Annotated in this window: 58 protein-coding genes, 2 pseudogenes and 1 riboswitch (2 of these 61 cut by a window edge); of the genes and pseudogenes, 20 read left to right on the top strand and 40 right to left on the bottom strand. The window is 42.1% G+C overall.

Going from position 1 to position 57671, the window contains the following annotated elements:
* The 4 genes from B9Y89_RS02270 to B9Y89_RS02255 form a co-directional block, all read right to left on the bottom strand.
* Nucleotides 1-104, bottom strand: the beginning of a protein-coding gene (locus B9Y89_RS02270; RefSeq protein ID WP_085521178.1) for a DNA-3-methyladenine glycosylase family protein. Its footprint begins 769 nt before the window's first position; only the first 104 of its 873 coding nucleotides appear in the window; the start codon lies at nucleotides 102-104; the stop codon falls past the left edge of the window.
* 324 nt (nucleotides 105-428) lie between these two features.
* Complete coding sequence (gene pdaA / locus B9Y89_RS02265; protein ID WP_085521176.1) at nucleotides 429-1205, bottom strand: delta-lactam-biosynthetic de-N-acetylase; 777 nt, start codon at nucleotides 1203-1205, stop codon at nucleotides 429-431.
* A 55-nt stretch (nucleotides 1206-1260) separates the two neighbouring features.
* Nucleotides 1261-1455 carry a hypothetical protein gene (locus B9Y89_RS02260; RefSeq protein ID WP_085521174.1) on the bottom strand — a complete coding sequence of 65 codons (195 nt, stop codon included), beginning with the start codon at nucleotides 1453-1455 and terminating at the stop codon, nucleotides 1261-1263.
* Nucleotides 1456-1503: 48 nt separating this feature from the next.
* Entirely contained in the window at nucleotides 1504-2301 is a 798-nt protein-coding gene (locus B9Y89_RS02255) for a YfkD family protein (protein WP_085521594.1), read from the bottom strand.
* 142 nt (nucleotides 2302-2443) lie between these two features.
* Between B9Y89_RS02255 and B9Y89_RS02250 the strand changes: the two genes are divergently transcribed.
* Nucleotides 2444-3217, top strand: coding sequence for a YhfC family intramembrane metalloprotease (locus B9Y89_RS02250; RefSeq protein WP_085521172.1), 774 nt, complete (start codon nucleotides 2444-2446; stop codon nucleotides 3215-3217).
* 136 nt (nucleotides 3218-3353) lie between these two features.
* Here the strand turns inward: B9Y89_RS02250 and B9Y89_RS02245 are convergent, their stop codons facing one another.
* Together B9Y89_RS02245 and B9Y89_RS02240 are read right to left on the bottom strand one after the other, a co-directional pair.
* Entirely contained in the window at nucleotides 3354-4694 is a 1341-nt protein-coding gene (locus B9Y89_RS02245; RefSeq protein WP_254901164.1) for an MATE family efflux transporter, read from the bottom strand.
* 61 nt (nucleotides 4695-4755) lie between these two features.
* On the bottom strand, nucleotides 4756-5142 hold the full coding sequence (locus B9Y89_RS02240) for an OsmC family protein (protein WP_085521170.1): 387 nt from the start codon (nucleotides 5140-5142) through the stop codon (nucleotides 4756-4758).
* Between the two features lie 106 nt (nucleotides 5143-5248).
* On the opposite strand from B9Y89_RS02240, the gene B9Y89_RS02235 reads away from it, so the two are divergent.
* The 3 genes from B9Y89_RS02235 to B9Y89_RS02225 all read left to right on the top strand — a co-directional run bounded on the left by B9Y89_RS02235 (nucleotide 5249) and on the right by B9Y89_RS02225 (nucleotide 7292).
* Entirely contained in the window at nucleotides 5249-6421 is a 1173-nt protein-coding gene (locus tag B9Y89_RS02235; RefSeq protein ID WP_176222069.1) for an MFS transporter, read from the top strand.
* A gap of 81 nt (nucleotides 6422-6502) precedes the next feature.
* A complete protein-coding gene (locus B9Y89_RS02230) occupies nucleotides 6503-6946 on the top strand; it encodes a TlpA family protein disulfide reductase (protein ID WP_085521166.1) in 444 nt (147 codons plus the stop codon).
* 73 nt (nucleotides 6947-7019) lie between these two features.
* Nucleotides 7020-7292 (top strand): acylphosphatase, encoded by a 273-nt coding sequence (locus B9Y89_RS02225; RefSeq protein WP_085521164.1) that lies wholly within the window; start codon nucleotides 7020-7022, stop codon nucleotides 7290-7292.
* A gap of 89 nt (nucleotides 7293-7381) precedes the next feature.
* On the opposite strand, the gene B9Y89_RS02220 is transcribed toward B9Y89_RS02225, so the two are convergent.
* Nucleotides 7382-7852 carry a VanZ family protein gene (locus B9Y89_RS02220; RefSeq protein WP_085521162.1) on the bottom strand — a complete coding sequence of 157 codons (471 nt, stop codon included), beginning with the start codon at nucleotides 7850-7852 and terminating at the stop codon, nucleotides 7382-7384.
* Between the two features lie 260 nt (nucleotides 7853-8112).
* On the opposite strand from B9Y89_RS02220, the gene B9Y89_RS02215 reads away from it, so the two are divergent.
* Nucleotides 8113-10032: a heavy metal translocating P-type ATPase gene (locus tag B9Y89_RS02215; RefSeq protein ID WP_085521160.1), complete on the top strand. Its 1920-nt coding sequence runs from the start codon at nucleotides 8113-8115 to the stop codon at nucleotides 10030-10032.
* 495 nt (nucleotides 10033-10527) lie between these two features.
* On the opposite strand, the pseudogene B9Y89_RS02210 reads toward B9Y89_RS02215, so the two are convergent.
* From B9Y89_RS02210 to B9Y89_RS02170, 8 genes and pseudogenes are all read right to left on the bottom strand, one after another.
* A pseudogene (locus tag B9Y89_RS02210) lies at nucleotides 10528-11714 on the bottom strand (IS3 family transposase).
* Nucleotides 11715-12384: 670 nt separating this feature from the next.
* Nucleotides 12385-13932: an FMN-binding glutamate synthase family protein gene (locus B9Y89_RS02200; protein WP_085521154.1), complete on the bottom strand. Its 1548-nt coding sequence runs from the start codon at nucleotides 13930-13932 to the stop codon at nucleotides 12385-12387.
* A 364-nt stretch (nucleotides 13933-14296) separates the two neighbouring features.
* Complete coding sequence (locus tag B9Y89_RS02195) at nucleotides 14297-15934, bottom strand: acetolactate synthase large subunit (protein ID WP_085521152.1); 1638 nt, start codon at nucleotides 15932-15934, stop codon at nucleotides 14297-14299.
* A 68-nt stretch (nucleotides 15935-16002) separates the two neighbouring features.
* Nucleotides 16003-16845 carry a YihY/virulence factor BrkB family protein gene (locus tag B9Y89_RS02190; protein WP_085521150.1) on the bottom strand — a complete coding sequence of 281 codons (843 nt, stop codon included), beginning with the start codon at nucleotides 16843-16845 and terminating at the stop codon, nucleotides 16003-16005.
* 19 nt (nucleotides 16846-16864) lie between these two features.
* The gene (locus tag B9Y89_RS02185; protein ID WP_085521148.1) at nucleotides 16865-17599 is read right to left on the bottom strand and encodes a YtxH domain-containing protein; all 735 of its coding nucleotides are present in this window, start codon (nucleotides 17597-17599) and stop codon (nucleotides 16865-16867) included.
* Between the two features lie 207 nt (nucleotides 17600-17806).
* Nucleotides 17807-18949 (bottom strand): conserved virulence factor C family protein, encoded by a 1143-nt coding sequence (locus B9Y89_RS02180; protein WP_085521146.1) that lies wholly within the window; start codon nucleotides 18947-18949, stop codon nucleotides 17807-17809.
* Between the two features lie 25 nt (nucleotides 18950-18974).
* Nucleotides 18975-19433 carry a low molecular weight protein-tyrosine-phosphatase gene (locus B9Y89_RS02175; protein WP_369596714.1) on the bottom strand — a complete coding sequence of 153 codons (459 nt, stop codon included), beginning with the start codon at nucleotides 19431-19433 and terminating at the stop codon, nucleotides 18975-18977.
* 69 nt (nucleotides 19434-19502) lie between these two features.
* Entirely contained in the window at nucleotides 19503-19907 is a 405-nt protein-coding gene (locus tag B9Y89_RS02170; protein WP_085521143.1) for a secondary thiamine-phosphate synthase enzyme YjbQ, read from the bottom strand.
* Nucleotides 19908-19948: 41 nt separating this feature from the next.
* On the opposite strand from B9Y89_RS02170, the gene B9Y89_RS02165 reads away from it, so the two are divergent.
* Entirely contained in the window at nucleotides 19949-20440 is a 492-nt protein-coding gene (locus B9Y89_RS02165) for a BsuPI-related putative proteinase inhibitor (RefSeq protein ID WP_085521141.1), read from the top strand.
* 77 nt (nucleotides 20441-20517) lie between these two features.
* Nucleotides 20518-22338, top strand: a complete 1821-nt coding sequence (locus tag B9Y89_RS02160; RefSeq protein WP_085521139.1) for a M3 family oligoendopeptidase — start codon at nucleotides 20518-20520, stop codon at nucleotides 22336-22338.
* A 69-nt stretch (nucleotides 22339-22407) separates the two neighbouring features.
* On the opposite strand, the gene B9Y89_RS02155 is transcribed toward B9Y89_RS02160, so the two are convergent.
* The 4 genes from B9Y89_RS02155 to thiD form a co-directional block, all read right to left on the bottom strand.
* Nucleotides 22408-22650, bottom strand: coding sequence for a hypothetical protein (locus tag B9Y89_RS02155; RefSeq protein WP_085521137.1), 243 nt, complete (start codon nucleotides 22648-22650; stop codon nucleotides 22408-22410).
* Nucleotides 22651-22817: 167 nt separating this feature from the next.
* Nucleotides 22818-23456 carry a thiamine phosphate synthase gene (thiE, locus tag B9Y89_RS02150; protein ID WP_085521135.1) on the bottom strand — a complete coding sequence of 213 codons (639 nt, stop codon included), beginning with the start codon at nucleotides 23454-23456 and terminating at the stop codon, nucleotides 22818-22820.
* Entirely contained in the window at nucleotides 23446-24264 is an 819-nt protein-coding gene (thiM, locus tag B9Y89_RS02145; protein WP_254901163.1) for a hydroxyethylthiazole kinase, read from the bottom strand. The genes thiE and thiM overlap by 11 nt, the downstream gene beginning before the upstream one ends.
* An 11-nt stretch (nucleotides 24265-24275) precedes the next feature.
* Nucleotides 24276-25076: a bifunctional hydroxymethylpyrimidine kinase/phosphomethylpyrimidine kinase gene (gene thiD / locus B9Y89_RS02140; RefSeq protein WP_085521133.1), complete on the bottom strand. Its 801-nt coding sequence runs from the start codon at nucleotides 25074-25076 to the stop codon at nucleotides 24276-24278.
* 70 nt (nucleotides 25077-25146) lie between these two features.
* Nucleotides 25147-25259, bottom strand: a riboswitch (TPP riboswitch).
* A 112-nt stretch (nucleotides 25260-25371) separates the two neighbouring features.
* On the opposite strand from thiD, the gene B9Y89_RS02135 reads away from it, so the two are divergent.
* The gene (locus B9Y89_RS02135; protein ID WP_176222068.1) at nucleotides 25372-26139 is read left to right on the top strand and encodes an arginase family protein; all 768 of its coding nucleotides are present in this window, start codon (nucleotides 25372-25374) and stop codon (nucleotides 26137-26139) included.
* A 47-nt stretch (nucleotides 26140-26186) separates the two neighbouring features.
* Here B9Y89_RS02135 and B9Y89_RS02130 read toward each other — a convergent pair whose 3' ends face one another.
* Together B9Y89_RS02130 and B9Y89_RS02125 are read right to left on the bottom strand one after the other, a co-directional pair.
* Nucleotides 26187-27260, bottom strand: a complete 1074-nt coding sequence (locus B9Y89_RS02130; RefSeq protein WP_254901162.1) for an AI-2E family transporter — start codon at nucleotides 27258-27260, stop codon at nucleotides 26187-26189.
* Between the two features lie 129 nt (nucleotides 27261-27389).
* Nucleotides 27390-27908: a type 1 glutamine amidotransferase domain-containing protein gene (locus tag B9Y89_RS02125; RefSeq protein WP_085521127.1), complete on the bottom strand. Its 519-nt coding sequence runs from the start codon at nucleotides 27906-27908 to the stop codon at nucleotides 27390-27392.
* A 188-nt stretch (nucleotides 27909-28096) separates the two neighbouring features.
* Here B9Y89_RS02125 and B9Y89_RS02120 point away from each other — a divergent pair, with 188 nt between their 5' ends.
* Nucleotides 28097-28720 (top strand): restriction endonuclease, encoded by a 624-nt coding sequence (locus B9Y89_RS02120; protein WP_254901161.1) that lies wholly within the window; start codon nucleotides 28097-28099, stop codon nucleotides 28718-28720.
* A 5-nt stretch (nucleotides 28721-28725) separates the two neighbouring features.
* On the opposite strand, the gene B9Y89_RS02115 is transcribed toward B9Y89_RS02120, so the two are convergent.
* The 4 genes from B9Y89_RS02115 to B9Y89_RS02100 are packed head-to-tail and all read right to left on the bottom strand — an operon-like array spanning nucleotide 28726 to nucleotide 31338.
* Nucleotides 28726-29313 (bottom strand): Maf family protein, encoded by a 588-nt coding sequence (locus B9Y89_RS02115; RefSeq protein WP_085521125.1) that lies wholly within the window; start codon nucleotides 29311-29313, stop codon nucleotides 28726-28728.
* A 14-nt stretch (nucleotides 29314-29327) separates the two neighbouring features.
* Nucleotides 29328-29702 (bottom strand): DnaJ family domain-containing protein, encoded by a 375-nt coding sequence (locus B9Y89_RS02110; protein WP_085521123.1) that lies wholly within the window; start codon nucleotides 29700-29702, stop codon nucleotides 29328-29330.
* A 17-nt stretch (nucleotides 29703-29719) separates the two neighbouring features.
* Entirely contained in the window at nucleotides 29720-30052 is a 333-nt protein-coding gene (locus B9Y89_RS02105) for a CHY zinc finger protein (RefSeq protein WP_085521121.1), read from the bottom strand.
* Between the two features lie 26 nt (nucleotides 30053-30078).
* Complete coding sequence (locus B9Y89_RS02100) at nucleotides 30079-31338, bottom strand: MFS transporter (RefSeq protein ID WP_085521120.1); 1260 nt, start codon at nucleotides 31336-31338, stop codon at nucleotides 30079-30081.
* A gap of 175 nt (nucleotides 31339-31513) precedes the next feature.
* Here B9Y89_RS02100 and B9Y89_RS02095 point away from each other — a divergent pair, with 175 nt between their 5' ends.
* Nucleotides 31514-32029: a GNAT family N-acetyltransferase gene (locus B9Y89_RS02095; protein WP_085521118.1), complete on the top strand. Its 516-nt coding sequence runs from the start codon at nucleotides 31514-31516 to the stop codon at nucleotides 32027-32029.
* A 128-nt stretch (nucleotides 32030-32157) separates the two neighbouring features.
* Here B9Y89_RS02095 and B9Y89_RS02090 read toward each other — a convergent pair whose 3' ends face one another.
* Nucleotides 32158-32658, bottom strand: coding sequence for a PTS sugar transporter subunit IIA (locus B9Y89_RS02090; protein WP_085521116.1), 501 nt, complete (start codon nucleotides 32656-32658; stop codon nucleotides 32158-32160).
* A gap of 212 nt (nucleotides 32659-32870) precedes the next feature.
* Between B9Y89_RS02090 and B9Y89_RS02085 the strand changes: the two genes are divergently transcribed.
* The 3 genes and pseudogenes from B9Y89_RS02085 to B9Y89_RS02075 all read left to right on the top strand — a co-directional run bounded on the left by B9Y89_RS02085 (nucleotide 32871) and on the right by B9Y89_RS02075 (nucleotide 34357).
* Nucleotides 32871-33515 carry an MOSC domain-containing protein gene (locus B9Y89_RS02085; RefSeq protein WP_176222067.1) on the top strand — a complete coding sequence of 215 codons (645 nt, stop codon included), beginning with the start codon at nucleotides 32871-32873 and terminating at the stop codon, nucleotides 33513-33515.
* A gap of 21 nt (nucleotides 33516-33536) precedes the next feature.
* Nucleotides 33537-33917 carry a carbonic anhydrase gene (locus tag B9Y89_RS02080; RefSeq protein ID WP_085521112.1) on the top strand — a complete coding sequence of 127 codons (381 nt, stop codon included), beginning with the start codon at nucleotides 33537-33539 and terminating at the stop codon, nucleotides 33915-33917.
* A gap of 62 nt (nucleotides 33918-33979) precedes the next feature.
* Nucleotides 33980-34357 (top strand): annotated as a pseudogene (locus B9Y89_RS02075) (PH domain-containing protein).
* Nucleotides 34358-34426: 69 nt separating this feature from the next.
* Here B9Y89_RS02075 and B9Y89_RS02070 read toward each other — a convergent pair.
* The gene (locus B9Y89_RS02070; protein ID WP_085521110.1) at nucleotides 34427-35587 is read right to left on the bottom strand and encodes a DEAD/DEAH box helicase; all 1161 of its coding nucleotides are present in this window, start codon (nucleotides 35585-35587) and stop codon (nucleotides 34427-34429) included.
* Nucleotides 35588-35698: 111 nt separating this feature from the next.
* Here B9Y89_RS02070 and B9Y89_RS02065 point away from each other — a divergent pair, with 111 nt between their 5' ends.
* On the top strand, nucleotides 35699-36235 hold the full coding sequence (locus B9Y89_RS02065) for a YhcN/YlaJ family sporulation lipoprotein (RefSeq protein WP_085521108.1): 537 nt from the start codon (nucleotides 35699-35701) through the stop codon (nucleotides 36233-36235).
* A gap of 37 nt (nucleotides 36236-36272) precedes the next feature.
* Here the strand turns inward: B9Y89_RS02065 and B9Y89_RS02060 are convergent, their stop codons facing one another.
* The 13 genes from B9Y89_RS02060 to gatC form a co-directional block, all read right to left on the bottom strand.
* The gene (locus B9Y89_RS02060; RefSeq protein ID WP_085521106.1) at nucleotides 36273-36488 is read right to left on the bottom strand and encodes a YwbE family protein; all 216 of its coding nucleotides are present in this window, start codon (nucleotides 36486-36488) and stop codon (nucleotides 36273-36275) included.
* Between the two features lie 62 nt (nucleotides 36489-36550).
* Nucleotides 36551-37669, bottom strand: a complete 1119-nt coding sequence (locus B9Y89_RS02055) for a Delta(10) desaturase DesB (RefSeq protein ID WP_085521104.1) — start codon at nucleotides 37667-37669, stop codon at nucleotides 36551-36553.
* A gap of 185 nt (nucleotides 37670-37854) precedes the next feature.
* On the bottom strand, nucleotides 37855-39417 hold the full coding sequence (locus B9Y89_RS02050) for a hypothetical protein (RefSeq protein ID WP_369596713.1): 1563 nt from the start codon (nucleotides 39415-39417) through the stop codon (nucleotides 37855-37857).
* Nucleotides 39418-39499: 82 nt separating this feature from the next.
* On the bottom strand, nucleotides 39500-40285 hold the full coding sequence (locus B9Y89_RS02045) for an ABC transporter ATP-binding protein (RefSeq protein WP_139822675.1): 786 nt from the start codon (nucleotides 40283-40285) through the stop codon (nucleotides 39500-39502).
* A gap of 71 nt (nucleotides 40286-40356) precedes the next feature.
* Nucleotides 40357-40665: a nucleotidyltransferase domain-containing protein gene (locus B9Y89_RS02040; RefSeq protein WP_085521098.1), complete on the bottom strand. Its 309-nt coding sequence runs from the start codon at nucleotides 40663-40665 to the stop codon at nucleotides 40357-40359.
* Nucleotides 40666-40669: 4 nt separating this feature from the next.
* Nucleotides 40670-40846: a nucleotidyltransferase substrate binding protein gene (locus B9Y89_RS19520; protein WP_369596712.1), complete on the bottom strand. Its 177-nt coding sequence runs from the start codon at nucleotides 40844-40846 to the stop codon at nucleotides 40670-40672.
* Between the two features lie 3 nt (nucleotides 40847-40849).
* A complete protein-coding gene (locus B9Y89_RS02030) occupies nucleotides 40850-42154 on the bottom strand; it encodes a globin-coupled sensor protein (protein ID WP_085521095.1) in 1305 nt (434 codons plus the stop codon).
* Between the two features lie 237 nt (nucleotides 42155-42391).
* The gene (gene rlmD / locus B9Y89_RS02025; protein WP_085521093.1) at nucleotides 42392-43771 is read right to left on the bottom strand and encodes a 23S rRNA (uracil(1939)-C(5))-methyltransferase RlmD; all 1380 of its coding nucleotides are present in this window, start codon (nucleotides 43769-43771) and stop codon (nucleotides 42392-42394) included.
* A gap of 15 nt (nucleotides 43772-43786) precedes the next feature.
* Entirely contained in the window at nucleotides 43787-44719 is a 933-nt protein-coding gene (locus B9Y89_RS02020; RefSeq protein WP_085521091.1) for a diacylglycerol kinase, read from the bottom strand.
* Between the two features lie 234 nt (nucleotides 44720-44953).
* Nucleotides 44954-46240, bottom strand: a complete 1287-nt coding sequence (locus B9Y89_RS02015; RefSeq protein ID WP_085521089.1) for an MFS transporter — start codon at nucleotides 46238-46240, stop codon at nucleotides 44954-44956.
* Between the two features lie 369 nt (nucleotides 46241-46609).
* Nucleotides 46610-48037, bottom strand: a complete 1428-nt coding sequence (gene gatB, locus B9Y89_RS02010; protein ID WP_085521087.1) for an Asp-tRNA(Asn)/Glu-tRNA(Gln) amidotransferase subunit GatB — start codon at nucleotides 48035-48037, stop codon at nucleotides 46610-46612.
* On the bottom strand, nucleotides 48038-49498 hold the full coding sequence (gatA, locus tag B9Y89_RS02005) for an Asp-tRNA(Asn)/Glu-tRNA(Gln) amidotransferase subunit GatA (RefSeq protein WP_085521085.1): 1461 nt from the start codon (nucleotides 49496-49498) through the stop codon (nucleotides 48038-48040).
* Nucleotides 49499-49519: 21 nt separating this feature from the next.
* Nucleotides 49520-49816, bottom strand: a complete 297-nt coding sequence (gene gatC / locus B9Y89_RS02000) for an Asp-tRNA(Asn)/Glu-tRNA(Gln) amidotransferase subunit GatC (RefSeq protein ID WP_085521083.1) — start codon at nucleotides 49814-49816, stop codon at nucleotides 49520-49522.
* A gap of 226 nt (nucleotides 49817-50042) precedes the next feature.
* Here gatC and B9Y89_RS01995 point away from each other — a divergent pair, with 226 nt between their 5' ends.
* The 6 genes in view from B9Y89_RS01995 to B9Y89_RS01970 are tightly spaced (at most 34 nt apart) and all read left to right on the top strand, a layout consistent with a single transcriptional unit that may run on beyond the window.
* Complete coding sequence (locus B9Y89_RS01995) at nucleotides 50043-51410, top strand: diaminobutyrate--2-oxoglutarate transaminase (RefSeq protein ID WP_085521081.1); 1368 nt, start codon at nucleotides 50043-50045, stop codon at nucleotides 51408-51410.
* 3 nt (nucleotides 51411-51413) lie between these two features.
* A complete protein-coding gene (locus tag B9Y89_RS01990) occupies nucleotides 51414-52907 on the top strand; it encodes a pyridoxal phosphate-dependent decarboxylase family protein (protein ID WP_085521079.1) in 1494 nt (497 codons plus the stop codon).
* On the top strand, nucleotides 52904-54685 hold the full coding sequence (locus B9Y89_RS01985) for an IucA/IucC family protein (RefSeq protein ID WP_085521077.1): 1782 nt from the start codon (nucleotides 52904-52906) through the stop codon (nucleotides 54683-54685). Before B9Y89_RS01990 ends, B9Y89_RS01985 begins: the two co-directional genes overlap by 4 nt.
* Nucleotides 54678-55262: a GNAT family N-acetyltransferase gene (locus B9Y89_RS01980; RefSeq protein ID WP_085521075.1), complete on the top strand. Its 585-nt coding sequence runs from the start codon at nucleotides 54678-54680 to the stop codon at nucleotides 55260-55262. Before B9Y89_RS01985 ends, B9Y89_RS01980 begins: the two co-directional genes overlap by 8 nt.
* Complete coding sequence (locus B9Y89_RS01975) at nucleotides 55237-56541, top strand: lysine N(6)-hydroxylase/L-ornithine N(5)-oxygenase family protein (protein WP_085521074.1); 1305 nt, start codon at nucleotides 55237-55239, stop codon at nucleotides 56539-56541. Before B9Y89_RS01980 ends, B9Y89_RS01975 begins: the two co-directional genes overlap by 26 nt.
* A gap of 34 nt (nucleotides 56542-56575) precedes the next feature.
* Nucleotides 56576-57671: the 5' portion of an IucA/IucC family protein gene (locus B9Y89_RS01970; protein ID WP_085521072.1), read on the top strand. 716 nt of this gene lie beyond the right edge of the window; only the first 1096 of its 1812 coding nucleotides appear in the window; the start codon lies at nucleotides 56576-56578; the stop codon falls past the right edge of the window.

Below are 57671 nucleotides of genomic sequence, written 5' to 3'. Positions count from 1 at the left end.
TGTCTTTCGTGAATATCCACTTGATTAAGCGGATTAAACGCTAGCCTTCGCAATCCCCGATCAAAGTCATACGGTGGCTCTATTTTAATGGTTTTGGTCCACACACCCAACACCTGCCCAAGAATATATGTTCGTAACGTAATTAAAACATAAAAAAGCAAGCACTGCAACTTGCGGTGCTTGCTTTATCTAATAAATATAACTCTGTTAAACGTGACTGTTGATTTCCGCTCCAGGCGTTCGCTTTCCGCTGGCAACGCTGATCCTACCCACATCAATCCACCCCAAAAAGCAAAAAATTGCTTTTCGGGGACCCCGGGTGTGGGCATGAGGAGGCTCACGGGTCACCCGCGGAAAGCGTGGTGTATTTCCGGAGCGGAATATTACGACGCAGTTTATAGTTTGTGTAAAACAACAATGACCTTTAACTAGCCAAAAATAAATTCAGGTATTTTCTTATGTCCCATAAGGTAATCTAAGCTTTTGAATTGATAACCTTCATCGCGAAGGTCATCGATGACTTTTGGAAGGGCCTTCGCATTATCTTTAGAAACTGTATGCAGTAACATGATGGCACCTGGATGGACGCGTTTCATAATGCTTTTGTAAGCATGCTTTTTGCCCTTCTGTTGATCGGTTAACCAATCAACATAGGCAAACGACCAGAAAATATTGTGATAACCCATCTTATAGCCGAGTTCTAATGCCCGTTTACTGAACGTTCCACGAGGGGGGCGCACGTATTTCATATGCTTGCCCGTCAATTCGTGAAACGCCATATCCAAGCGTTTAATTTCTACTTTATACTTTTTGTCACTAATTTTTGATAAATCGGGATGCCCCCACGAATGATTACCAACGATATGGCCATCCTTAACCATTCGCTTAACCACCTTAGGTTGATCTTTAATATACTGTCCCGTTATAAAAAAGGCAGCCGGAACGTTTTTCTTGTCCAGAACATCTAGGATTTCCTTAGTATAGCCTTCCTCATAGCCGTTATCAAATGTCAGGTAAATGGTCTTCTTACTTGGGTCGCCAATCCAAGCACCATCATATTTGTCCAAAAGCTTGATATACTTAGAATCAGTTGTTGGTGGTTCGTTACCATTTGGTTTAAAGAACCATGCTTCCGCCGCTGCCTGTGCAGGCGCTAGAAACATCATGGCCACACAACTTAGGATTATGAATGACTTAACGGGCATGACAGGTTCCCCCTTTACTATTATAATGAACCCGTCACACACAATTTATGTACATTCACGAAGACGCTTTTTGCCAATCTTCCTTAAAGCGATTGATTTTTGTTGTGAGCGCTTGGAACTGTGCCATTAACTGATCAAGGTCATGACTTGTCGACATTTCATCCAACGACCCAACCATCTGCTCGATTAATGCCAACCGATTTTGTAAATAGTGTATTTGCTCAAGCTTATGTTCCGCAGCTTTCCCCATAACAGCTTCACCTCATAATGAAAGAACCGGCACGAATCTGTACCGGTTTTATTTTGATGCATGATATTTTAAGGATACATAATCTTGAACAGGAATCCAAGCGCCGATGCCTTGTTGGGTGACATTTTTAACCTTTATAAATTTGTCGCCGCCGTCAAGACCGAGGTAAACTTCTCCATACGTCACTGTACCTTTTTCGTTTACGGCCGGAACGTACGCCTCTAAGTGACCCACACGTTTCGGTTCAACATGATAAATGCGGTCAGCAGTTGTTCTTGCGCCAATAATAGTACTAAAGGCTATGGGTAAGTTAGTGTGCTTAGATGCTTTCATCATCATCAATTTCTTAACATCTTTTTGGGAAGGGACTTCTGCTGTTAGTCCACCAGTGACGTTCATTTGCTTTTCTTGGTTAAAATTAAGCTTTTGTTTACCTTTGCCACCCCGGTTATCTGACTCATTCACGTTCACTTTCTTGTACTGCCAATTTACCGTCGTTTTCTTGGATTGGTAGCTCAACGGCCACTTACCTAAATAAATCATGGCATTATATCCGAGTGACAGTTTTGATGTATTAATATTAGATTCATTCAACAAATGGATAAGATTTGTATTTTCAATCGGTACTTTCGATGTTTCCAGTAATGCTTGTGTCATTTCACTTGGTTGTAATTCCGGTTCATCTTGTGACGGATTCGGGTACGTATTTTCCTTAGAAATATCAATAACAGATTTCGGTATTTTAATCTGTTGCTGTTTCTTTTCAGGTGATTTTTTATTCTCCTTTCCATCAACAAAATGGACGGGCCCAATAATAAGGGCTACGGCTGTCAACAATGAAATCATTTGTTTCACTTTAATCCTCCTTTCAAGTTTATTTTTTCACCCTCTTCATTTGTTATCCAGAAAAATATAGCCAAATCGGTCATATTCATTTACACTTATCGGATAATGATATTAATACTAATATTTAACGGAGGTTTCATGAATGGTTAGTGGGATGTCAATCGCTGGTATAATTGCACAATTGGTCTTATCAGTTATTCTACCGGTTGTATTAATATTTGTTTTCAAACGGAAAAATTTACTCTCAATAAAGGCGCTAGGTGTGGGGCTCCTGGTATTCATTATTTTCAGTCAAATATTAGAAAAACTGTTACACGTAGCTCTACTGAACCCAAATGAACCGGCGTTAAAGTGGTCCGCAAACCCTTATCTGTATGCTTTATATGGCATGTTAGCGGCCGGTTTATTTGAAGAATTCGGCCGATATTTCGGTTTTAAGCTCCTGTTAAAAAAGCACCAATCTTATGGTGACGGATTATCCCTTGGCCTTGGTCATGGCGGTATTGAAGCTATGTTGGTCGGCGGTATAGGTGCAGTTAATGCTCTAGTGCTATCAAATATGATCAATGCTGGACAATTCGATCAAGTAGCCAGTCAATTAGATCCAGAACAAGCCAAAATCATGAAAGAACAGATCACGAGTACATCGTTTTGGTCTTATTTTATCAGCGGCCTTGAACGTGTGGCCTCCCTCATCATGCAACTCTTTTTATCACTCTTAGTGCTGGTTGGTGTCCGTAAAGGATCTTTCAAGTATGTATGGTATGCTGTCGGGATCCATGCTTTGTTCGACGCCGCACCTGCATTGTACCAGTCAGGCATTCTTCAAAATATCTGGTTTGTAGAAAGCATCATCTTTTTACTCGGTTTAGCTGCCTTTATCGGCATCCGGAAAATACGAGTATCCTTCGAATAAAGGAGGCCGTGTCTGCGGAAAGCGAAGTATTTGATAAAGGGATTACATAAAACACCATTTCAAGCAAATCATCCGAACTGATTTTATGTTCGGATGATTTTGCGACTCATATACTCTTGTTCCAGCTTCTTCGTTTCTATTCTTTAGAGAAAATTTGGATGGAGCGCCACCCGCCTTTAACATAATAGCCAATCGCGAAGAAGCTACTGATGATAAAACTCGCGGCAATGCCGAAAGCAATGCCTTCGGAACCCATCCATTTGGCAAATAGATAAGTTAACGGATAGCGGAGTAGCCAAAACGAGATGAGATTTAACACTAACACCTGGAACATAGCACCCGAAGCCCGGACAGCGCCGTTCAAAACAAAATTAATGCCAAGGAAGGGATAAAAGAACGCCACGGCTTTTAAATATTGACTGCCAAACGCAACGGTCTCATCGTGACCAACAAACCAAGAGATGAGTTGCTCAGAAAAGATAAATACTAACGCCCCGATGCCAAGCATGACAGACACGATTGCAATTAATCCGTTCTTAGTAATGGCATTCACGCGCCCCCACTCACCGGCGCCAATATTCTGTCCAGCCATGCTCGTCACAGCTGTTCCCAGGGTCGTTGCGGGAATCATGATTAAATTATTTATTCTTTGCGAAGCACCAAATCCTGCTAAAACGTGTGTTCCATAAAGCGCGGCCACTGACGTAATTGCCGCTGATCCTGCTGAAATCGCCATCATCTGCAATCCTGCTGGCGTCCCAAGTTTGAAAATCACCGTAAAATACTGCCTCCCCGGCAGACGAGGAACTGAAAATGGAACATCGGCTTTGATAATGGAGTGAATCAAACCATAAACAAAGGCACTGCCTTGTGCAAGCACCGTCGCACATGCTGCTCCTTGGATTCCCCAACTGAAAACATGGATAAACAGCGGATCAAGTATCGCATTTAAAAGAACGGCCAAAAAAACAAATCTTATGGGCGTACGGCTATCCCCTAACGCTCTTAAAATCGTATTAATAAAGTTGTACCCAAATAAAAATAAAATCCCGCAGAAATTAATTCTTAGATACACAGCCGCCATTGGCAATACTGATTCCGGGGTTTGCAGAAGACGGAGCAAGCCTTCCGCAAATACAATCCCCAACACGCCAAAACTGACAGCTAAAATCGCTAACACAAACACAAAGCTATTTAAGGCGTCTTTTAATCCTTGGTCATCACTTTCACCTTTTTTCTGCGAGAGGACTGTCAATGTTGAACTGTTAACACCGATAATAAAAGATAGCACGGTGAAAATAACGGGTGAAGCCATGGATAAGGCGCCTAGTGCTTCTGTCCCCAATAAATTTCCAACCCAAAGGCTGTCAATGAACTGGTAAGATGTCTGCAATATATTCGTCAAAAGAATCGGCACAGCAAACATAGCCATTTTTTTACCGACGTTCCCGTGTGTAAAATCAAATTGTTGTGTCAATAGTCCCCACTCCGGTGTTTATAATATCCGCGAAACATCCACACTAACTCACAAAGCCTATTTAGTTATTCGTGATTTGATAACGTTCAACGACTTCAATGCTGTCTACAACCGATTGAACCATTGAACAATTTTTACGCGTCAATTCCATAACTTTATCCATCGTTTTTTCAGTTAACCCTTCGCCTTTAATGTGAAAAGTCATGACCACCTTTTCGATACGATCAGCTTGATCGGGATTTCGCGTAACTTCGGTTTCCACAGTAATATCATCAACATTTAAGCGCTTCTTCTTTAAGATCTTGCGCATTACTGAGGAGCTGCACCCAACAAGTGAGGCTACCATAAGTTGAAATGGGCGAAAACCATGATCCTCATCAGAAGAGATATTCAATGTGTTAAACTCAGTGCTTGTTTGTAAGCCTTGATCTGTCATACGGAATTCCATAGTCAATGCATCCTTTCATACGTATTATGTATTATGATAGCCGAGACGTGATTATTTGTCAGTTGATTTGTATAATAGAATGACCATTTAAATTGAGGTTATGACAATGTCTAAAACAGTTTCCCCACAAACAAGATATTGGATGCTTGTCGGAGCGGTCTTTGTCTCCGGGGCTTCACAGGGAATGCTGCTGCCATTACTTTCCGTCTTATTTGAACAACAAGACGTATCATCTGACTTGAACGGTTTAAATGCCGCCGGGTTTTACCTTGGAATTATTTTAGCTTCACCTTTCATAGAAAAACCCTTGCAAAAATATGGGTACAAACCTGTCCTTATGACAGGGCTGTTCACTTTAGCTCTCACACTATTTCTGTTTCCTGTTTGGCATCATTTCTGGTTTTGGTTCTTTTTAAGATTGGTTGCCGGTGCCAGCGATAACATGCTGCATTTAGCTGCCCAAGTGTGGATTACCTTTTCTAGTCCAAAGGAATCAAAGGGTCGAAACATTGCCATTTACGGGCTGTCATTTGCGGCTGGATTTGCCGTCGGTCCCATCCTCGTCAATTTATTAAGTCTGGGAACATGGGTTCCATTTATCACGGCAGGTAGCGGATGTCTTGCTTTGTTAACAGTACTATCGCTGCTTGATAATGATTACCCACATACCTATGCTCAAGAAACCGGGCCTGTTCTCAAACGGTATAAAAAAGTGTTCATACTTGGTTGGGGGGGTCTAGTAACCACATTTGGCTACGGTTTTTTGGAGGCTTCCCTTAACGGCAACTTTCCCATCGTTGCCATGAGACAAGGAATTGATGTTGCAAGCATTAGTTATATTTTACCCGCTTTTGTCGCGGGCAGCTTGATCACGCAAATACCTTTAGCCTCACTTAGTGATAAGATTGGACGCAGACGGGTTATATTATTTGTGACCTTATTTGGCACACTAAGCTTTATAGGTGGTGTCTTGTTCCCGGGTCATCCCATTGCTCTAGCATGCGTGTTTCTTATATCGGGCATGGCGATTGGATCCTTATACTCAATGGGCATGACCTACATCAGTGATTTGTTACCGGGATCATACTTACCATTGGGGAATCTTTTAGCAGGGGTCAGCTTTAGTATCGGGAGTATGTTGGGCCCGCTTATCGGTGGTCTGATGATCCGCATCATGCCTAGCGGTGGTTTTTTCCTAGGCATATCCACTATATTATTCTTGATTTTTATCGCAATAGTCATCATGCCACAACGAACAAGCCAAGACTCTGAAGCGTAGATTTTGACGAGAGCACACAACTTTTTTACACTTAGGATTAGCTAATCGTGATTTTAAGAATAAAAGGGGTTGAAACCAGCTATGAAATTACGCGATGAAATGCCTGAATTAGAGGGCGAAACAACTTGGTTCAACGGTGAGGTCAATAAATCGGATCTTATTGGCGATAAACCAACACTTATTCACTTTTGGTCTGTAAGCTGTGGCCTTTGTAAAGAAGCGATGCCGCAAGTGAATGAATTCCGTGACGAATACCAGGATCAATTGAATGTCGTCGCCGTCCATATGCCGCGATCTGAAAAGGATTTGGACGTTGATCAAATTAAAGAGGTTGCTGATCAATATAACATCACCCAACCCATTTTCGTTGATAATGAGCATAAGTTAACGGATGCCTTTGACAATCAATATGTACCTGCCTATTATGTTTTTGACGAAAACGGTCAACTGCGCCATACTCAAGCCGGTGGTAAGGGCATGAAAATGTTAACCAAACGTGTCAACAGAGTACTAGGAAATAAATAAACTTAAAGACAACTTGACAAATCCGCAGGTCCCTTGTGACTGCGGATTGTCTTATTTTAAGGAGGGACTTGCCATGAAGCGAATGCACATCATTGTCCATGGCCGCGTGCAAGGTGTTGGATTCCGATTTTTCACACAACAGCAAGCTGAAGAGAACAATATAAAAGGCTGGGTACGGAACAAGCCCGACGGAACCGTGGAGGCTGAGGCTGAAGGTGAACCGCAGAAGCTCGACACGTTTATCAGCAATATCAAAGCAGGCAGTCCTTTTTCTAAAGTCACAGACGTTCATCTTCAAGAAATCAATCACTTAAAAAACTATAAACAATTTTCAACAGTTCATTAAAGAGGTGTTCCTTTCTTTGGAAGACCTCTTATTTTTAGGGAACGTAAATACTCCCGCAAAAAAAGGAAATATCCTCAGAACACTTCACACTACCGATGGTAAATCACATAAAACACTAACCTGTATAACCCATATAATATTTTGAATAAAATCCACCCTAACACCGCTCCGATCGTGTTCAACAGAATGTCATCAATGTCAAAAATTCGTTTGGCAAACTCAAATTGCATGGCTTCAATTAAAAGACTACTGCCAAACGCTATAATAAAACTAATGATAAAAGGGCGAACACTTTTAAATATAAGCGGTACAAGGAGTCCAAACGGCACAAATAAAGCCACATTCCCCAAGATATTTTTAATCATCAGCCAGGGATTACCACTGTCTAACATTAATTTAATGCTATCAAATACAACCAAGTTGACTGATTTACCATAGACATAATAATTATATGTAAATAAAGTTAAATACAATAAAATTGCTATATAAGTAAAGAAAATACAGGCAGCAAATCGTTTGATACGCTTACGAATGATTGGGGCCTGTGCAACTTCCTGCATAAAATATACACCTCTTCTATAACTGTATGTCCATTATAATCAATTAACCCCCACTCTTACCACCTGAAAAAAGATACAAATAGTGAGCATTGGGCTTTTCATTTTAATTATATATGTTATTATATAATTAACTTTATTAGATAATAATTATTATAAATAAAGTTATCTTTGATGCTGTCGTGGCTTAGCGGCAGCATATCGCATTGGCATATACTTAATGATTATGAAAATCGTTATCAACTATAGAAAGGTGTTTTCAAATGGAAGCCAATTTGGAACAACAGACGCCTAAGCGCAATTCGTTTAAGCCGCCTTCATATTTTAAGAAACTACAAGATCATAGTGAACTCATAGCCGCACTAGCCGCTGGTATTTTGATTGTAACCGGATGGCTAGTCGGACAATCTGACATGTTAGCGTGGCCTGTTTTTGCCTTAGCCTATGTTGTCGGCGGTTATTATAAAGCGAAAGAAGGGATTCATGAAACAATTAAGGAGAAACACCTTAATGTTGAATTACTCATGATTATAGCTGCTCTTGGCGCCGCATTGATTGGTCATTGGGGAGAAGGGGCCATGTTGATTTTAATTTTTGCTGTCAGCGGCACCCTTGAAAGCTATACAATGGACAGAACATCAAAAGAATTATCGTCACTTATGTCATTACAACCGCAAACAGCCCGGTTAATAACGGCTAACTCTGAACAGAGGGTCTCCATAGAGTCCGTTTGTATTGACGACCGAATCCGTATCAAACCAGGTGAACGAATCCCTTGTGATGGTGTCATCGAAGGCGGCCAAACAAGTGTTAATGAAGCGGCAATCACCGGAGAGTCCGCTCCGATTACGAAGCAAGGAAATGATAGTGTTCTCGCGGGTACCATCAATTTAGACGGCATGGCTGTTATACGCGTGACCAAGACCCATTCAGAAACCTTGTTTAGTAAAATTCTCACATTGGTACAAGATGCCCAAGAAGAGCAAGCACCGACACAACGTTTTATCGACCGATTTGAAAAACACTATGTTAATATCGTTTTAATCGCGGTTGCTCTTATGATGGTCCTTCCACCCTTTGCTATTGGTTGGGGGTGGGAAGAGACCCTATACCGTGCGATGATTTTGCTCGTTGTCGCATCCCCTTGCGCGGTTGTTGCCTCCTCAACGCCCGCTGTATTATCAGCGATCTCCTATGGAGCACGACAAGGGATTTTATTTAAGGGCGGTTATTATCTAGAAAGTATGAGTCATCTAAAAGCCGTTGCTTTTGATAAAACAGGCACGTTGACAGCAGGTGAACCAAAAGTCGAAACAAGTATTTGGGCCAGTAACGCCAATCAATTGCAAGTCATGGCGGCTGTCGGAGCGATTGAATATCAATCCACACACCCTTTAGCAACCGCGATTACAGATTTTATTGTTCGTGAGACTGGTATACACGATTTGCCTGATGTTGAATGGATTCGAAACGTTCCCGGATACGGTGTGGAAGGCAAAGTTGGTGCGGATACTTATAAAATAGGGAATGCTGACTTCATGGATGAAAGCATGGTCAATCAATTTGTGACGGCCTATCAAATTGATCATGGAGGCGAAGAGATCACCGTTTTCGTGGAAAAAAACGACCAAATAGTGGGTTATTTAGGTTTAAAAGATCACATCCGACCCGAAGCTAAAAAAGCCATTGAGCGCATGCATCGACTCGGTATTTATACGATTATGATCACCGGTGACAATGAACGGACCGCTCGCACCATTGCCGAGGAAGCAGGCGTATCCAACTATATTTCAGGATGTCTTCCTGATCAAAAAGTTGATGTGATTAAAGATATCCAGAACCAATACGGAAAAACAGCCATGATCGGCGATGGGATTAATGACACACCGGCACTCGCAACAGCGTCCATTGGCATCGGGATGGGAAGCGGTACAGACGCAGCCCTAGAGACAGCCGATATTGTCCTTGTCAAAAATAAATTGGAAAAAGTAGCTTTGTCTATGTCATTGGCACGTAGGCTGAACAAAATTGTTAAACAAAATCTCGTGTTTGCCTCAAGTGTGATTGTCTTGCTCATTCTATCGAACTTTGTTCAATTTCTCGATATGACAGCAGGTGTCATCGGACACGAGGGCAGTACCATTCTCGTCATCTTAAATAGTTTGCGGATGCTGCGTGGTTAAAGAAGGTGAGGGTCTGGACTTGTATTCAGACCCTTTTTTAACAATCCCATAGGTTGTAGGCGCGTTGTCCCGTGGATGTCCCGTATTTCAATAAAAGCGTCCCGTTATGTGAATTTTCTGTCCCGTAAATGAGTCATGCTGGAACGTACTTGTCCCATAAAAGGTACGCTGTCCCGCGGATGTCACGTATTTTAATAAAAGCTGGACTTCTGTCAATAAAGTGGACAAACTTTCACGAAAAAACTTTTAATCCATACGTTAAGTTAGGCATTGGTCTTCCCTTTAAACGAGAACCGAAATGAATCAACACGCAATAATTAAGCTCATGAGTCGAGTAAGGGGTATTTGAATCAAAGGGAACACGGCCTATAGTCGCAACTTGACATGGAGCCTCTACGGGCGTGAGTTCCAGGCCAAGGAGCCAGCTATTATAAAAGATTGGCTCGCCGTCGAGGCTATCACGCCCGCCACTCCAAATAAAGTTGCTGGTTGTATTTAGGCTGTTTTGTCCTGCTTTCGCTCCGTCAATGCCCAATAAGCCCGTTCATATTGATTGGGTGAGACATAGCCGAGCGTTGAATGACTTCTTCTCTCATTATAAAAGCTCATGATATAGTCCCAGATGTCTTTTTTGGCTTCTTCACGACTTCTATATTGACGACGATAAATACGGTCTTTCTTAATGGTCGCATGAAAGGATTCAATGCATGCGTTGTCATAACAGTTGCCACGCCGGCTCATACTGATTTGAATATTGTGTGCATTTAGGCACTCAATATATTCTTTGGATGCGTACTGACTGCCACGGTCCGAATGATGAATGAGCTTGTCTGAAGGATGTCTCAAACGGATGGCTCGGTTAAGCGCCTTTAAAACCAACGCTTTGGACAAGCTTTTATCAATATGCCACCCAATGATTTTACGCGAATATAAATCCATCACACTAGCTAAATATAACCATCCTTCTAATGTCCACACATAAGTGATATCGGTCACCCATGCACGGTCAGGCTGTTCTGGATTGAAATGACGATTCAATAAATTTGGATAAATGGGATGACTGTGATTCGAGTCTGTTGTTGTCACAAAACGTTTTTCTGGAACCGCACGGAGCCCCCTTTCTCTCATATATCTCCCCACTGTTTTCTCCGAAACATGAATGTCTTGTTTTCGAAGTTCATGGGTGATTCGTGGGCTTCCATACGTTTCACGATACTCATAGAAAAGTCGACAAATGACACCCTTCAAACGTTCCTTTTCTTTTTCACAATCACTTTGATGGGGTCGCATTTTAAGCCATTTATAAAAGCCACTTTTCGAGACTTCTAGAACTTGGCACATCTTCACGACTCGAAACTCGTGGCGATGTTCATTCATGAAAGCGTAAATTATTTCTGGTTTTTCATGAAGATGTGCGCCGCCTTTTTTACGATTTCGTTCTCCTCTTTCAATTCCTTAATTTGATCCAGCAATTCCTTTTCCCGTTTCTTGTGCTCACTAGGGGTGATATAGTCCAATTCCTCGGCTTTCAACTGTTTTTTCTTCCGATAATCACGGACCCAACGCGTCATCGTTTTATAAGGGAGATCCATTTCTCTAGATACTTCCGCCGCTTTTTTGCCTTCATCCACAACCATTTTGGCAACATATTCCTTGAATTCGTCATCATAATGTTTTCCCATCTTTAGACACGCTCCATTCGATTGATAATTTCATTGTAAAAATTCTCTCTGTAGCGTGTCCACTTTTTAGACTAACTCTAAAGCATCCCGTTATGTGAATTTTCTGTCCCGTAAATGAGTATTTCTGGAACGTACTTGTCCCATAAGAGGTACGCTGTCCCGCGGATGTCCCGCATTTTAATAAAAACGTCCTGTAATGTAATATTTCGGTCCCGTAAATGAGTCATGCTGGAACGTACTTGTCCCATAAGAGGTGCGCTGTCCCGCGGATGTCACGTATTTTAATAAAAGCGTCCCGTTATGTGAATTTTCTATCCCATAAATGAGTATTTCTGGAACGTACTTGTCCCATAAGAAGTGCGCTGTCCCGTGGATGTCCCGTATTTTAATAAAAGCGTCCCGTTATGTGAATTTTCTGTCCCATAAATGAGTATTTCTGGAACGTACTTGTCCCATAAGAAGTGTGCTGTCCCGCGGATGTCCTGCATTTTAATAAAAACGTCCTGTTATGTAATAATTCGGTCCCGCATAATAAACTTTAATCTATTTACCTCTCGCCCTCCCAAGTAAATACTTCACACCCTTAAACAGAAATGATTAACCTACCTCCTTTTATAAATGGGGTCAGGCCCCCACCGCGTTAAAGCAGTGGGGGCCTGACCCCAAACCGTTAAACCTCTACCGTTTGCCCGCGCTCGTCTTTAAATACGACATGGCCTTGACTGAACTGCGTTGGAGAATCCAATCCGGACGCAGCCGCAACGTTATACAATCCTTCGCGCAAGGTCACAAGATAGTTCAGCACCCTGTACGATTTCTCTTCAATAACCAATCCTTGCTGCAATTCATCATCAGTCGTCGCCACGCCGACTGGACAGGTGTTGGTATGACAACGTAGAGCCATAATACAACCAACGGTGATCATAAAGGCACGCGCAATATTGACAAGATCAGCCCCCATGCTTAAAATCATGGCAACCCGGTCAGCAGTAAACATTTTTCCGGAAGCTATGATCTTGACACGATCACGAACACCATGTTTTCTCATCATGTCATCGACAATCGGCACGGCAGCCCGGATCGGCAACCCTACACCGTCAGCCAATTCTTGATAAGTGGCTCCCGTCCCGCCTTCACTGCCGTCAACGGTAATAAAATCAGGACCAACCTCATGAATTTTCATATTTTCCGCCAAATCTTCAACTTCCGATTCTCCGCCAACAACTAATTTAATACCAACCGGCAGTCCCGTCACATCACGAACTTGGTTAATGAAGGCGAACATAGATTGATAGTCTTGAAACTCGTTAAATCGGTTTGGGCTATCAACTGTTTTATAAGGTTCAATCCGGCGAATCTCAGCGATTTTCGGGGACACCTTACTGCCATCCAGATGGCCGCCCCGCGTTTTTGCACCTTGTCCGAGTTTTAACTCAATCGCTTTGACTTGCTTTAAGTCAGCCTTATGCTTCAATTCATCCCAATCAAGTTCACCGTCTTTTGTCCGGACGCCAAACAACCCTGGACCGACCTGCATAATGATATCAACATCGCCTTCCAAATGATAGGGTGAAAGACCGCCTTCCCCAGTATTCATCCACGTGCCATGACTCATGCCTAGTCCTTTGGACAAGGCTGTGATCGCCCGTTCTCCCAAGGAGCCATAACTCATCCCCGACATGCCGATCAGCCCTCTGACTTTAAAAGGTTCCCGACATCCCGGGCCAATCACAACCGCATCTTCTTCCGGTAATAACCACGGCTTGACCGTATCTTTCTTACGATGCTCTTTGCGCTTGAACAACCCATCTTCATCAATTTCATATTTTTTTGTTTCAATCAAGTCACTGTTATCAACGCGCATTTCTTCCCTTTGTTTGGGAAACATGGCATTTTTAACATAATAGCCTTGACTATCAAATTCGCGCTTGGAACCAAAACCAATCATATTATTTTGATATTTAGCTGGTAGAACAATATGTTGATAGTCTTCACGCGAAAAAGGCTTGCCTTCATGATCATCATCAAATAAATATTGCCGCATTTCCGGACCGACTTTCTCAATCAGATAGCGGGCTTTCCCCAGCAACGGAAAGTTTCTTAAAATTGAATGCTGTTGTTGGTTTTTATCCAACATACGCAAAAAGATTGAAAACGCCAATGGCGCAAAAATAAGCAAGAAAACGACGGCAATTAGAATAAAATTCAACCATTCCATATTATTACATCCCTCTCCCCAATTTTTGTATGCAAGCTCTTTTATAACAGATTGTTGCATTGGGTTATGAATCAAGAAACTGTTAGGTGCTGTGAGCAGTTAAAATTCACGTAGACTCCTGCGGGAAACAGCGGCCAAAGTGAGGCCCCGCAGAACACAGAGAGTACGCATTAAGGATGATCAGCTAAATTCGTCACCTCCTGTGACAACGCTGATCCTACCCACATCCTGTGGGCATGAGGGGGCTCACTGGTCGCCCGCGGAAAGCGAAGTGTATTTCAACTGCGTACCAAATAACAACAATCCATACGAAAAGAGTATATATGTAAAAGGGCGACCCAATAAAGCCGCCCAAAACAACGTTTTAAAAGTCACATTCCAACTGATTCAATCGTTCCGTTAATTTTGTGTTCTCCCCATAATCAACGGGACAATCAATAACTGCAGGTCCGTCGACTTTCAAGGCTTGTTCAAGAGTCCCTTTTAAGTCTTCTGCCTTTTCGACACGAAAACCTTGAGCCCCGAAAGATTCTGCCATTTTAACAAAATCCGGATTACCAAATGAAATATGTGATGGGCGGTCAAATTGATTTTCTTGCTTCCATTCAATGAGTCCATAACCATTATCACGCCATATAAAAATAACAAGTGGTAACTGGAGGCGGACAGCAGTTTCCAGCTCCATGCCTGTCATTAACATACCACCATCACCGACTACGGAAACAACCTTTTTATCAGGATAGACAAGTTTGGATGCAATCCCGCCGGGAACTGAGATACCCATTGAAGCTAATCCATTTGAAATTAAGCACGTATTCGGCTTGTAGCAATGATACATTCGCGCCAACCACATCTTATGGGCACCGACATCAGATAGAACCATGTCATCCTCGCCCATAACATCGCGCAAGTCATGAATCATTTTCTGTGGTTTAACCGGAAACGCATTGTCTTGTTCATATTGATGATACTCGTTCAATATTTGATCTCTGATGGATTGAACATAATTAGCCGGTTCTTTTCGCTCTTTAACGGCCTCAGTTAATTGTGCTAAGTTTTTGGTAATATCACCTACAACACTAGCTACGACTGGATAAGCACTATCAACTTCAGCATTTTGGGTATCTACATGTAATACGGGAATGCTTCCGTCAGGGTTCCAATTGGATGGTGGAAATTCACTCATATCAAATCCAATTGAAACAATTAAATCAGATTTTTCAACAGCACAACTGACATAATCACCGCCCGACAAACCAATCGTCATTAAGCTAAGGGGATGTTCCCAAGAAATCGCTCCCTTGCCCATAAACGTTTCCGTGACCGGTGCTTGTAATTTTTCTGCCAAAGCAACCAACGGTTCTGTAGAATGACAGCGGGTCGCGCCATTTCCAACAAGAAGTATTGGACGTTCAGCTTTGTTAATAAGGTCAGCTGCCTTATCAATGCTTTCAACTTGAGCTTGGGGATACTCGTTTTCAACATAGTCTAAGGGTTCCCCTTCAACTTCCATACCTGCAATATCTTCAGGTAGTTCGATAAAGGTGGCGCCAGGCTTTTCCGTTTCTGCTAATTTCGCTGCTTTCCGAACCACTTCGGGAACAATATCTTTGTCAGTCATTCTTGCCGTATATTTCGTCACCGGACGATACATGGCTCCCAAGTCATAAGCTTGGTGCGATTCCTTATGCAGCCGTTCCAAATCACCCTGCCCCGCAATCGCAACGACGGGATTACAGTCCATATTACTATTAGCAACGCCAGTAAGCATATTGGTCGCACCGGGTCCTAAAGTGGCAAGGCATATACCAGGTTTGCCGGTGAGACGTCCCATCACCCCAGCCATAAAGGCAGCACCTGTTTCATGGCGGGTGGTCACAAACTCAATGTCAGAGTCAAGCAGCGCATCCATCATATCTAAGTTTTCTTCACCGGGTACACCGAACATATATTTAACACCTTCATTTTCAAGGCATTTTATCAGTAATTCGGCTGATCGCATAACAAACCCTCCTTATATCCATCATTCCATACAAATATCATTCCTATTGTTCTCGGGATCCACCCAACTTATCCATGACGTCTAATTTGTCGCAAAACGGCATTGATTTCACCGCCAATAATGATGGTTAAACCTGTTAAATAAAACCATATCATGAGGATGATGATCCCTTGTAAAGTTCCATATGTCGCTGAAAACTGCCCAAACTGTTCCACATAATAGGAAAATGCCAGTGATGCACATTGCCATAACACTGCCGCTAGTACAGCCCCCACAATGACCTCACTGAAGTGCAGCTGTTTGTTTGGGGCAAAACAATAGAGACAAGCAAAGACAACAATGATAATCAAAAAGCTAATAAGTAACCGCAAGATATCCCAAATTTTAAAAATATTTTCAGGAATCCCTAAGTAATGAAATAATTCTTTACCAACCGTTGGCCCAAAAACATTAAGCACAAGCGCCATAATAATGACAAATATCACTGCAAATGTCAGTGCAATCGCTGTTAAACGAGTGAGGATAAACGGACGCCCTTCTTCAACATTATAAGCTCTATTCATCGTTCGAATGATAGCAACAACGGCCGTTGATGCTGACCATATGGCAATCAACGCACTGACAGATAGGACACCTCCACCTCCGCTTTGACTAAGGACACTATTTAAATTATTTTTAATAATATCAAAAACGTCCGGTGGCGCAAACTGTTCTATGTATGGCAGCATCTGTTCTCCTGTAATCCCTAAGTAAGAAAGAATTGAAAAGGTAAAGATGAGGAAGGGGAATAGCGACAACAGAAAAAAATAAGCTAACTGTGCCGCTAGTTCCAATGCCCGATCCTCCATAAACCGCCGATATAGCCTTACAAAAAATGTTTTAAAAAAGACAATCTGACTTAGTTTCCCCATAAGTGGTTCCCCACCTTTATTATTGCTCCAAAGTATCCGTATCAGAAGATTGAGGAGCCGGAAGTTGTTCCTCATCATTATCCGGAGCGGGAAGTTGTTCCGCACTTTCCTGCCAATTCAGGTCGTTATAATTTGGCATAGGTTGAGTGACAACCTGGTTATTTGCATCGGTAACAGTATCATCGCCTGTTACTGTATTTCCCGTTATACTAGGGTCTGTAACAGTGTTGTTGCCTGTCACAGTATTATTTGTCATTCCTGAATCTGTAACAGTATCAGCCGTCGGATCATAACTGTTCAAACTGTCACCAGAAAGACCGCTATCAACCACACTGTTATACGCCATACCGTTTGCTGGAATTGAGGCCGGTGGCATAGTGAAATTTCGACCACTGTTCTTAATTTTTGTTGTGATTTCTCCGACTTCACTGCCGGCTTCTACAGCGTATTGATAAGCTTGGGTTGAGCTATTGCGCACACCGCTTACTTTATCAGCCATCTCCCGTAAGTCGTTAGAAACTTCCTGTGCCGTCATCCTAATATTATCCGATGTGTTCTGCATATAATTGGAAATGCTGTCAGGATTGGTCCGCACGGTTTGATATAGGTTGTACGAGCCCTGTTTCAACTGATCCCAGTTCTCTTTCAAGGCTAATCGAGTATCCTTATAGAAAAGTGATACACCCGCGCCGAGCAATCCGCCATACAGCATAAAACGGCCTAACTTACCGTGATGTTGGTTTTGCATGTCCAAAGTTTCTCGCCCCCTTATAACAAACTGCAGCCTATTCGGCTACAATATTATTCTGTACAGTCGCAAATAATATATAATGGCAAAATGCGATTGGCTAAACATGCTAAAGGAACCAACTTAAACATCACCATTTAAAGAGTATGATTATGGTACAAAAATCATTATTAAAAAACCGGCTCACTCTCGTTTGAACCGGTTTGCCTTATGTTAATTATCAAACGCATTAGTCATTTGCTTCCAAACAGAACCTTTAGCCTCTGTACCGCCTTCAATTCGTTCTAATGCCATTTTAATTTGTAGAGCAACTTCAAATTCAGGATCATCTTGGGCATTACGCAAGGCCTCTATAGCCGTCTCATCACCCACTTCATACAAAAACATCGCAGCCCGCCATCTTACAATTTTACTGGGATCCTTCAATGCATCAATCATAGCAGGAATGGCTTTAGCATCGCCAATATCCGACAAAGCATCTCCTGCTGTTCGACGAACCGTCACCGTTTTATCTTTCAACGCCTCGTATAGATAGGGTAAAGCCCGGGTATCTTCTAACATGCCCAGATAAACTGCGGCCAAACGGCGGATACCCACTTTATTATCATGCAATGCTTTTTCAAGAACCGGTAAATCATCTATTGAAGGATCCATACGATCCAAAGCCGCATAACGTTGCTTCCAATCGGGGTCGTCAAGCATGGCTTCTGTAACTTTGATAAATGGATTGGTATGAGTCGCTTCATTTGAATTCATTTTAAAAGCCTGATCAATTAAATCCCTTAGACGTTCATCACTATAAGCTGCTGATAATTCTTCAGTGACATCCTGCTTAACTTCCTGGGGATCACCATAACGCGGTGTCTGTTCAACCCATTGTCGTTCCATTATCATATTATCTGAAGCTGATTGTGCCTCCATAACAGCTTCAGTAAACCGTTCGGGTAGACCTGCACGCTGTTCTTCTCCATCAACTTCAAGTTTGACTTGCATGGGAATATCCCGAAACTTTTGGATAAATACCCGGATCTCACCAAAACCTTGGGCAGCCTTGTTAGGATCCGCGGATGCCTCACCGCTTTCACTCCTATCTTCAGCTTCACCAAAGACAGCTCTGACTTCCGGCAAAATCGCCTCCCAATCGTACTTAGGGAAACGCTCTATTGCGATAAAATCAGCGACACGATAAAAGCCTTTCACACCTTCGATCCTTAATAATTGGTTCACATAGCTAGGTGCTTCGGGATAAGTTTCTTCTGCTTTGTAATTGTAATTATTACCCGCTTCTAATGATTCGCTAACATTCAGTTTCATGGAGTTCGGACTTGGTGTCGGTTCGATTGAGAGTAACTTCATAAACATCATCACCTCATCTATAATGTCAATTTTTCGGCAAACCTTCCTGAGTACAAATATATTCAAACAGGCCTCTGCAACCCTTGTCCACCATGCCATACACGTGTTCAAAATTGCCTGTCATATAGGGGTCAGGAACATCTTCGCCTTTTTGGTCTTCAACAAAATCCATTAATTTGAAAAGATCCGTATCATCATCTTCCGCTAGGTTATACAGATGATCAACATTACTGGTATCCATAGCAACAACGTAATCAAAATGGTGAAAATCATTGGCACTCATTTGTCTGCCTTCCATGCCTTCATATGAAATGCTATTTGCATCCAAAATATCCCGTGTACCTCTATGGGGAGTCTCTCCCACATGCCATGGGCCAATGCCTGCTGAATCGGTCTTAATATGCTCAGATAAATGATTTTCATGGATTAAGTGCCGGAATATCGCTTCCGCCATCGGAGACCTGCAGATATTTCCTAGACACACAAATACTACATTGGTCACTTGAGTTTCATCCTTTCACTGTTGTACCATAGCTTCAAATCCCCTCACTCATTAAGAGTGAGCTTGTACTAAAACAACATACTTCCTTCGGCGCGGACCATCAAATTCACAAAAATACACGCCTTGCCACGTGCCTAACATCAGGCGGCCTTGACTGATCAACAGCGTTTGCGTCACACCGACCGTACTCGTCTTTAAATGCGAAGCACTATTACCTTCACCATGGCGGTATTTCGGATGATCCCAAGGATAGACTTCATCAAGACGCATTAACATATCATGTTTAACATCAGGATCGGCATTCTCATTAACGGTGATTCCAGCTGTTGTATGTAACGTTTGTACAAACAAGGTCCCTTCTTCAATGCCTTGTTGACGTATAAAGTCATTCAATGAACCTGTAATCTCAACCATCTCATCACGATGATGCGTTTGTAAATCGAATGTTTGTAACATGAAACAATCCTCCATAATAGACTATAAAAGGAGCTGTATAAATGATCAAGTCATCATTTTTTAGCTTAGTTTGTATAATGTCAGTATTTATCCTTCCAGCGTGTGGTGATGCATCCATGGACAATCCGTCGTCAAAAACAAATCCATCTGACAATCCAAGTCAACCCGCCCAATCAGGCGGGATCGTTGCCGGTCGTGTTGAACCATCACTTTCTTATAAACAATCGGGTGATGGGGCTAAAGTGACGTTCAGTCTCAAAAATCAGACCGAACACATCGTTACTTACCATTTTAACACGTCTCAACGGTTTGATTACATCATCAAGTCACAAGATGGACAGATCGTTAAGCAATACTCTAAGGACCGCATGTTTAATCAAGTGCTAGGAACAGAAAAGTTGAAACAAGGCGAAACCATGACCTATCATACTACAATTGATGACTTAAGCTCCGGTACTTACACTTTAAAATTTTGGTTAGTTTCGAATGAATCACCTCAACCCGAAAAGTCCATAACCCTTCAAGTTCATTGATGTCCCGTGTATGCTAAAATTCTGATATAATTATATTGTCTTACAACTTTTCCACTATATAAAGGGAGACGATATATATGGAACAAACATTACAAACAACATGGGACTTGGATGCCATTTTTACAGACGGCAGCGAATCACAGTCGTTTCGTGCGTTCCTGTCCACTTTGAAACAAGATGTTGCTTCTTTTTATGACCGATTAAACAAAGCAACAGCTCCAAAATCAGTTGATGAAGCTGATGCTTTCAAGCATGATATTAATATGTTTCAAGATCTAACGGCCCGACTAGGTGAAGCTGAATCCTTCATCGGTTGTTTGCGGGCGCAAAATATTTATGACAAAAAGGCTGTCGAATTAAGTGCCACCCTTAAATCCATTGACGCTGAGTACCAATCATGCGAAACACTTCTTGAACAACACATCGCCGCAATCCCTGGTGACGTTTGGTCTGATTTACTGCAGGAAAAACCACTCAATCCGTATTCATATATTTTAAATGAAAAAAGGCAGGACGCTCATGAGCAATTGCCTAGTGATCAAGAGCAGCTCATTCATGCTTTATCTGTGGATGGTTATCATGGTTGGAGTGACATGCACGATTCGATCGTTGGTGAGACAACGATTACATATAATGATCCGGTAAAAGGAGAACAGAATCTTTCCGTCGGACAGGCTGATAATTTATTAAGTGATAGTGATCGATCGGTACGGCAAGCGGTTGCTGACAGTTGGGAAGAGGCTTGGCGCAAGCAAGAGGATTTATTAGCACAGACGCTAAATAGTTTAGCGGGTTTTCGCTTAAACGTCTATGATAAACGCGGCTGGGATCATGTGCTAAAAGAACCTCTAACCATCAACCGCATGTCTGAGTCGACTTTGAACGCCATGTGGCAAGTGATCGAAACATATAAGCCTAAAGTTGTGGAATACCTGCAAACGAAGGCTAAGTATATGGGATTGGATCAGCTATCGTGGACAGATGTCGAAGCACCACTTGATAGCACTGATACAAAAATGAGCTTTGATGAGGGTGCTGAATTCATTATCGAAAAATTTAATAATTTCAACCCTGATATGGCTCGCTTCGCCAAGCATGCACTTGAACATCGATGGGTCGAGGCTGAAGACCGCTCCGGAAAAGAACCGGGTGGATTTTGCACATCGTTTCCTCTTTCGGAAGAATCGCGTATTTTTATGACATATAGCGGCACACCCGGCAATGTATCAACGCTTGCTCATGAATTAGGTCACGCTTATCATAGTCATGTGATGCAGGATATGGCCACGTTAAACCAGGACTACCCAATGAATTTAGCGGAAACAGCATCAACATTTGCGGAAAATATTGTAGCCGATGCCGCTATTCGATCGGCATCAACGGATTCAGAACAATTAGCATTGTTAGATGATAAACTACAACGAGCCGTCGCCTTTTTCATGAATATTCATGCCCGCTTTTTGTTCGAAACACGCTTTTATGAAGAACGTAAAAATGGGTTTGTCAATGCTGAACGGTTAAACGAACTGATGGTTCAGGCGCAGAAAGATGCTTATAAAGATGCCTTGGCTGACTACCATCCCCACTTCTGGGCGTCGAAGTTACACTTTTATATTACAGAGGTGCCATTCTATAATTTCCCTTACACGTTTGGCTATATGTTCAGCATGGGCATTTATGCCAGAGCTGCCGAAGAAGGCCCGGCTTTTGCGGAGAAATATGATGCTTTGCTAAGAGATACCGGATCCATGAAGGTTGAAGACTTGGCAGTGAAACACCTAGGGGTCGATTTAACTCAACCCGATTTTTGGGAAGGCGCCGCGAAACAAGTTGCTCAAGATGTTGATACGTTTATTGATATTATAAGGAACATCGACGCCAGCACATCGTGTAACTAAAAAACCTTCGTATGAATAACATAAGAAGGGGCTCTTAGAGTATTGTCATACTTAGAGAGCCCCTCTTCATCAATTTCCTGAGCGTTGTCTTTCTTTTTGATAGTCATAAGCCTCATGACGATTTTTTCGTCTGTAGAGTATGTAGGAGACATAGTAGACGGCCAGACCAACGACAAAAATGATTAAAGCAGGACCAACATATCCTTCTACAATCCAATCATAAATTGACCAAAAAACGAGGACATACATGTAAAACAGCATTTGATTCCGTGCTGATAAAAGAGCTAGCTTTCGCTTCTCTTCAGATTTCACCCACATCCCCTCCTCCCTATCACCATCTCAGTACTATATGTATTCAGTTCAAACCGAATTCTTTTAATTTTTCTTACAAACAACCCTAACTATTAGACGAATGAACCCTCATAAAGGTTTCGTATATTTAAAAAGATTGACAGAGAAAATGTCAACCTTTTTGCGGATCACTTAAGTGTATGTTTAACTTGTTGTTTCCATTCACGAGCCACGTGTTCGGGATTGTCTTTCTGGTACAAAGCACTGACAACAGCGACACCGTTAATATGGGTATGACGGAGTTGCTGTAAATTCTGCTGCTGAATACCGCCGATGGCAACGACCGGCAAGTCCACCTTATGAGTGATGGTCTCCAATTCATGAAGAGATAAGCTCTCCGCATCGCTCTTAGTTGATGTCGGAAATACAGAACCTGCACCAAGATAATCAGCACCATCTGTCTCTGCTTGCCCCGCTTCTTCAAGGGTTTTGGCTGACACCCCAAGTAATTTGTCATCACCAATCAGCCGCCTGACAACGCCGGCAGGAATATCTTCTTGACCCACATGGACACCATCAGCATCCACAGCCAAAGCAATATCCACACGGTCATTAATAATTAAGGGAACACAAAACCTATCTGTGATTGATTTAATTTTCCGAGCCTTATCATAGAAGGCAGCCCCGTCCCCTGTCTTATCACGGAGTTGCACCAAGGTCACGCCGCCCCGACACAAAGACTCGGTCGTTTTCAATAATTCAGACAGGCGAGTGTCATTAACATCCGGGGTCACAAAATAAAGCGAATAATCAATGTTAGGTTTCAATAGCTGTCACCCTCGCTACATTTAAAGATGATTGTGTAACGACCGCCTCAATCGCATCCATCAATTTGATTCTGAATGTACCAATCCCTTCGTCAGGTGCTAACCGTTCCGCGGCTAATTCACCAGCAAGCCCCATGGTCAAAGCCCCTGCTATACTAGCAAGCTGCGCATGTTCAGCAACCGCAGCAAATGAAGCGATAATCGAAGAAACCATGCAGCCAGTCCCAGTTACTTTAGCTAAGTTTGAGTGTCCAGCTTTAAGGGTCAGGACATTGGATCGATTGGCAATAACGTCACTTTCACCAGTAATAGCCACTTCTGCACCGATTTTCTCCGATAAAGTTCTAGCGGCTTGGAAAGCCGTATCAAACGCATCGCCAGCATCAACACCCTTTGATTCCGATTCAAAACCAGCTAACGTCTTAATTTCAGATATATTACCACAGATCACCGTTGGCTTAACCTTAGTCAGCAATTCTGAAACTTGTTGACGGCGATAACTCGTTGCTCCAACACCGACCGGATCCAAAATAACAGGAATCCCCAAATGATTGGCTGTCTGCCCGGCTTGTAACATGGCCGTTAAGGTCTGATCATTTAAGGTACCAATGTTTAATACAAGCGCTTGAGCCCCTCCGGCCATCTCTGCAGCCTCATTGGGACTATCAGCCATTACAGGGCTCGCACCAACAGCTAATGTCGCATTAGCGCTATCATTAACAGTTACTTGATTGGTGATATGGTGGACGAGCGGGTGAGTCTGGATGAGTTTGTGACAAAGTGTATTCATCTCTTCTTGACGAATCACAAGAATCCCCCTTAGTTTTTTCCTGCTTCCAAATACCATTGGTAAAAATGGTGGGTCGGTCCATGGCCCTTACCTAGATCTAAGGCATGAGCAATCGCGCCCTCAATATACTTTTTCCCTTTTTCAACAGCTGTTGTTATTTCATCTCCCTGTGCTAAATAAGCCGCAATCGCTGATGATAATGTACACCCCGTACCATGAGTATTCTTGGTTTGCTTCCGATCCCCAAGCAATTTATGGACCGAATCACCGTCAAATAATATGTCAGTTGGGTCACCTGTTAAATGACCGCCTTTAACAAGGACCGACTGTGATCCAAGATCATAGATATCGCGTGCCGCTTGTTCCATATCTTCTTCAGATTCAATGGAAGCATTAGCTAAGTTTTCCGCTTCTTTAATATTCGGTGTCACGACCGATGCTAACGGGATTAATGTTTGAACAAGTGCCTCCTTAGCATCAGGATGTAATAGGTGGTGACCACTTTTGGAAATCATCACGGGGTCAACAACAATCCAACGCGGTTGATAGTATTTTAGTTTCTCCGTGATGATTTGAATCGTCTCAGGCTTTGAAACCATCCCAATTTTCACAGCATCAACTGGCAGATCGGTCAATACCGCATCAAGTTGCTGGCTGACCATCTCTGGTGATACGTCTTCAACGCCTTCGACGCCTACAGTGTTTTGGGCAGTAATGGCCGTGATGACACTCATGCCGTAGACACCGTTTGCAGAAAATGATTTCAAATCCGCCTGGATTCCCGCGCCACCACCGCTGTCAGAACCAGCAATTGTTAAGGCTGTCCGCATCTTCTCTTTCACTCCTTTATAAATAGAAACGCAAACCCCTCATCAGGATTTGCGTTCAGAAAGTCATAGCTATACTTATACGTGACTTCCCTCCGCTGGTGTGAACCAGATCAGGTAAAAGGGTTAGAGACTTCTTCGGGTCCCACTCTCAGCCGGCCATTTCCGACTCCCCCAGTGCTTATTCTATTATCAAACTACCATAAACTTAATTATGATTCAAATAGGCCAATCTCAAAATTTTAAAATAGTCTGATAATACGTTATAATTGATAAAAGAATAGAGGAGGATTTGATGATGGGACTGACAAATAGGGACATCACATTTTTAAACTTTGATGACACTTACGATTCACAGTCAAGATTGCTTCAAGATTATAGACATCAATGGATCAATCTTAATGACATCCAACATACGAACCTTTTTTGTGAAGAACAATCTTTGCGACATATCCAACAACGCCTCCATCAATACGTTAACACCGGTATCCATTTTATCGGCAGCGGTAATTACCATTATGTTTCTTATTTACTCTTATCCGAACTCCAATCCCCTTTTACACTGATTCTACTAGACCACCATACCGATATGCTTAAGGAAACATCGCTGATGACCTGCGGTTCTTGGGTTGCAGACGCTTTAGCCAAGCTAAATCATTTACAGCAAGTCATCATCGTCGGCCCAGATGAATCAGCTCGTGAACAACTCGACCCCAGGCTTAGAAATCGTGTCTCTTTATATCCTAATGAACGCATTACACCTGAAAGAATCAATGCTATTATGGCCAATATCCCATCGGAACACATATATATCAGTCTTGATAAAGATGTTATGGATCAGACATATGCCGCCACCAACTGGGATCAAGGCAAAATGACAATGACCGGATTGTTAGCATTACTAACAAGTCTTGTTAAAAATTATAATGTCAGTGGTTTTGACGTATGTGGTGAATGGCCTATCTTGGGTGGAGAGGTGTTCCATCCTAAAACACAAAAGGCTGTTCGAAAAAACGAGGAAACGAATAGGGGGATTTTGCAAGCATTGCTCAAAACATCTTCATAACTAGCAAAGAATAACCATCCCCTTATGGTCTGGGGATGGTTATTTCTCTAAGTCTGTTTCTTCGATTGTGTCTTCCACAATTTATAGATATGGATCACGAACACTTTAGTCACCGCATAAGTCGGAATCGCTAAAACAACGGCCATAATCCCAGCAAAATTCCCGGCAGCCAATACTAAACAAATAATCGTCAACGGATGGATATCCAAGGCTTTCCCGACAACATTCGGTGAAATAAAATTGCTTTCAATTTGTTGGGCCACCAACATTATAATGACAACGTATATCACCATAAATGGATCTTGAAACAAAGCTACGATGATCGCTGGGACGACAGCAATATAAGGACCAATAAATGGAATGACATTCGTCATCATGCCGAAGAGGGACAAGACGAGTGAATAATGCAGACCAAGGATTGAATAACCTATAAGCAACAAAACGCCGACACAAGTGCTGACAATTAATTGCCCTTGGATATATTTTGCCAGTGTTGAATCCATGTCTTTCAAAATTGAAGCCACATCATCGCGACTACTTTCCGGAAAAAACTTAAGCACAGACGGCAAAAAATGATCCTTATCATTCAGCATGTAAAATAAAATAAACGGAACAATCACCAAAACTAATACCAATCCGAATAACGAACTGAAAAAGTTGATCATAACCGTACCTGTGTTCATGAGAATCGACTTAATTTGATTGGTCGTTTGATCGATGAAGTCATTCACGTAAGTCGGGAATTCTTGTTGGTTGTTTTGCCAGTATGTAATGCCTTCTTCAATTTTTGAAACCATGTCAGGAAAATTATTAATGAGGCGTGTAAATTGCTCTTGGATAATAGGTCCTGCTATACCTACAAACACGGATAACACAGCTATGATCGCAAGAAACACAATAAGAATAGATAACTTCTTTGGTACAGATCGTTTTTCTAAAAAAACCTGTATGGGACGGAAAAGGTAAAACAAAATGCCCGCTATAAAAAATGGCAAAAATAAGGTCGAGATTAATACTTTTAGAGGCCGTAAAATATAACTTGTCTTATCTAGCAAGAAAATAATAACAAGAAACAAAATAATCCCAATAGCAATACGAAACCAGCGACTTCTATTAAACAATTGATCAGTCTCCATTTTTCATTCATTTTCTTAAATTTTTCCTCTTGTAATCGTAATATAACGACAAACTGATTTCATGTCAATAAAGAAAACGTCCCCCGGTCAACCGAGGGACGTAGAATGAATCCATTAGCCTTCAAGAATTTTTAGTGACTCGCGATTAAATGCCGGTATATCGTCTGGCGTCCGACTTGTCACAAGTTGATTGCAACAGACGACAACTTCTTGATCCTTATAATTAACGCCAGCGTATTCCATATCAACCTTAATGGACGTAAATCCAGTCGCTGAACGGCCTTCTAAAGCTTTCGCTGTAATTAAAAGCTGTGGACCATGACAGATCGCAAACACAGGTTTTTTATCATCCATAAATGCCTTAGCAAATTGGACAAAACGGTCATCAGCCCGGAGAATGTCGGGAGAAAATCCACCTGGTAATAGTAAAGCGTCAAAATCAGCTGGATGAACATCATCAATCGCAGCATCGACCGTTTCTTTAGCTTCGCCTTGTTTGCCTTCTACGATATTACCCTTTTCCTTCTCAATAATCGTCAGTTCATGGCCGGCATCTTCATAAGCTTTGGCCGGCTCAGTATATTCAGAGTCCTCAAACAAACTTGTCATTAATACAGCAATCTTTTTACCCATTTAAAATCACCTCTTAAGAAAATGAAGTCATACAATGTATTACCTTTTACCCAAGTCGTCAAAACATATTTTTAATTTGGGCTATTTCTAGTTTAACCACTAACGAATGCCCCACCCAAATCATCTGCTTATGAATAAGGTGAACGTGTGGAATAATAAGAAATAAATCAATGAGAGGCGTGTTTGATATGGACATTCTGATTACAAGTACCTTTGTCCTCATATTCATTGGGTTAGGGCATTTGTGGTTAACCAAACGGAAGATTGATGAGGCTGAAATCCAATTAGCTGACGATATCAGGCAGCAAATGAAACTCAAACAAACCCTAGCCATGGGCCTGTATTACCGGTTTAATTTTCCTAAAGAAATTAATCATGATGGAGATGAAGCCTTTCAAGTAAGTACAGACTTATTTTTAAAGCAGGAGCCTCATGAGTTCGAAGATTTTGTTGCCAACATTATGGAACAACGATTTGGTGGGGAAGCTTATTTAACACCTCGGACCGGTGACTTCGGTGTCGATATTGAGCATCATCGTGACGGTGAATTATACCTAGGGCAAGTTAAATGCCAGCAGCGGGATGTAGATTATAGGCCGATCGCCATCCTGCATTCCAATATGGTCAAATCCGGTGCAAATAGAGGGTTTATCGTGACAACAAGTGCGTTTAATAAGCGTGCTCGAGACTATGCCGATTCACTGGATATTGACTTAATTGATGGCCTTGGTCTTATTGATTTCTGGTTAGAGAAGTATGAAGATGACCGAAATGAGGCTCCGGCCCCTGAGGCGAAATTAGAAACGACATAGACGACTTATAACACGTCTATGTCAAACATCTTCAGTAATTCAACTAGTAAAGATAAAGGGAGTCCGACGACATTAAAGTAATCACCATCAATCCGGTCAACAAGAATAGATCCGAGGCCTTGAATCCCATAAGCCCCTGCTTTGTCCATCGATTCACCCGTCGCCACATAGCGTTTAATTCGCTCTGGGCTCAACGGCTTCATATACACGTCTGTTTTCAGATGACTCACATATTCTTTCCCGTCATCTAAGCGGATGACAGCAATGGCCGTATAAACTTCATGCTTGCGTCCAGCCAATTGGCCGATCATATGGCACGCATCCGTATCATCAGCCGGTTTCCCCAAGATTTGGTCATCTAACGCAACAACAGTATCTGAACCAATCACAACTGCCCCTGCATCTTTGTCCGGCCAATCTTCGTAGGCTTGACGCGCTTTTCTAAGTGCTAATGTCTTGGCAACGGAGGCAGGAGAAAGATGTTCTGAAATGGTTTCATCTACATCATTTTCTATGATGTGAACATCGAGACCTAACGTATGAATCAACTCCCGCCGCCGCGGTGATGATGAGGCTAATATTAATGTTGCCATGTTACTTCACCTTCTTATAGGCCCATTTTATTATGAATTTTACTTCGATATTTGCGAAACGAGGCGTTCCCTCGCATTTGCTTCTTTTCTATTAGTTGATTAAAGCGAATGCTTTGTTGATTCCATTGCTTTCTTAATTGCGTCTTCTCTGCGTCATCCTCTGTACACGCAATCAGCTGTTCAAGGGTTGCCATGTCTTTTTTTAATTGAACTTCTTCAGGAACCGCGCCGGCATTCTTAAGGATTTTATATCCCATTCTTAAATCTTCAGGAACCCCTGACATATCATCATCTGGTAATGGCTGTCCCTTTCCAGGCAGATGGTCAAAATCTCCTTTGTCTATCGAGTGTCTCATCCGTTCTTCGGCTAACCGCATTGCGAAGTCCATGACGATTCCCACCTTTGTTATTCGTTATTAATTCTTTCAAAATATAGGTCATAATGCAGCCGGCATCCTTCATTAAAAAGTGCATGACACTTTGGACAACGATAACCGCTGTTCAAGTATTCACGAACCGTCCATTCGCTTTGACAATGGCCGCAAAAAACATGCGGCTGGTCAAAATCATCTTTCGAAACCGGCATTGCCGCATGGTCAGCCATTTCCTCGTGACATTTATAGCAGGCATAATACACATTACAGCAGCCCATACGAATCGCGATGATATCCTTTTCAGTCGCATAATGTTTACACCGCGTTTCTCCATCCATATCGACTCCTTTTACAGGAAACGTCATAAAAGCCCCCCTCTTCATCGGTTTTATTATGTCTCCGTTCGTGCTGTTTTCTGCTGAAATTGGATCTTATCAAACCCCTTAAAGAAATATCCGTATAGAAAGACATAACCGAGTTGCAGACCGCCAGCAATCATGAATGGCCAAGCGAGTAACCCTGACTCGATTAACGCTCCTGAAATCGTTGGGCCCGCTGAAGCCGGCATCCGCATCGAAAATGCGCTGATACTGGTTGATAATCCCCTGCGCCTGTCACGAGTGATACTGGCACTGACAGCTTGCCTTGCCCCCTGCGTACCACGATTCATGGCGTTTCTTATAATATACAGAACGGACGCCAACCAAAAAAACGGCGAGAACGGCAAGAGTATTAAGAGAAAAAAACCGATGAGACGCAACCAAACAACGGACTTGATCATCCCCAACTTTTCCGTCAGTCGGCCCGTTAACAAAGATGCAAAACTGGTTAATATGAATGAAAGAGAAATGGTCACGCCAACCTGAGCCGTCCCAACACCGTACTTAACTGAAAACCAGTAGGCCATTAACGGCCCAATTAATCCAATGCCCGTTCCATTAATCGCATTGACAAATGCTAATTTAGCCAATTGCTTGTTTTCCTTCTTTGTTGTTTCTTTTTGCATTTGAATATATTCTGCTTGATTGGCCGGTATCTGATCTTTGTCTTCCACTTCTTTTTCTGGTTCTTTTAGTGTTGTAATAATCAGTAGATTAGCCATTGATATCAGGACAACCACCCCAAAAATGGGGCGATAAGATATGGCCTCAGACATATAGTTTTGCATAAAAGCCGGCAAACCACCCATTAACGCACCGATTCCCATACCGAAAAAACCGATCGCATTATTATATGAAAAAACCTTGCCCCGCACAGAAAACGGAACTAACCGCGCGAGCCAAGCCTGTTCTGCAGGAGCAAACGGCCCCGCTGTCCCTGTTTGACCGCGCCCGAAATTAGCAAAGATAATCGCCAGTGCTAGAAAGATCGGATTGATTGTCACACACGCACCGACAGCACTGACTAAGGTTAAGGTTTCACTTATAAGCAGAAAAGGTTTACGACCCAAACGATCACTCATAATACCAACCAAAATAATTAAAAGGGCGCCCACAATGGATGATAGCGTTAACACAACACCAATAGCTTTTCCTGACCATTCCAAAGCGGCAAGATATAAGGTAAGATCAACAACCATCATTCCTTGCCAAAAACTTCGCATTCCCCGGGTTAACAACAACTTTCTTACATCAACAGGTAAATTAAACATGCCTCATTCACGCCCTATTCGAAACTCGCTCAACATTTACTGGCAGTCTAAATATTTTAACAAATCCTTAACATATTGTATAGCAACTCACTTAAGAGTCGGACCCTTATGCGATTTCATTTTTTTAGCACCTCTGTTAGTTTTATATATAACTAAAATAAACAGGTGATGCTATATGATCGAACTTCAATATTTCACAAGAAACGACTTTGATCATTTAATCAACTGGGTCACATCACCCGAATTCCTATTGCAGTGGGCCGGACCCAGCTTCACATATCCGCTTGATGATGAGCAGTTACATGCCTATATTGCTGACGCCAATCATCCGGGTGCCAATGCATTTATTTATAAGGTTGTTGATGCTAACACTAAAGAAATCATCGGGCACATATCTTTAGTCAAAATTGACCGAACGCAGCAAACAGCACGTATTGGACGCGTCTTAGTCGGAGATCCAGCTTACAGAGGAAAAGGCGTTGGCGAGCAAATGATCCAAAAGATACTGGAGGTCGCCTTTGATAACTTAAAATTAAGTGAGGTCACACTAGGGGTTTTTGATTTCAATAAGGGGGCTATTAAGTGCTATCAAAAGGCAGGTTTCAAACAAGTCAGGCTGCGGAAAAATGCAGCAGCAATCAATCATGAATACTGGCATTTGATTGAAATGGCGCGTTCACGTTCCGAATAGTTAAGGAGCTGCCCCATCTTTCACGTATGTGAATTCAAGGGTCAGATCCCCCAAAAAATTTTTGACGACGACAATGTGCTTGAAGTCACCAAGTCTATCTGTTCATGGTCTTCATTCGTATCGACGGTCTATCCTTGTGCTTTCACGGTCATCACAGCCGTTTGCCCTGCTTGAACGTTCTTGTCAATTTGCTGATTCAGAATATCAACCTGATCAACATTAGTGATAATGACCGGTATGACTGTATCAGCTGCTTTCTCCGCTACTAAATTTAAGTCAAAAGAGATAAGTGCGTCTCCAGATTTGATTCTTTGCCCTTGCTTAACATGAGCCTCAAAGCCTTCTCCATCCATCGAAACGGTTTCAAGTCCAATATGAATCAATAACTCAACGCCGGAACGGGTTTTCAAACCAACGGCGTGTTTAGTTGGAAACACTTGGACAACTTCACTATCGATCGGTGCCACAACTTTGCCTTCCTCAGGCTTAATAGCAATACCGTCACCCATCATTTTTTCAGAAAAAGTCGGATCCGGAACTTCACCTATATCAACGGATTGTCCATTAACTGGGGAAACCAGCATCTCCTCAACCGGCTCCGACTTCCTTTTCAATAACTTTCCTAACATCGTGGCGCCTCCTATTTATTCACTTACATTTCATTTATATTTTATTATACAAATTTATTAAATAGTTTAATGAGTATATACAAGTTAGTCAACCAGCCAATATCATCTCATGTCTAATTCAAACCAAAACAACCGTTCTTATGTATCCCCTCTTTACAAACCGTATGAATATCGTAAAATATAGTTAATAGATAATCTCTGGAGGGGTCATGATGGCAGATGTTAGCTATCCAATCGCCGCTCTTCATGTTGGAAAACCAGCAGACATGGCGTTCCAAAATCAAACGATTCGGACAGGAATCAATAAAAATCCCATTCATGAAGCGCTATATCTTGGAAACGAAAACTTTGTAGGCGATGGACAAGCCGACCGCAAAAACCATGGTGGACCTGATAAAGCCGTTTGTGTTTATTGCGAGCCCAACTACACCTATTGGAAAAATGAACATCGTCTAGCTTTCGAGTATGGCGCGTTTGGGGAAAATGTGACTTTAGGACAGGCGGAAGAAAGTGCCATTCGAGTTGGTGATATTTATCAATTGGGAGAAGCGGTCGTACAAGTATCACAGCCGCGTAAACCCTGTTATAAAGTCGGAGCCAAACACAAATTAAAACATCTACCAAAATTGATGGAGGATACTGGGTTTACCGGTTTTTATTTGCGGGTGATTGAAGAAGGCTGGGTTGAACCCAATGTAAACATGCAGCTGTTAGAATCAGCAGACCAACTTTCGATTGCCGACATCAACGATATTTATTTTCATCAGAGGGACGATCAAGCATCCCTCCGCAGGATTATGGATATTCCAGAACTTGCCACTGCCTGGCGGAAAATGGTCAAAACAAAAATTTATTAAACGTTAATGGAGGTCATAACGATGGCAGAAGGAACCTTTGCAGCAGCAATCAACTGTATGGATGGTCGCGTCCAAGAGCCCGTTATTCATTGGATTAAAACGCATTATAATGTAGATTACGTCGATTCAATTACCGAAGCAGGACCTAATAAAGTTTTACTAGAGGCGAATTCTGAACAACTCGATACGGTTAAAGCTAAAATTGAAGTATCACTTAATGCGCATGGTTCGGAACTGATTGCGTTGATTGGACATGCCGATTGTGCCGGCAACCCTATTTCAAAAGACAAAAAGGTCGATCAAACCAAGCAAAATATGCAAACATTGCAAAACCTGTATCCTAACGCTACCGTCATTGGCTTATATGTTAATGACGCTTGGGAAGTTGAACGGATTGATTAGAAAATACATTTGAAGAACCTTGCATAACGTAAAATAAGTATTGTTTTGAGGGAGGCATTTAGATGGGATGGCTAGATGGGTTAATGGGCAACGCATCAAAAGTTGATGCCGAAGAGGTTGAGAGAGAATTGGCACCTATCATTACCAATAATGAAGAGATTCAGCACGCTTATAAGATCATTCGTGACCTAATGATTTTTACCAACAAGCGATTAATTATGATTGATAAACAAGGTGTCCGAGGCAAAAAAGTTGATTATCATTCTATTCCTTATCAAAGCATTACTCATTTTAGTGTTGAAACCGCTGGTACATTTGATCTTGATGCCGAACTCAAAATTTAGATTGCCGGCACATCAGAACCGATCGCCAAAGAGTTCCGAAAAGATGATAACATTTACGATGTTCAAAAAGCACTTGCAAACTATGTTGTTCATTAAATTAAATTGAGCGCTTTGCGACTTAAAAAACGCCACAAAACCCATTGGATTTTGTGGCGTTTTAAAGTATTACTTATGAGGTTTATTTTTCATCTTTTCATCCTCGATTTGTCCCTTAAATAAGATCTTTTTGTGAACCGTAATCCCTAACTCACGCGACATTCTCTTCAAGTCACGTTCTTCTTTTTTGGTTACAATCGAAATAACCGTTCCTGACTCTCCAGCTCTTCCTGTGCGTCCGGACCGATGAGTGTACTGATCAGCATGCTTCGGAAGATTAAAGTGGATGACATGAGTGAGATCTTTGATATCCAATCCTCTAGCCGCGACATCTGTTGCCAAGAGAAGCGGGTATTCCCCGGCGCGAAACTGTTTAATTGCCGCCTCACGATCTTGTTTCGTCGAATCACTATTCAGTACACCTAAGGGAACACCTTTATACTCAAGCTTAGCAGCTATCATCGAAATGTCCCCAAGGTCTTTGACAAAAGTAAGTGCCTTTAATGGCTCGGCCTTCACCAGCTTACGAAGGACATCAATTTTGTCCCTCGGGTCATCACAGACAAAATAAATATGGTCCACCTTAGACGGCAATTTGTCATCCCTCTGAATCCTTATTAATTCCGGTTCATGCATCAGTTCCTTTGCTTTTTCTTCCGTGCTTTGAGGTAAGGTCGCCGAAAACACTAACGTTTGCCGATCTTTAAGTGTTGTTTTACTAATACTTCTGATCGTATCCATATGTTCGGGAACGAGCAGCTGGTCCCCTTCGTCTAATACCATCGTTCTAACTTCATGCATCTTCAATTTTTTTAACTTAATCAATTCATGAATCCGCCCTGGCGTTCCGACGACAATCTTAGGATGTTTCTTTAATTTTTCCTGCTGCCTTTTGATATTAGCACCACCAATCAAAGCCGCCCCATGAATGTCGCTGCCCTTGGTCCACTGTTGCACGACGTCGAAAATTTGCATAACCAGTTCTCGGGATGGTGCTAAAACAATGACTTGAACCGCCTTTTTATCCGGGTCAACCTGTTGCAATAGCGGCAGTAAATAAGCCACAGTCTTACCTGTTCCCGTTGGTGATTCACCGATAATATCGTGCCCTTCTAGGACTAAAGGGGCTACCTTCTCCTGAATGGTCGTGGGTGTCTGAAATCCTGAGCTAGCCCAGGCGCTCTGCAAAAATGGCTTCATAGTCACCATTATTGACCAAGTGTCTGTCATGAATATTCTCCTTTTTGTTCTGCTTCCTAAATGTCTACTATATAACTCTAAACCCAATCATGTGTAATTTTAACCCTTTTTAGCCATCCTAATGGTAAAAGGAGGTTGAATATGAAAAAGCAAATCGGATCACTAGCTGCAGCTTTCCTTCTTAGTATAAACCTTACGGGCTGTAATGGAACCACCACTAACGACAGTGAGATCGGCGCCAACAATAATAATATCCGTCAAATTGGTTATAACACCGAAAAAAATAACACCGACAACCCATTAAATGAAGATACCGGTGTGGATAACAATACGAGAGATAACCATCTCGATGCCAATGATTTTGACACGCATGCAGCCCAGCAAATTGAGAAACGTGTGTCGAATATGGACAATGTTAAATCCGCCCGTGTGATTGTCACTGACGCCAATGTCCTGATTGGCATTAACACCCATCATTCCATAACAAACAAGTTCAAGGCTGACATTCGTAGCACGATCAGCGACCAAATCAATGATCATCAAGATATCCATATCATGATGGATGAGGCGATTCTTGATCGGATCCATACTATGGATGATGCTCTTAAGAACAATGAGAACCGATCAGGTGTCCAAGAAAATTTAGATCGCCTCGGTGATGACGCCGAAACCCCTTAAATCAATCACCCTCCATTAAATTTGGAGGGAATAACCATTAATCATCAGACCCAATGATTGTTTTGACCCGGCCAACCTGTCCATCTTCTAAGCGTACTTTGATGCCATGCGGGTGTTGACCAGAATTTGTCAGGATATCCTTAACAACACCGCGGGTCATTTTTCCTGTCCGCTGATCCTTTTTTAGAACAATGTCGACCTCTTGGCCTGGATAAATATTTTTACGATTTTGATGTTGAGCATCATTCTTCATTTCTCATAAAACTCCTACTATCATTGTTATTTTTTATAAAAGATTGTCAAGCCTCTCTCTTATCATTCTGTCTTCTTTTTCTGATCGGGAGAATCAAGCGACTCATTTTTTGATTCAGGGCTTTCCCCTTTAACATTTTCTTCTCGATAATGAATATTCGTTGGATCAAGACCGTTACCCAATGACCCATATAGGTGTCCCTGATGAGGATCAACTAATTCATTCTGCTGGTAATACAGTCTGGGCGTCTGCCATAGCACTTTTAGCGCTCTTAATAATGACATTTCATGATAGCGCTCAGGCCACATCGCTTTTATATGCTGCTTAACCATCGGGTAATACTTCGAGTTCATACCTGGAAAAAGGTGATGTTCTGTGTGATGTGAAAAATTAAAGTGAAGCACATCGATCCATTTTGGCACCGTCACTGACAAACTATTGGCTAGTGGGTCATTGACGGACACAAGTGGGTTCAAACGATGATTGGTTGAGATATAACCCATCACAATCATATTGGCAATGAGTACAGGAAGCAAATAAGCAAACAGCCAGTCTACAGGACCGATCAAGAACATTAAACCAATCCAAGTCGTCCAGGGAAGAATGAGCTGCATCCAAACCGCACGCTGATTCTCTTGCTTAAAATCTTTAATATAGTGGAGAAACATCCTGAAAGAATGGAAAGAGAAAGTCATGGCCAATGAGATGAAACTAAACAGCGAACGAATCGGAAAAGGTAATCGATAGATCAAACGGATCAGCGGCTGGTTAGCAAAATCCTCCATACTTGGCCAAGAATCAGGGTCGTTCTTCTCATCCTGTGTATGAACGTGATGGCCCCGATTATGCCATCTTCTCCAAAGTCTGGGGCCTGTGCTTAACGGCCAAAAGGCAACGGCCCCAAGCACATTACGAAGCCAAGGTTTTCGAACAACCGCACCATGTAGAATTTCATGGCCTAGAAATCCCATGGCCGCAAAGCTCGAACCCAATACGATAGAAATGACAAGATTGATCCATGGATTTAAATGTAATAAACCAATGGCAAGTAGTCCACAGAGGGAAACAATAAGATAGGCTAACCCACCCCAGAGCCTTCCTGCAGCGGGTTTGAACGCTTTCTTGGGGAGATGTGGTGCAACACGGCCAGCGTACCAGCCGAAGGAATGTAATTGATCCATTAAATAACTCCTTTTTATCACCAAGCTCTATCCTAAAAGGACTTGCACTTTCACGTGCAAGTCCATCAATAATAATTATAAGGTTTAGACCTTTTAGATGACCCTATTTATACTATTATAACATGAATATGAGTCAAAAAGGAGAATGATATAAATTGCATTATTTTTCTGAAATTAATTAACTCCTACACGCTTTCCCAAGAAACTTTGAATGCTGTTCTCCAAACAATCCCATTCGCCAGCAATAAAATGACAATGTATCCATATGCGCCGAACGGAATCATCGAACTTATAATATGGACCACAATAAAAAGACCGATGATGATAAAAAATGGGATTAGTTTGATCCCATTTTGTTCCACAGCATCAAAAGGCTTCGAAAACGGCAGTGACCCTCCAATAAATTTATAACAAATCACTGTAAATAGAAAAGAACTTAACAAAACAATGATCAGTTCAGGAATGATCCGCCATCCGAATATCAATATATATGAGATACTCAACACAACATCAATCGGCAAAAACAATTTAACCAAAAAGGCCTTCAACGTGCCTTTAAAGATCGGTGTCGGATCGTTAACAGGCGCGGTTTTAAAAATCCATGCTCCTTTATATTTTCCAGAATGCTTCAGCATCATGACAACAGTTGGAATCATAATCATGCAAAAATAAATCGATAGATACCATTTGCTTGCAGCTAGTTCTGCAAAGGTCTGCATTCGCAACTGACTAAACAGAAAGATAAAGGGAAATATCACCGAAAAGCCTAATGATGGATAAACCTTAAGTTTAAATTCCCGCTCATTTTTCATCATGTGACTCGCAAAGCGAAAAAACGCCCGCTCCTCTTTATCCGTACAAGCCAAATTTGCTAAAGACAGCTTGCCTCTCCTGCGAGCTTTGTTACTCGCGCCACCATGGTCTGATAATTTTTGCAGATTTTTTTCAAAGGCGGGCATTAACTTAATATAGACCACAATTGATAGGAGAGGAACAATCACCGCCAGCATCGAAAAGGCTCCAAAATATAAGTTGGCCTCACCGTGCAACAGCCATTCAAATAAGGCTCCATACCAGACAGGCGGAATCAAAAATTGCCACCATTTCGGATCAAACACGAATTGGAAGTCCACGAACTCAAAGGCGCGCGCAACCAACTGGTAGCCGACAATCATTGCGAGAGACAGGCCAATTTGAACGTAGTTAATGATATCCTTTAGTTTCTCGCCATCAAAAAATTTTAAAATTAAAAAGTAGATCAAAGCAGTTAAGAATACAATTAACAAATCAAGCAAGATGATACCGACTAAGAAGATGAAAAAAAAGAGAAATCCGTGGTTGGCTAAACCAACGATGAGCGGCAGCGCCGTAATCGAAGCGGTTAGAAAAAACATGTATATGAAAATATGTATCGTTTTCGCAAAACTAATCGTTCGTTGGTTCACCGGTTTGGTATGTAAAATATTTTTATCTCTGATATCTAATAATACTGATGAGAAATCAGAAATCATCGAGGTCATGACAATAAACATCATCACTGCAAACACAATGCTCATCTGAAAGACATAATTGTCTCCTAAGAGGATAAATGGGATTAAAAAGATACCCAGAAGGGCGTACATCCAAAGGGATCTCAAAAAGTGATTTTTATCTTTCGTGGCATCCTCAGATTTTTTCGCTGACTGACTGAAAATCGTTGGCACCCGGCGCTGATCCATCAGTAACTTCACCTGTAGGATCCTTCTCATCACGTTGTAGTCCACCCCAAACTTTTCAAATAAACCTTTGAAGGGATCCAAACATTGCAGCGTCCTGAAATTTTTCATAATGTCACCTCTCCTGCACGATCGACACGAAATCACGCGCGATATCCTCGTGCTCATCGAAGCCCGTCAATTGATTAAAAATCTCTTCCAATGTACCTTCCTTGTTTTGTTCTTTTAATTCTTCAAAAGTACCATCCGCCATAATTTGTCCGTCGTTCAATAAGATAATGCGATCACTGATCTTCTCGACGACATCCATGATATGCGATGAATAAAAAATTGTTTTGCCTTGTGCCGCCAGCTGAGCCAAAATTTCTTTGACAACCATCACACTATTGGCATCTAAGCCACTGATGGGCTCATCTAAAAATAATAGATCTGGGTTATGTAATAGACTTGAGATGATTAATAGTTTTTGCCGCATCCCTTTAGAATAGGATGATATTCTCGTATGATAAACGTTCTCTAGTTCAAATTGAGCCATGAGTTTCTGAGCCTTGTCATCAACCTGGTCACTATCCATGCCGTACAAATCACCGACAAACGTTAAATACTCACTCGCTGTGAGATTATCATAAATGTCTGCTGTTTCAGGCACATAGCCAATCTTAGCCTTATAGCTCACATCACCATTCGATATGTCCTCACCAAAGACTTTCACTTGACCTGAATACCCTTCCACAAGTCCTAACATCAACTTAACAGTGGTGCTTTTCCCCGCTCCGTTTGGACCGATATAACCAATGACTTGGCCCCGATAAACATCAAGGTCAATCCCTTTTAGCACCTGCTCCGCCCCATAGCTCATTCGTAAATTATCAATGGATAACACTGTGTCTTCTTCTGTCATTCGTTCCATCACCCACCTTTTTTCTGTTATTACATCAATTTTAGCATAAATTGTCTTTAATTAAAGGGTGATTAGCTTCCTTTGCGATACACTTCAATCCCAAATGTTTGGATTTGTTCCAAAAGTTGTTCATTATTAATAGCTTCTAAATGGAGGATGTCAAAAAAATAGGGGATTGGGTATTGTTCACCTAGCAAATCACTTAACTTTGCTATGGTTTCTCTTGTAACTAATTGGCCCGATATCGCCATGTCGATATCCGACCCTTTTTTATAATTCCCCATGGCGCGGCTGCCAAAGATCAATGCCGATTCAATTTCGTCAAACATTTCTAATGCCTTCATGATATAGTCAATGTCTCGCTCGAGTATACCAAACATGTTCTCATTCCTTTGATAGTTCGTCATACATTGTTTTAAGGGCTGGTAGATACTCTTGACGAATGCTCATTATCAGTGTTTTAACTAAGGCTTCATCGTATGTATGCGTCGTTAGGTTACGCTTTGATAACGCATCCATCCATACGTGACCGTCACCTATTAAATCAATTTGAAACGCCAGTCTTTATTCAGTCCCCTGACCTAGTTGGCTGGCTGAAGAAGCGACTTGTGACATGGCGCGGTTCATTTCTTCGATCACTTGGGTTAAGCTTTCGAGTTCTTGCTCAATGCTAGTGTTATATGCCCTGTTTTCTGACATAGCCGTAACGATCGCATCAAAAAATTGATTAATTTCTTCCATGTTATCGGTACTCTTAGACATTAATTGGTCAATATCTAGCATATTGGTGGATATATTATTGATTTGCTCATTCGTTGTTTGGATTAATTCAGTAACATTAGAAACCGAGTCTTTGGTTTGTTCCGCAAGCTTTCTGACCTCTTCAGCAACCACCGCAAAACCTTTTCCATGTTCGCCGGCTCTAGCTGATTCAATCGACGCATTTAACGCTAGCATATTCGTTTTCTCCGCAATGTTCGTTACTATATGAACAATGTTATCAATTTCTTTTGAGATGTCTTTCAATTGTTCCATCTCAGCTGAAATTTGTTTTGTTTTCTGTTGAATGTCATTCATTTGTTGTTGCTGCAACTCGAGTTGCTGTTTGCCTTCCGACGATTGATCTTCGACTTGTTGCGAAATTTGAGTCCCTTTCTTTGATTCATTAACAATATGTTCCGATTGAGACGTTAACTCTTGAACAGATGCGCTCGTCTGCTCGGAAACGGCCGCCAATTCTTCCGCTGTTTGATTCATTTGTCTGTGCAATTGATTTTGCTGCTCTTCTTGTTCATTTCTTAGTCGCTCAGTTTCATCATCAAAGGCCTCCAAAACAAGCTGTTGTTCGATATTTAAAATCTTCGTAGTCGCTTTTACAGCCTTGATATATACCTCATAATCAACAATAGTATTTTCCATAATTCTCATAAGAGAAAGTAGGAGATCTTGAAATGCACACATGTACCATTTTGGCTTCAGTCCAATCTTCACATGAACATGAGCAATCCGTATACGATTAGCTACAAAGGTTCGATCAATCTTGCCATTAAACATTTCTTGAATATGAGTGGTTAGCGTTTGCTTTAAGCGGTCTATCGAGCTATGATCCTCTATAATTTGTGTTAATGATGTTTCATGTTCAAGATTTTTATAAAATTGATCAACGATTTGATCAATATTCTCTTGAACAAGGGGTTGGAAATTTTTGAGCACAGTAAGATCTTCTTGTGTTAAATCAATCATTCTTAATTGCTTAGCGAGATCACTATCTTTTTCAACATCAATGACACCTTCAAAGTCTTGATTGATCGCCAATTTATCTGCTTGGTCCACTGAATAGTTATTTTTTCTAAAAAATGCTTTGATCATGTCTTTGACCTCCAACGTTTATTCATCCGTCTCTATTATTAATAACGGCTACGTTGACATGACTTTTAACACTAAATAGAAAAAAATGTGACATATGTATGTCGATGAACACCTCATCTGCAGAAATTCGTCTGCAATTAATATTAAAAATAAAAAAACTTCAAGTCGCCGGATGGCTAAAGACTTGAAGCTCCGTTTATTACGTTATGATTTTTCATTCGAATAAATATTATTGACCTATTTCAACACTAATTGCGATACACATTCAACATGCGTCGTTTGCGGAAACTGATCAACAGGTTGGACTTCCTGCGTCTTAAAACCGCCTTCTTCAAGGATTCGCAGGTCACGTGCTAGTGTCGCTGGGTTGCATGAAACATACACCACACGTTTGGGTTGCATATCAATCATGGTCTGGAGTAAGGCTTCATCGCAGCCTTTGCGCGGCGGGTCGACGATGATGACATCCGCTTGAATCCCTTTGTCTTTGTACCATCGCGGGATCACGTCTTCAGCTTGTCCAACTTCAAAGGAGACATTATCCAAATCGTTCAGCTCGGCGTTGGCCCGCGCGTCATCAATCGCTTCTGGGACAACTTCAACGCCATAGACCTGCCCCGCTTTTTGAGCTAAGAAGAGTGAAATGGTACCAATCCCGCAGTATGCGTCAATAACCGTTTCTTCACCGTTTAGCTCCGCCAGCTCCATAGCCTTATCATACAGGACTTTAGTCTGTTCAGGATTGACTTGATAAAACGACCGTGGTGAAATCGCGAACTTGATATCCCCAATGTTGTCGTAGATTAAATCGCGCCCCCACAAAGTCCGTGTTTCATCACCGAAAATAGTGTTTGTGCGTTTGGGATTGATGTTATGAGCAATCGATTTAATGCCCGGAAATTTTTGCGGCAGTTCCTTTAAAAACCGCTTACGAAACGGTAATTCCTTAGTCTTCGTGACAAGCACCACCATAATTTCGCCGGTTTGGTTCCCTGTCCTTGTAACAATATGACGGAGAATCCCTTTATGGGTCTCTTCATTATAAGGTTCAATCCCGCAATCTTTGGCAATCCGTTTCGCTTCTTGAATCACTTCATCATTATCTTCACTTTGGATCAAACAGTGATCCATATCAATGATATGATGTGACCGTTTTTGGTAAAAACCGGCGATAAACTCACCATCGCGTTTGGCTACTGGCACTGAAGCTTTATTGCGGTAAGTCCAAGGATGATCCATCCCGAGCGTCGGGTTGACATCAACATCCGTCAAACCACCAATTCTCGTCATCGCATCTTGCACTTGTTTTCGTTTAAAATCGAGTTGTCCTTCATAAGACAAATGTTGAAGCTGACAGCCGCCACACCGATCATACAACTCACAAGGCGGATCCACCCGCCTATCACTGGCTGACAATGTTTTGATTAATTTTGCAAAGCCGTATTGTTTTTTCGTCTTCGTCACTTCGACTTCAGCTTGCTCCTCGGGCAGTGCTCCGGGAACAAATAGCGTATAACCGTGAACTTTAGCAACGCCAGCACCGTCTGATGATAAGTCGTTGAATGTCACTGTCAACCGATCCTGTTCATGAACAGGATGTTGTTTGGTTTCGGTCATCGTACCACCACATTTTTATACGGATTGAATTTGGCCAAGGTGGCGCGTATGGGTATAAGCCGTATCACTCGGAACAATCATTTGCAAGTGATGATATAAGTTCACAAAGTTTCCCGGTAGATCGCCACCATGTTCGCCATCAATATTGAGCTGCATCGTTTCTTCACTGTAAACTTTGATCCGATTAGCCTTAGCGTAAATAACTTTTGAATCCTGCAAGTGCTCACCACGAAGCGCCAGGCGGGCCAAGCGAACGAACTCCGCAAGATTCATCTTTCTAAGGATTAGTAAATCAAACATACCATCATTCATTTTGGCATCGGGCGCTAATTTTTCAAAACCACCGACCGAGTTGGTATTAGAAATTAAAAAGAGCATGATATCATCTTCAACAAGTCGCCCATCATATTCAATCCGAACCCTTGTCGGTTTTATAGATGGCAGCATTTCCATCCCTTTAAGATAGTAAGCTAACTGACCGAGCATCGTCTTTAGCTTACTCGGGACATCATAAGTTAATTCTGTTAACTTGCCGCCACCGGATATATTAATAAAGTATTTGTCATTCACCTTGCCGACATCAATCGGCATTGATACCCCTTCGCATAGGACGTCGCATGCACGGACAATATCACGTGGCATATTGATGGCACGGGCAAAGTCATTCGTTGTCCCCATCGGCAAGATACCAAAAGTGGGGCGATGAGGTTGTTCAGCCAATCCATTAACGACTTCATTAATAGTACCATCACCACCAGCAGCGACAACAAGGTCAAAATGGCTTTCTACAGCCTGACTTGCTGCTACCGTTGCATCCCCTTCACCTTTAGTCGCATGAGCTGACGCTTCAAATCCCGCATTTTCAAGCCGATCTAAAATATACGCAACATTTTTTCGCATCGCTTCGCGTCCTGATGTCGGGTTATATATCAATCGTGCACGTTTCATTGTATCCACCTCAATTAAGAAAACTTGGCAGCGCCAAGCCATCAAGTGCATGCTAATGGATGCATACACTTATTTATTATATGAATGAGCATGCAAGACATGTCCACTGCAAATAAATATGATTAAAAAAAGCCTCCAAGGATCAAGAGGCGAATTAATTCCATAACGTTCTTATTATAGTCGATAGGTTTCAAAATGACAAATACCAATTCAATTTTTACCAAATATAGTTATTTACCCCACATTATGCACTTCAGCTGTGTCCCTTCCTGCCTTTTTACGAAGCATGATATAGAAATTGAACACTCCTAGCATTCCCATGATAAATAGTATTAACGACATCATACCCGCTGTCAGGAAACTTCCTAAAGTAATAAATAATCCTGCGATGATTTCACTGATCATTAGTGCCATTTGTTGAAAGGCCATATATGTACTCCGCGAATCATCGGGAACGATATCCCCCATAATTGCTTGTTCAACGGGCACATAAATAAGTTCTCCACATGTCGCTAACAGCATAACTCCAATGAGGATCAACGGATGATGAAACATCGACAGCGCAACATAACCGATGACAAACATCATTCCACCGCCTAATAACTTGCTATGATGGGACAAGCGTTTCGTTACTTTAGTGATTAAAAACGTACCGACCACAACCAAAATGGTATTCTCACTTTTTAAAACTCCCAGTAGTTCTGTCCCATCTAATGACCACTCCATATGACCGAAAGCAAACAATGCCGTTTCTCCCATATCTTTTGATAACCGGACACCGATATAATTAGTCAACTGAGATTCAAGTGCCGTTACCAATAAACCGCCTAGTATAAAAAACAAAAATACACGATCTTTAAAAATACCACCATATTGCCTGAGCAATGCTTTTAAGGAATAGGTTTGCTTGTCTTCCGATTGTGAAGTTACTTCCTTAGTGGCTGACGGATGGTACTCTTCTGTTAAGAACAAAGCTGTGATGACAGACGATAATAAACTAACCGTTGCGATGATTAAGAACAACAAAAAGTGATGGTTCGAGAAAAGGAAACCTCCGACAAGACTGCCAACCGCAATGGCCAAATTACTGATCCAATAATTGATTCGAAAAATACCCTCTCTCGATGCCGAGGTACTACTATCTAAGATCAATGCCATAACTACTGGATGAAAGCAGCCGGAAAAAAACATATTAATCACGAAGATCCCTGCTGTCACATAGGGGAACTCAAACCAAGGTGAATTGAGCATCGCAATCACATAAAAAGTTAGCGCTACGATCAATTCTGACATCAACATAATCTTTTTTCTACCTATCAGATCTGACAGATAACCGCCAACAAAACTTCCTATGACACCGGACATAATGACAATGACGAATAATATTCCAGTTAACGTCGCGCCGACTTTCCCCGAAAAATAGATGGCCAAATAAGGGATAATCATCGTACTAGCCGTTATAGAACAAAAGTCAACGACAAACCGCCACTTAATATTCGGATGGAGGTCATTCCATTTCATCAGATGACTCCATGGACAAACCTAAAATCCGTAAAGCAACTTCTGTGAAATTCGTAAACACAACACCATCCGCTTGATCGTCTTCAACAAATGTCAGTTTGATAGTAATAAGAAAACTGTGGTAGATGGCATTTCATTCCTTATATTTCAATTTTGATTGATCGATCCAAATTATATTGATAGTTCTGACTTTTGTCAATACAGCGTTTTAATTGATTATGATTAGTTTGAGGAATCTGATGTTGTGGATTTTATCTTAGGACAAGGAGGGCCAAAATGTGAGCGCTCCGTTCAAAAATTGAGCGCTCTTACCTGAACAAGCAAAACACCTGCCCCAACTTCTATAGGGCAGGTGTTTTTCATTCTTCATTACCGTTTATCCATTTCCTCAATGATGATTTTATTCACCATCTGTGGATTGCCTTTACCTTTAGTTGCTTTCATAACTTGTCCGACTAGGAAGCCGAGAGCACGGTCTTTACCATTTTTATAGTCAGTGATGGACTGTTCATTATCGTTCAAAATAGGTGTAATAATGTCGCGTAACTGACCTTCATCAGAGATTTGCATAAGACCTTTCTCTTCAACGATTTTCTCAGGATCGCCACCCTTGGTCATTAAATCTTTGAACACTTTTTTGGCGATCTTCGAAGAAATTGTCCCGGCGTCAATCAGCTTAATCAGTTTAGCAAGCGATTCCGGCGTCAGTGCGACCTCATCAATTTCTTTATATTCATCGTTCAGATAAGAGGACACCTCGCCCATGAGCCAGTTAGACGCTAACTTAACGTCAGCTCCATTGTTGACGGTAGCATCAAAGAAATCGGACATTTTGATCGACTGCGTCAAGACCATGGCATCGTATTCAGGTAGTCCCAGTTGATGAATGTAACGTTCCTGGCGGGCATCAGGCATTTCAGGAATTTGACCTTTAATTTTCGCCTTCCAATCCTCATCAATATACAGCTTAACGAGGTCAGGTTCAGGGAAATAACGATAATCATCTGAACCCTCTTTCACACGCATGAGAATGGTTTTCTTGGAACCCTCATCATAGCGACGGGTTTCTTGTTCAATCACGCCACCGGAACGTAACACTTCTTCCTGACGTTTTTCCTCATGCTCAAGTCCTTTTTCAACGTGCGTAAAGGAGTTCAAGTTTTTCAATTCCGTTTTCGTTCCAAACTCATCCTGTCCCAGTGGACGTAGAGACAAGTTAGCATCACAACGCAGGGAACCTTCTTCCATTTTACAGTCGGACACACCAGTGTACTGCATAATGGCCTTCAACTTTTCTAAATAAGCGTGCGCCTCTTTCGGCGTGCGGACATCAGGTTCGGACACAATCTCAATCAGCGGTGTACCGACACGGTTGAAATCAACGAGCGATCCGTCTTCAGCGTGTGTCAGCTTACCCGCATCCTCTTCAAGATGCAGACGTGTAATCCCGATGTTTTTCTTATAGCCATCGACTTCTATTTCGATTGAGCCGTTTTCACCAATCGGCTTATCAAATTGCGAGATTTGATAAGCTTTCGGGTTATCCGGATAGAAATAGTTTTTACGGTCAAACTTCGTATCCGTTGCGATCTCACAATTCAAAGCCGTGGCGGCCCGCATCGCGAATTCAACCGCTTGGTGGTTCAGTACAGGTAAGACACCTGGATGTCCAAGACAAATGGGGCACACATTAGTGTTGGGCGGTGCGCCAAATTCGGTTGAACAGTCACAGAAGATTTTTGTATCCGTCTTTAATTCAACGTGGACTTCGAGACCAATAATTGTTTCAAAGTTCATCTATTTTGTCACCCCTTTTAAATCAGGTGCCAAGTTCAAATCCGCAGCTTGTTCATAAGCGTGTGCCGTACGATAAACCGACGACTCATCGAAAGGTTTGCCAATGATTTGCAAACCAACAGGCAGACCGTCTGACAATCCGCATGGCACACTGATGGCAGGAACGCCAGCTAAATTAACCGGGATCGTCAAAATGTCATTGGCATACATTGTAAGTGGGTCATCAATTTTTTCGCCAATCTTAAATGCCGTTGTCGGTGTTGTCGGTCCGATGATAACATCATAGTCTTCAAACACCTTTTCAAAGTCTTGCTTGATTAACGTCCGCACTTTTTGCGCTTTCTTATAGTAAGCATCATAATAACCTGAACTTAACGCGAAGGTTCCTAGCATAATCCTACGCTTAACTTCAGCACCGAAACCTTCACTGCGCGTTTGCTTGTACATATCAATCATGTCTTCGGTTTGCGCACGAACACCGTAGCGTACCCCGTCAAAGCGAGCTAGATTGGCTGATGCTTCAGATGACGCCAAAATATAATAAGCAGCTACTGCATAATCAGAGTGTGGGAGAGAAACCTCTTCCCAGGTTGCACCGAGCTTCTCAAGCTGACGAAGCGCTGCTTTGACTTGTTCCTTAACACCCTCAGATACACCTTCACCAAAATATTCTTTCGGAACGGCAATCTTAAGACCTTTAACGTCTCCGGTAATCGCTTGGGTATAATCTGGTACATCGACATCGGCGGATGTTGAATCATATTTGTCACGGCCAGCAATTGTATTCATAAGATGCGCGTTATCCTCAACCGAACGAGAAATCGGTCCGATTTGGTCAAATGAGGAAGCAAATGCGACGAGACCGAAACGGGAAACCCGCCCGTAAGTCGGTTTCATGCCGACAACGCCACAGAACGCAGCAGGTTGTCTAATGGACCCCCCTGTATCCGAACCTAAGGCAAACGGAACTTGTCCCGCTGCAACCGATGCCGCTGAACCACCGCTAGATCCTCCAGGTACACGTTCTAAATCCCATGGATTCCGCGTCGGTTCAAAACCGGAATTTTCATTCGAAGATCCCATCGCAAACTCATCCATATTTAATTTACCAACGACGATCCCTTGTTGTTCCTTGATCTTATTAATAACGGTTGCATCATAGAGGGGGTCAAAATTCCCCAGTAATTGGCTCGCACATGTCGTGCGCAAATCTTTCGTTGACATGTTGTCTTTAATGCCGATCGGCAGTCCGAACAATGCTGCTGCACTTGCATCCTGCTGCTGATCCAATTGCTTAGCTTGTTCTTTGGCTGCTTCTTTATTCAGTGCTAAGAAAGCATGAATGTGATCATCCGTCGCTTCGATATTTTTATACACATCATCAATCAATTCACTGACGGATATTTCTTTATTATGTAACTGGCTCTTTAATTGGCCTATACCTTGTTCAAATAGAGACAACCGCAATCCCTCCTTTTATCACTAATCTTGGTTCAATACCGGCGGAACCTTCACCTGACCATTCTGCTGGTCTGGTGCATTCTTTAATGCCTCATCTCTCGTTAACCATTCACGAGCTTGATCGTCGCGTAGAACATTCTTCAAATCCAAAACATGTGTTGTCGGCTCAACATTGTCAGTATCTAATTCATTCAACTGTTCGGCAAAACCAATGATGTCACCAAGATCTTTAGTGAATGTTTCAACTTCCTCTTCTGAAAAAGATAGACGCGCTAAATGCGCCACATGCCGAACCTGTTCTTTTGAAATCTCTGCCACTTGTGTCACCTCCAGAGGACATAAGACTGTGCAATATATTGATAATACCAAATCCATTGGTGTGTAAGCAACTGAGGACACGTCTAGGAAGAAGGTTTGACCCATATTAATCGCTTTAGGACTTTAGATCTTATTTAAGAAAATATGTTGACGATGATAATCATTTTCAATTAGTGTTTGGTTAGTTATTTGATAATAATTCTCATTCTCAAAAGGAGGCTATCCAATGACCACTCAAACAATCCAAACAAATGCTGACTTTCTCAGCCAACAAAATTTAAGAGAATCAAGCGCACGCTCTTATCCACAGCGTCTGCCTGTAGCCATTAAAGAAGCTCAAGGGATTTTTGTAAAAGATATCGACAATAAAACCTATTATGACTGTCTCGCCGGTGCTGGCACACTGGCCCTCGGCCATAATCATCCAGTGACTATAGATGCGATGCAAGATACGCTGAATTCCCAGCTGCCATTACATACACTGGATCTCACGACACCGGTCAAAGAGCGATTCGTTGATGAATTGTTTCACCATCTTCCTGCCCGCTTACAAGCAAATGGTCGCATCCATTTTTGCGGCCCAACAGGAGCTGATGCGGTAGAAGCAGCATTGAAAATTGCGAAAACAGCAACGGGCAACAGCAGTCTTCTCGCTTTTCAAGGTGGGTACCATGGTTCAACGCATGGGACGATGAGTATAAGCGGCGCGTTAGCACCAAAGGAAAAGGTCAATGGCCTCATCCCGCATGTTCACTTCTTGCCTTACCCATACGACTACCGGTGCCCATTTGGCATTGGCGGAGAAACTGGGGAAGATTTAGGTCTTCATTACATCGAACAATTGCTGGATGATCCGGAAAGCGGCGTTTTACCACCGGCCGCCATGATTGTGGAAATCGTTCAAGGAGAAGGAGGTTCAATACCCGCTTCAACAAGATGGTTAAAAGAGATCCGGCGAATCACTAAGGAACGCCAAATCCCATTAATCATTGATGAAATTCAGACGGGTATCGGTCGGACAGGAAAAATGTTTGCTTTTGAACATGCTGATATCGAACCTGACATTCTCGTCTTATCCAAAGCGATTGGCGGTAGTCTACCATTATCCGTCATGATCTATGACAACTCGCTTGATACCTGGGAACCCGGGGCACATATTGGGACCTTTCGAGGTAACCAGTTAGCTATGGCAGCGGGTACCGAAACAATCAAGTTCATAGCCGATAACGGCATTCCAGATCATGTCGATTCGATCGGTCATCAAGTTCAAAAAGGGCTCCAACAGTTGCAGGATCAGGACCCACATATTGGTGACGTTCGCGGACGAGGATTAATGATTGGTATCGAGATCGTCAATCCCAAAAAATACCCCTCCTCTTCTGGAGCTTATCCGCCATTACCAGAATTAGCGAGTGCGATACAAAGGGCCTGTTTTGAGCGAGGACTCATTCTAGAAGTCGGGGGCCGATTCGGTGCCACTATACGGTTATTACCCCCTCTCATTCTAACTGATGAACAAGCCCATGATATCTTAATGATCTTTGAGGATGCCTTTAACACAGCCGTTCAGTCGTTCAACGTGAAGGAGAGATAATGCATGAACCAACCTGTCGATACCTTTGATCCATTATTTTTAGGGCAAAATGAAGGATTCTCTCAGTATCAAACGATGATGAACCAATCAATCGAGACTTTACTTAATCATGCTTCAAGACAAACGTATAGCGGGAAAAGCCGTCATGACGTTCATCAAGACATTAACCGATCCATGGATTTCTCGACAAATGCAAGCTGGCAGGACGTCTTAGATGAAACCTTTAATAACGTATTAAACCATACCATTAATGTGTCACATCCGAAATGTGTTGCCCACCTCCATTGCCCGCCATTGATTCCAGCTCTGGCTGCTGAAGTACTGATCAGTGCCCTTAATCAATCCATGGATTCATGGGATCAAAGCGGTGCCGCCACTAATCTTGAAGTAAGTATGATCCAATGGCTCTGTCATCAGTTTGGATACGATCAACAACCCGACGGTGCCTTCACGAGCGGTGGGACCCAATCAAACTATACAGGACTTTTACTGGCGCGAAACCTTTATGTCCAAAGTCATTTTGGTATTAATGGGCATGAAGAGGGGCTACCTTACGAAGCCCATACGTTAAGAATTTTATGCTCAGAGCATGCCCATTTCACCATCAAACAAGCGGCGGCACAATTAGGCCTTGGAGAAAATGCGGTGATTCCCATTCCGACCGATGATGCGAATCGCATGGATATAGGCGAAGCTTTGAACACCTTACAATATCTGCGGCAAAATAACTTAAACCCCTTTGCGATTGTTGCAACGGCAGGAACAACCGATTTTGGTAGTATTGATCCGCTCCAAGACTTGCATGACATGGCACAGGCCTATGATATATGGCTCCATGTTGATGCTGCTTACGGGGGCGGAGTGATGTTAAGCGACCAGTATAATGATGTGTTAACTGGCATTGAACAAGCAGATTCGATTGCTGTGGATTTTCATAAGTGGTTCTATCAACCCATCAGTTGTGGGGCCTTTCTCTTACGCGATCGTCATTTATTTAAATATATGAAGCATCATGCCGAATATTTGAATCCTGAAGAAGATGAACTTGACGGTATTTTAAACTTAGCCGGAAAGTCAACACAAACAACAAGGCGATTTGATGCTCTAAAGTTATTTATGACCCTTAAATTTATAGGAACTGAGAAACTGACAGATATGATTGAGACAACGATCTCTACCGCGAGACAAACAGCGGAACTGATTGACAATGACTCAAATTTAGAATTAGCTCACTTCCCTGAACTGAATGCTGTTGTATTTCGATTTATGCCCAATGAGATGGATCACATTAATATGATCAATCGACAAATACAGCAACTTTTACTGATTCAAGGACAAGCCGTCATTGCCAAAACAAAAATACGTGGGGACACCTATCTTAAGTTAACGTTGCTAAACCCTATGACTTCATTATCGGATATACAGGACATCCTTTCAGACATCATTGCTGAAGGTCAGGCACAAAGTATTCATATCAATCAGGAGGTAGTTGGATGACATCCGCTAAAACAATGGCTGAACAGGCAACCATGCAAAGTTTTTTAAATTGCTATTTAAGAGAGCATGGTTCGATTCAAACCGTTTCTATTGATTATCTTTCTATTGATCAGCCCATCGAGCAAATCTGGCAATGTCCATTAAAGTCCCAAGGTATCTGTCTCACGATCCCTGTTCGATATGTGTCTCTAACGGGCGCACACCTTTTTGCTTTCCCCATTTACATGGAGACCCGTAAAGGAGATCGGACACCTTTAGATTACGTCACGCTTGTCACGCTTTTAACTAAAGAATTATTAAACTACTTTAATCGTGATGATAGCGAAGATGAACTGATTTTAAGAGTGATTCACAGTTGCCGCAACATTCAGTACTTTATCGATCAGAGGCTATTAGAAAAAAATGCACTAACCGCTCATGACTTTTCTTTTATCGAAGCAGAACAATCCTTAATATTTGGACACCTACTGCATCCAACACCTAAAAGCCGGCAAGGGATGGATGAAGACCATTTAGCGCCAGAACTCAAAGGGCACTTTCAATTGGATTATTTTAAAGCCGACGCATCTATCGTTGCAGAGGATTCAGCGTTAGGAACTTATGCGAGTCAGTTGATTAAGGAGCAACTGCTCAATGATAAAAGCATCCAGCCATCTTTTAAAGAAAAGTATGGCACTGACAATCCATGCGTTCTCATCCCTGCACATCCTTTTCAAGCAACCTTTTTACTGAAGCAACCTCATGTCAAAAAATTAATGGATAAAGGTTTGCTTGAATATCTAGGTCCCAATGGTCAGGCGTATACCGCAACATCATCCATTAGAACGGTTTATAACAAACAAGCGTCTGCCATGTATAAGTTTTCGCTTAATGTCCAGATCACGAATTCATTACGGGTCAATAAACGGTGGGAACTCGATCGCGGCGTTGAAGTGAGCCGGCTCATGTCAGGTTATATTGGCGCCGATTTGAAACGGCATTATCCAAAATTCTCGATCATCCAGGACCCTGCCTACATCACCATTGAAACGGAAGACCAAGAAGAGACAGGGTTTGAAGTGATATTACGGGATAATCCTTTTAAAAATAATGACGACAAGAATGTCACACTTATTGCAGGGTTAACCCAGCCTCATATGACGCGGGATACTAATCGATTGGGGGAAATCATTCGGCATTTAGCTAATGAAGAGGGACGACCGACTTCCCAAGTGAGTCGAGATTGGTTTCAGCAGTATTTAGATTGCTCCCTTAAACCCATGCTTTGGTTATTTGGGAAATACGGTATCGCTTTGGAAGCCCATCAACAAAACTCATTGATCAAGCTGGAACAAGGCTATCCCGCCCATTTCTATTATCGAGATAACCAAGGCTATTACTTTTGTGAATCATCATTTTCAACTTTACAAACTCATCTGTCCAATTTGAACGAAAAAAGCGATACCGTGTGCCCAGATCATGTTGCCGAAGAACGGTTCCGTTACTACTGTTATGTCAATCAATTATTAGGCATGATCAATGCCTTTGGGAGATCGGGCGTTTGCGAAGAATCCGTCCTATTGCAAGCATTGGCCAATACTCTAAAAGGATTAGAAGGCTATGAAGCACAGAGACAGTCTCTCATTGCCAGTCTATTAAACAACCGAACCCTCCCTAGTAAAGGTAATCTGTTAACACGCTTGAATAATATGGATGAGTTGGTCGGTGCGTTAGAAACCCAGTCGGTTTATACGGATATCACCAACCCATTATATGAGGTGAGAACCGCCAATGTCTAATGCATTCACTCTGTTCGACCCTGCGATTCAAAGGAATATCACATTTAGACAAGTATCAATGGACAAAGATCTCCATCGCTTACACCGATGGATGAACGAAACCCATGTGATCCCGTTTTGGCAATTAAACATGCCACTCTGGCAATATAAGCAACACTTAGAGACCGCTTTGTCCGACCATCATCAAACTTTGTATATCGGTGAACTTGATGGCGTTCCTATGTCTTATTGGGAATCCTACTGGGCAGCACAAGATATTATCCGCGGCTTCTATCCAGCTGGCAATGACGATCAAGGAACTCATCTTTTAATAGGAAATCCCCATTATATTGGTAAAGGTTATTCCTTACCTCTATTAAGAGCGATGACAGCCTTCCAATTTAAATGGAAACAGACCCATAAGGTCGTCAGTGAACCTGACATTCATAATAAGAAAATGATCCATATCTTTCAAAAATGCGGTTTCGAACCTATCCAGGAAATCGAATTACCTGACAAAAAAGCTTTACTCATGGTTTGTGATCGTCATTCATTCTATCGGAGGTGGCAACATGTCCTCGGAACAACAAATCTATGATGTCATAGGGATTGGGGTTGGACCCTTTAATTTAGGATTAGCGAGTCTGTTATCAACCATTGATGACGTTGATGCTCTATTTTTAGAACAGAAGTCAACATTTGATTGGCATTCCGGCATGCTGATTGAGGGGACGACACTTCAAGTTCCATTTATGGCCGATCTCGTAACCATGGTTGATCCAACCCATCCATTCAGTTTCTTAAATTACTTAAAGGAACACAACCGTCTGTATCCATTCTATTTCTATGAAAAATTCCATATTCCGCGCCGGGAATATAACCACTACTGTCAATGGGTTTCGCGGCAGTTAAATAACTGCCGGTTTGGCTGGCAAGTGTTATCAATAGGTAAGAAGGAGAACATTTATAACATCCAGGCTTTGAATAAGGAAAGTGGACAGACGTTTTCCTTCCTAGCCAAAAACGTGGTACTCGGGGTTGGTACACAGCCCGCTATACCTTCCCCGTTTCAAGATCATTTGGGCGATGACCTTTTCCATACGTCATCCTATTTAACACAGAAACATCGTTGCTCTTATGCCCAATCGATTACTGTCGTCGGGTCTGGCCAAAGTGCTGCAGAGGTTTTTTATGATTTACTTCAAGATCAAGCCAGCCATCAGTACTCGTTGACATGGTTGACGCGTTCCAAAGGATTTTTCCCTATGGAATACTCAAAACTTGGGCTCGAACACTTTACACCCGATTATATCGATTACTTTTATCAATTACCTCAGGAGACAAAGGATCGTATTGTCCCCAACCAAGATTGGTTGTACAAAGGCATCAGTGCGGAAACTATTGCCGATATATATGAATTACTTTACGAACGTTCAGCTGCCGGGCATTCTCCAAAGATTGAGCTAAGGCCTATGACAGAAGTAAAAAATATTGAGAAAACCACCAACCGTTATACCTTGAATTGCCATCAATGGCAGCAAGATACGTCCTATGAATTAACCAGTGATATGGTGATCTTCGGGACAGGCTATCAAGCACGTCTACCTGATTTTTTAGACAATGTCACCCATGAGATTATGTGGGATCAACAGGGTCGCTTGAAAGTCAGCCGGGATTATCGGATTACAGCTGAAGATGCAGCCAACAGCGGTAATATCTATGTACAAAATGCCGAACTCCATACTCATGGTGTTGGTGCACCTGATTTAGGACTGGGGGCTTACCGGAACGCTGTGATCATTAATCACCTAACAAGACGAGACACATTTCATTTGGAAGCAAACCATGCGTTTCAAATGTTTACGCCAACAAGATGACTCGGAACCAATCATTAAAAAGGAGCGAATAAACATGGACTTGAAAACAGACATACACCATCATCTGACTAGAGAGACTTGGATGCATGTTAACCAGCAGCTTATTGCAAAAATGATGGCTGAATATATGTATGAAGCGATCATTCATCCTAATGAGATCAGTCAAAATACAGATGGGACGACAACCTATTTATTAACAATCGATTCTAGTAAAAGCTACCGATTTTCGGCTTATCAACGATTATTTGATAGCTTTGATGTTGTCGAAACTAGTGTTGAAGTCAAAGATTCAAACCGGGACTGGGAATCCGCTAAAAGCACTGTGCAATTTTTGACCGACATCCAGCCCCTCATCGGTATGTCTCCGGAAACAACCGGACACCTAATCCGGGAGATCAATCATACCCTTATGGCTGACGCCTTCATTGCCAATAAAGCGACACAGCCTTCCGAGACATTAGTCGATGCGGACTATAGTGATTTGGAAGGCGAAATGACCGGTCATCCGTGGATTACTTATAATAAAGGCCGCATCGGATTTGGTTATGATGATTATCGGCAATATGCTCCAGAAGCTCAGAAAACAACGCAGCTCTATTGGATCGCCGTCTCCAAATCCTGTGCCTCCTACCAGTCCGTGAACAATCTTCAATTTGAGGAACTTTTGGAACATGAACTGGCGCCGGCAACGATTGAGTCGTTCAACCAAATCATCCATGAACGGGGCTGGTCACCTCATAATTATTTCTATCTTCCCGTTCATGAATGGCAATGGCAAAATATGATTATTCAAAACTATCCAGAAGACATAGCCATGGATGCAATCATCGCCCTTGGGACAGGCGACGATGCCTATCTGCCGCAGCAATCCATTCGAACGTTTGTGAATCAATCACATCAACACAAACACCATGTTAAACTGCCTATGAGTATCTTAAATACCTTAGTCTATCGAGGGCTGCCAAGTGAAAGAACGGTGATCGCACCACAGATTACCGACTATATTAAAGGGATTTATGAACAAGATTCATTTCTGAACAATGAATGCAAGGTGGTATTGCCTGGTGAAATCGCCAGTATTGATTATCAACACCCTTATTTTAGCCAGGTAGATGGCGTTCCCTATCAAT

This window comes from Tuberibacillus sp. Marseille-P3662 (assembly GCF_900178005.1).
Lineage (GTDB): Bacteria > Bacillota > Bacilli > Bacillales > Sporolactobacillaceae > Marseille-P3662.
The sequence above is the reverse complement of the archived record's forward strand: the minus strand, read 5'-3'. Positions and strand labels throughout refer to the sequence as shown.

Coding starts and splice junctions, on each gene's coding strand:
- B9Y89_RS02115 (WP_085521125.1), bottom strand. CDS start 29,313: ATGGCAACATTAATATTAGCCTCATCATCACCGCGGCGGCGGGAGTTG.
- B9Y89_RS02055 (WP_085521104.1), bottom strand. CDS start 37,669: ATGGATCAATTACATTCCTTCGGCTGGTACGCTGGCCGTGTTGCACCA.
- B9Y89_RS01985 (WP_085521077.1), top strand. CDS start 52,904: ATGACATCCGCTAAAACAATGGCTGAACAGGCAACCATGCAAAGTTTT.
- B9Y89_RS02235 (WP_176222069.1), top strand. CDS start 5,249: ATGTCTAAAACAGTTTCCCCACAAACAAGATATTGGATGCTTGTCGGA.
- B9Y89_RS02170 (WP_085521143.1), bottom strand. CDS start 19,907: ATGTTACAAACATTCGATTTACAAACGCATCATCGTGATGAGATGGTT.
- B9Y89_RS02230 (WP_085521166.1), top strand. CDS start 6,503: ATGAAATTACGCGATGAAATGCCTGAATTAGAGGGCGAAACAACTTGG.
- B9Y89_RS02180 (WP_085521146.1), bottom strand. CDS start 18,949: ATGAAGTTACTCTCAATCGAACCGACACCAAGTCCGAACTCCATGAAA.
- B9Y89_RS02200 (WP_085521154.1), bottom strand. CDS start 13,932: ATGGAATGGTTGAATTTTATTCTAATTGCCGTCGTTTTCTTGCTTATT.
- B9Y89_RS02215 (WP_085521160.1), top strand. CDS start 8,113: ATGGAAGCCAATTTGGAACAACAGACGCCTAAGCGCAATTCGTTTAAG.
- B9Y89_RS01975 (WP_085521074.1), top strand. CDS start 55,237: ATGTCCTCGGAACAACAAATCTATGATGTCATAGGGATTGGGGTTGGA.
- B9Y89_RS02110 (WP_085521123.1), bottom strand. CDS start 29,702: ATGGACTTCGCAATGCGGTTAGCCGAAGAACGGATGAGACACTCGATA.
- B9Y89_RS02080 (WP_085521112.1), top strand. CDS start 33,537: ATGGCAGAAGGAACCTTTGCAGCAGCAATCAACTGTATGGATGGTCGC.
- B9Y89_RS02040 (WP_085521098.1), bottom strand. CDS start 40,665: ATGTTTGGTATACTCGAGCGAGACATTGACTATATCATGAAGGCATTA.
- thiD (WP_085521133.1), bottom strand. CDS start 25,076: ATGCGGACAGCCTTAACAATTGCTGGTTCTGACAGCGGTGGTGGCGCG.
- B9Y89_RS02030 (WP_085521095.1), bottom strand. CDS start 42,154: ATGATCAAAGCATTTTTTAGAAAAAATAACTATTCAGTGGACCAAGCA.
- pdaA (WP_085521176.1), bottom strand. CDS start 1,205: ATGCCCGTTAAGTCATTCATAATCCTAAGTTGTGTGGCCATGATGTTT.
- rlmD (WP_085521093.1), bottom strand. CDS start 43,771: ATGACCGAAACCAAACAACATCCTGTTCATGAACAGGATCGGTTGACA.
- B9Y89_RS02070 (WP_085521110.1), bottom strand. CDS start 35,587: ATGACAGACACTTGGTCAATAATGGTGACTATGAAGCCATTTTTGCAG.
- B9Y89_RS02045 (WP_139822675.1), bottom strand. CDS start 40,285: ATGACAGAAGAAGACACAGTGTTATCCATTGATAATTTACGAATGAGC.
- B9Y89_RS02120 (WP_254901161.1), top strand. CDS start 28,097: ATGGACATTCTGATTACAAGTACCTTTGTCCTCATATTCATTGGGTTA.
- B9Y89_RS02125 (WP_085521127.1), bottom strand. CDS start 27,908: ATGGGTAAAAAGATTGCTGTATTAATGACAAGTTTGTTTGAGGACTCT.
- B9Y89_RS02225 (WP_085521164.1), top strand. CDS start 7,020: ATGAAGCGAATGCACATCATTGTCCATGGCCGCGTGCAAGGTGTTGGA.
- B9Y89_RS01980 (WP_085521075.1), top strand. CDS start 54,678: ATGTCTAATGCATTCACTCTGTTCGACCCTGCGATTCAAAGGAATATC.
- B9Y89_RS02095 (WP_085521118.1), top strand. CDS start 31,514: ATGATCGAACTTCAATATTTCACAAGAAACGACTTTGATCATTTAATC.
- B9Y89_RS02190 (WP_085521150.1), bottom strand. CDS start 16,845: ATGGGGAAACTAAGTCAGATTGTCTTTTTTAAAACATTTTTTGTAAGG.
- B9Y89_RS02100 (WP_085521120.1), bottom strand. CDS start 31,338: ATGTTTAATTTACCTGTTGATGTAAGAAAGTTGTTGTTAACCCGGGGA.
- B9Y89_RS02050 (WP_369596713.1), bottom strand. CDS start 39,417: ATGAGAAGGATCCTACAGGTGAAGTTACTGATGGATCAGCGCCGGGTG.
- B9Y89_RS02165 (WP_085521141.1), top strand. CDS start 19,949: ATGATCAAGTCATCATTTTTTAGCTTAGTTTGTATAATGTCAGTATTT.
- B9Y89_RS02015 (WP_085521089.1), bottom strand. CDS start 46,240: ATGAAATGGAATGACCTCCATCCGAATATTAAGTGGCGGTTTGTCGTT.
- B9Y89_RS02220 (WP_085521162.1), bottom strand. CDS start 7,852: ATGCAGGAAGTTGCACAGGCCCCAATCATTCGTAAGCGTATCAAACGA.
- B9Y89_RS02260 (WP_085521174.1), bottom strand. CDS start 1,455: ATGGGGAAAGCTGCGGAACATAAGCTTGAGCAAATACACTATTTACAA.
- B9Y89_RS02090 (WP_085521116.1), bottom strand. CDS start 32,658: ATGTTAGGAAAGTTATTGAAAAGGAAGTCGGAGCCGGTTGAGGAGATG.
- B9Y89_RS02250 (WP_085521172.1), top strand. CDS start 2,444: ATGGTTAGTGGGATGTCAATCGCTGGTATAATTGCACAATTGGTCTTA.
- B9Y89_RS02160 (WP_085521139.1), top strand. CDS start 20,518: ATGGAACAAACATTACAAACAACATGGGACTTGGATGCCATTTTTACA.
- B9Y89_RS02060 (WP_085521106.1), bottom strand. CDS start 36,488: ATGAAGAATGATGCTCAACATCAAAATCGTAAAAATATTTATCCAGGC.
- B9Y89_RS02240 (WP_085521170.1), bottom strand. CDS start 5,142: ATGGAATTCCGTATGACAGATCAAGGCTTACAAACAAGCACTGAGTTT.
- B9Y89_RS01995 (WP_085521081.1), top strand. CDS start 50,043: ATGACCACTCAAACAATCCAAACAAATGCTGACTTTCTCAGCCAACAA.
- B9Y89_RS02085 (WP_176222067.1), top strand. CDS start 32,871: ATGGCAGATGTTAGCTATCCAATCGCCGCTCTTCATGTTGGAAAACCA.
- B9Y89_RS01990 (WP_085521079.1), top strand. CDS start 51,414: ATGAACCAACCTGTCGATACCTTTGATCCATTATTTTTAGGGCAAAAT.
- B9Y89_RS02195 (WP_085521152.1), bottom strand. CDS start 15,934: ATGCGATCAGCCGAATTACTGATAAAATGCCTTGAAAATGAAGGTGTT.
- B9Y89_RS02065 (WP_085521108.1), top strand. CDS start 35,699: ATGAAAAAGCAAATCGGATCACTAGCTGCAGCTTTCCTTCTTAGTATA.
- B9Y89_RS02105 (WP_085521121.1), bottom strand. CDS start 30,052: ATGACGTTTCCTGTAAAAGGAGTCGATATGGATGGAGAAACGCGGTGT.
- B9Y89_RS02255 (WP_085521594.1), bottom strand. CDS start 2,301: ATGATTTCATTGTTGACAGCCGTAGCCCTTATTATTGGGCCCGTCCAT.
- B9Y89_RS02020 (WP_085521091.1), bottom strand. CDS start 44,719: ATGAAACGTGCACGATTGATATATAACCCGACATCAGGACGCGAAGCG.
- B9Y89_RS02135 (WP_176222068.1), top strand. CDS start 25,372: ATGGGACTGACAAATAGGGACATCACATTTTTAAACTTTGATGACACT.
- gatB (WP_085521087.1), bottom strand. CDS start 48,037: ATGAACTTTGAAACAATTATTGGTCTCGAAGTCCACGTTGAATTAAAG.